Source organism: Isoptericola sp. GX10416 (genome assembly GCF_056590155.1).
Genome location: NZ_JBWPVO010000011.1, coordinates 111,511 through 155,052, shown reverse-complemented (window position 1 = coordinate 155,052; position 43,542 = coordinate 111,511). Strand labels below are relative to the sequence as shown.

Genomic DNA, 43,542 nt, shown 5'->3' with positions numbered 1-43,542 from the left:
CCGTCCGCGGTGGTGGCGATGTTGCAGGTGTGGGTGTCGGTGCGGAAGTAGCGGTCGCGGGGGCCGTCGTCCTCGGAGGCAGCGGGATTCGCGCCCTCGCCGACCGCGTCAACCCCGGCTGTATTCCGTTCGTCGTCCATGGTGCCCTCAATCTCTGCGCCCATCGCAAGATTGGTGAACAAGATCGTGGCGGCGATCACAGAGGTGGCAGCGTTCACTGCTCCTCCGGGGACTCGGGCATGGCGAAAAGGTCGACGACCTTCCACTCGTCACCGCGGTGCACGACTTCGAGGCGCCGTTCGGCGACAACTTCATCGGACACGTAAGTCTCCTTGCCGGAGGGGTCGGTGACCCGAGTCGGCTCCACGGTGACCTCGATGTCGATAGGCCAGATCCCAGTCGGCCGATCCTGTTCGTAGGTGTGCAGTATTTGGACTGCATTCTCGCCGCCCGACCAGTTTTGACCTTCGTCTGCGATGGTGCGGGCCTGTTCGAGCCTTTCTGCGCAGAACGTGCACTTCTTGTGGGACATCGCCTCCCACTCGGCGGTGTCACCCGTCTTCATCATGTAGTCGTCCAGGCTGAGGAAGTACTTCGCGGCGGCTTCGGCACCCTGGTACCCCTCGTCGTCCATCGCGGCCGGCCGCTCGGGCGCGATCACGACCGGCGTCGGTGACGCGGCGGGGGAGGACTCGGTCGCGGAGGGTGCCGGGCTTGAGGGGGCCTGCGCCGTCGACCCGGGGTCCGTGGGAGTCGGGTCGGGTGTGGTGCATCCGGCGAGCAGCAGCGCGACCAGCGCGGCCGCGCCGAAGGTGGTGGCGGTACGGGGCATCAGGGATTCCTTCACCAGGGGCGTCGACGGCGACATCGGAGTCACGGTAGCGAAACCGCAGGTCCCCGGCACGACCCTGTGGACAACGTCTCGCGCAGTGGAACGCGCGGCGCTACGTCGCGCCGTCGGGCACGGCGTCAGCGAGCGGCCCGCCAGGGGTTGACGCCACCCCAGGTCCTGTGGTTCATTAGTCGAGTAATGAACCACAGGACCATAGTACCGGGAGGAGGGCCGCATGTTCGACGGGCCCGAGCCGATCTACCTCCAGATCGCGCAGATGATCCGGTCACAGGTCCTCGCCGGGGAACTCGTGGAAGAGGAGCAGGTCATGTCCACCACACAGTTCGCGACGACGTTCCGGATCAACCCCGCCACGGCGGCCAAGGCGTTCACCGGACTCGTCGAGGAGGGCGTGCTCTACAAGCGCCGCGGGCTGGGCATGTTCGTCGCGCCCGGCGCCCGCGAGCGCCTCCTCGAGCAGCACCGCCAGGCGTACTACGACGACGTCCTCGCCCCCGCGCTCGCCCAGGCGGCCGTGCTCGGCATCTCGGCCGAGGAGATCGTCGCGTACATCCACGGCACCGCCCACCAGACCCCTCAGGAGGAGTCATGACCCCCGAGCCCTTCGGCGCCCGGCTGGACGACGTCGTCGTCCGGTTCGGCAAGCAGCGGCGGATGACGATCGACGGCAGGACCTTCAAGGACGAGGCGACCGTCGCGCTCGACGGCGTGGACCTCACGATCCGACCCGGCGTGATCACCGGGGTCCTCGGGCGCAACGGCGCCGGCAAGTCCACGCTGCTCACCCTGCTCGCAGCCTTCAACCGGCCGACGTCGGGCACCGTGCGCCTCGGGCCCGACGGCGACGCCCCGTGGGAGGACCCGTGGGAGAACGCGTGGGTCACCTCCAACGTCCAGCTGGTGCGCGAGTCGGGGGACCTGCAGGACGACGAGAAGCTGTCCGAGTCCCTCAGGTACTACGCCGACCTGCGTCCGTTCTGGGACGCGGAGCTCGCGGGGCGGCTGCTCGACATGTTCGAGGTGAACCCCCGCAAGAAGCCCAACGCCCTGTCGCGCGGCAAGCGGTCCGCCGTGGGCGCCACCATCGGCCTGGCGTCCCGCGCGCCGCTGACGATCTTCGACGAGGTCTACCTCGGCATGGACGCCCCGACCCGGTACGCGTTCTACGACGAGATCCTCGCCGACTACGCCGAGCATCCCCGCACCATCCTGCTCTCCAGCCATCTGGTCGAGGAGGTCGAGCGGCTCTTCGAGGACGTGATCGTCCTCGACCGCGGCGGCGTGCTCCTCGCCGAGACCGCCGAGGAGATGGGCCGGCGCGGCTTCAGCCTCACCGGGCCGACGTCCGCGGTCGAGCGGCTCGCCGGCGACCGCCGCGTGCTGCACCGTCAGCAGCTCGGCGGCACGCTGCAGGTCACTCTTGAGGGCACGCCCGACGACGTCGAGGCCACCGCCGCGCGAGCTGCCGGCGTCGAGCTGGGCTCGCTGCCGCTGCAGGACCTCTTCGTGCGCCTCACCGAGCCGAGCCGGACAGGGGCGGGCCGATGAGCGTCACCACGACAGCACCTGCGTCGCGGGCGGAGCTGGTGGCACGGGTGCAGCGGCGGGCGACCCGCCGTGCGGCCCGGTCGATGCTGGTCCCGTCGCTCGTCGTCGGGCTGAGCTTCTGGGCCTTCGTCACGGTGGCGGCGGCCGCCGTCCCCGTGGTCGTCGACCGGTTCGGGGGCCACATGGACGTCGGTGTGCTGGTCGCCGCCGAGTACAGCGCGCGGTGGTTCGCGTTCACGCTGGGAGTCATCACCTGCTCGATCATCCTGGCCACCCACCTGGCCGCCGGAGGTACTCGCCGTGCGCTGCGCGACGCCGCCCTGATCACCGCGGGTGTCACCGGCCCGGCCTACGGCGTGCTCCACGCGATCGCGCTGCTGGTCGAGCGAGGGACGTTCCGCGCCGTCGGCTGGACCTGGCCGCGTCCGGAGGGCGGCCTCGCCACCGGCGATGCCGGCATCTGGCCGACGGCCGGCGCCGAGGCCCTGGTCGTCGTGGTCTACGTGCTCGTCGGGTGCGCCGTCGTCGTCGGCTACCTGGTCGACGGCGTCGGTCGCGGGACCCTGCACCTCGTCCCCGCGCTGGCGCTGCTCGGTCTCGCGGAGCTGTCCACCCGCAGCGGGTGGGCCGTCGACCTGCTCGGTGGGTTCCTGCCCGCTGAGGGCCCGGGCACCATCGCCGTCGGGATGGCCGGAGCCGCCGTCGCCATCGTGCTCTCCGCGGCGTGGCTGCACCTGCGCCTGCGTACCCTGCGACTCCGGCCGACGAGGTGAGCACCATGACACTCGACAGATCTCCCCACCGCCGGGCGGTCACCGCGGCACGGCGGCGGCTGGAGAGCTACCTGCTCAAGGCCGCGGTCTGGTTCTGGGTCGGCTGGGGCCTGCTCGTCATCGCCACCCCGCTGGTCGTGGACCGCTGGGGCGGCGTGGCCGACGGGCTGACGTACGACGCCGCGGGGAGCCCCGCTCGCTGGCCGGCGTTCGCCGTCGGCATCATCGTCGCCGCCGCCCTCCTGGGCACCCACGTGGCCGCCGGGGGGACCCGCCGGTCCCTCGTCGAGGGCGTCGCTCGCGGCGCCGTCGTCGGCGGGCTCGTGTTCGGCGTCCTGACGGTGGTGTTGGGCATCGCTGAGGAGCAGGTGTTCGAAGGGCTCGACCGGCCCTACCAGGGCGCCGGCGGGGCCTTCGCGCTCGACACCGTGACCGGCGTCGCTGCGACCGTCGTCGCCCAGACGTTCGTCATCGCCACCTACGTGCTCGTCGGTGTCGCCGTCCACGGCGGCTACCGGCGCTGGGGAGCCTGGCGCGGGACCCTCGCCGTCGTCCCGCTGCTGCTCCCCGCCGTGCTCGTCGACCTTGCGAGCCGCACCGGCATCTTCGCGATCCCCCTGCGCGACGAGCCCGTCGACTCGGTGCTCGGCGCGGCAGTGAGCCTCGTCGGCGCGCTCCTCGCCGCGCTCCTGGCCGCCGTCGTCGCGCACCACGTGCTCCGTGCCGTGCGACCACGCCTCACCTGACCCGCCAGTCCGTATCCCACCCGAGAAGGAGGCCAGAGATGGCCAAGCCCATCGTGGAGGTGTCGCACCTCCGCAAGACCTATGGCGACAAGGTCGCCGTAGACGACGTGTCGTTCGCCGTCCAGCCCGGGGAGATCTTCGGGATCCTCGGCCCCAACGGGGCCGGCAAGACCACGACCGTGGAGACTCTCGCCGGACTGCGCACCGCCGACGGAGGCACCGTCCGCGTGCGCGGCATCGACACCCAGCGCCACCCCGGCGCAGTCCGGGACATCCTGGGCGTGCAGCTCCAGGAGGCGGCGCTGCACGACAAGATCACCGTGCGGGAGGCGCTCAACCTGTTCGCCGGGTTCTACGCGAACCCTGCGGACCCGGAAGAGCTCCTGGCGATGCTCGACCTCACCCCGCACGCCGACCGCCGGTTCGCCAAGCTGTCCGGCGGGCAGAAGCAGCGCCTGTCGATCGCGCTCGCCCTGATCGGCAACCCCGAGATCGCCATCCTCGACGAGCTCACCACCGGGCTCGACCCGCAGGCCCGGCGCAACACCTGGGAGCTCGTGGAGCGCGTGCGGGCCACGGGCGTCACCATCCTCCTGGTCACGCACTTCATGGAGGAGGCCGAGCGGCTCTGCGACCGGCTCGTCATCATCGACGCCGGGAACGTCGTCGCCGAGGGCACGCCCCAGGGGCTCATCGACGCCCTCGACGACGACAGCACCGTGGTGCTGCGGTTCGCCCCCGACGACGCCGGCCGGGCACGCGACGTGCTCGAGCAGCTCGCCGACAACGACCCCGAGGTCGCGCGGGTCGACCTCGCCGAGACCTCGCCGGACGAGGTCGTCGTCACCGGGACCCGCCGGGTCCTGTTCGCCCTCGTGCCGGCCCTCGCCGGTGCGGACCTCGTGCCCGACGACGTCCGCACCGTCGCCAGGTCGCTCGAGGACGTGTTCCTCGCCCACACCGGGCGCGCCTACAGCACGGGGACCGGCGACGCCGACGCGCCCACCGACACCACTCTCGTCCTCGAAGGAGGCCGGTCATGACCGCCACCGCTACCGCCACCCCCACGCGGGTGCGCCCGTCCGGCACCGGCTGGCGCGGGTTCGGCCGCCTGCTGCGCACCGAGACCGCCGTCTGGCTGCGCGACTCGTCGTCCGTGTTCTTCGGGGTGCTCTTCCCCACCGTGCTCCTCGTCGGCGTCGGGTTCGGCATCCCGGGGATGCGCGAGCCGATCACCGACGCCCCGCAGGACTCGCTCTGGTACGGCGTGACGCCCATCGCGACATACCTGCCCACCGTCCTCGCCATGGCGATCGGCACGCTCGCGATCCTGTCGCTGCCGGTCACGTTCGCGACCTTCCGTGACAAGGGCGTGCTACGGCGAATGTCGACGACGCCGATGCGGCCGCAGGCGATCATCGTGGCGCACCTGGCCATCAACGTCGCCACCACGTTCATCGGGGTGGCGCTGGCCCTCGGCGTGGCGCAGGCGCTGTTCGGCATCGTCCAGCCCACCCAGCTCGGCGTCGTCCTCGGCGCGTTCGTGCTGGGGATGCTCTCGCTGTTCTCGCTGGGCATGCTCCTGTCCGCGGTGGTGAACAAGCCCTCGACGGCGAACGCCGTCGCCTCCCTCGTCTACTTCCCGCTGCTGTTCCTGGCGGGGCTGTGGACGCCAGGCCCGATCATGCCCGACATCGTGCGGCAGATCGGCCAGTTCACCCCGATGGGTGCGGCCGCGCAGGCCATGGACACCGGCTGGTTCGGCGAGGGGTTCCCGCTGCTGCAGTACGTCGTGATGCTGGCGTACACGGCGGTCCTGCTGCCGCTCGCGATCCGCCTGTTCCGCTGGACCTGACGCCGGTCGAGCCGGTCGAGCCTGTCGAGATCCCGACCGGGTCCCGGCAGGCTCGACCTGCGTGCCGGTAGGGTGCGGCGGCATGCGCAAGGTGGCTGAGCTGGCAGGCCGGTGGTTCGCGGTGATCGTGGTGCTCGGAGGAGTGGCCGGGCTGCTGGCCCCGACGACGCTCGCCCCCATCGCCGGCCACATCCCCCTGCTCCTCGGGATCATCATGTTCGGCATGGGGCTGACGCTGCGCGGCGCGGACTTCGGGCTCGTGGCCCGGCGGCCGTGGTCGGTGCTGGTCGGCGTCGTCGCGCAGTTCACGGTCATGCCGCTGGTGGCCTGGGCGATCGGCACCGCGTTCGGCCTGCAGGACGCCGCGATGGTCGGCATGATCCTGGTCGGTGCGGCCCCGGGCGGCACGGCGTCCAACGTCATCGTGTACCTCGCCCGGGGCGACACCGCCCTGTCGGTGACGCTCACCGCGGTGTCGACCCTGCTGTCCCCGCTGCTCACGCCGGTGCTCGTGCTGTGGCTCGCGGGGTCCCAGCTCGACGTCACCTACGGCTCCCTCATGACCTCGATCGTGCAGATCGTGCTGTTCCCCGTCCTCGCGGGCCTGCTCGTCCGCACCTTCGCCGGCGGCCTGGTGGAGCGGTACCTGCTGCCCTACCTGCCGCTGGTGTCAGTGACCGGGATCGTCGTCGTGGTGGCCGGCATCGTCGCGGCGAACGCCGACGCCGTGCTGGCCACGGGAGCGCTGCTGGCGCTCGCCGTCGTCGTCCACAACGCCGTGGGGATCGCGCTGGGCTACGGCGCCGCGCGCGCCGCCCGGCTCGACGAGAGCGCCCGGCGTGCGGTGAGCATCGAGGTCGGGATGCAGAACTCGGGTCTCTCCGCGGCGCTGGCGACGGCGCACTTCTCGCCGGCGGCGGCCCTGCCTGCCGCGCTGTTCTCCGTGTGGCACAACGTCTCCGGGGCGGTCCTCGCGTCGTTCTGGGCCCGGCGCCCGGTCGACGGCGGCGAGCGGCGCCCGGAAGGCGCGCATAGCCTGCGGCCATGAAGCCGTTCCTGCTCCTGGGCACGCGTGCCGAGGACGCCGCCGCCGACAGCGAGTACGAGGCGTTCTGCCGGTACGGCGGCCTCCCCGCGGAGCAGGTCCACCGGGTCCGCCTGGAGGCCGGCCCGATGCCCGCGATCGACCTCGACGCGTACTCGGGCATCCTCGTGGGCGGCGGCCCGTTCAACTCCTCCGACCCGGACGCGCAGAAGTCCGCGGTGCAGCTCCGTGTCGAGCGGGAGTTCGTCACCCTGCTCGACGAGGTCGTGGAGCGGGACTTCCCGTTCCTCGGTGCCTGTTACGGCGTCGGCACCCTCGGCACGTACGCCGGGGGCGTCGTCGACCGGCGCTACGGCGAGGCCGTCGGCCTGACGACGGTCGAGCTGACCCAGGAGGGCCTCGCGGACCCGCTGCTGGCCGGGCTGCCGCCCGCGTTCACGGCGTTCGTCGGGCACAAGGAGGGCATGCGAGCCCTACCCCCCGGCGCCGTGCGGCTCGCGTTCTCGCCCCGCGCGCCGGTCCAGATGTTCCGGCTGCGGTCCCACCTGTACGCGACGCAGTTCCACCCCGAGCTCGACCTCGCGGGCCTCACCCAGCGCGTGGAGGTCTACCGCGACTACGGGTACTTCGCGGCCTCCGAGGCCGACGACGTCGTCACCCGGGCCGCCGCACGCCCGGTGACCTGGCCGATGCGCATCCTGCGCAACTTCGTCGAGCTCTACGGACGCTGACGGCCGGGCCCCTCGGGGTGGGTCACCGCGCGAAGACGGTGCCCGCGCCGGGGTCGGCCCGGTACCGCTCGGCCGCCGCGAGCCGACGGCGCGACGAGGGGGCGACGTCGTCGGGCAGGGCGTCCGGGGCGAACCACGCCACCGCGACGGACTCGTCGTCGGCGACGTGCGCGGCGGCGGCGGACGCCGCCGAGACGGGGCGCGCGAGGAAGCACAGGTCGAGGTACGAGCTGCGGTCGCCGTTCGGGTAGACGACCTCGGGCGTCGTGGAGACCGCCGCCAGGGCCTGCACCTCCACCTCGACGCCGGTCTCCTCGAGGACCTCGCGCACGAGCCCGCGCGCGGGCTCCTCGCCGGGCTCCAGGATCCCGCTGACCAGCGCCCACAGCCCGTTGTCCGCGCGCTGTCCCAGCAGCAGGCGCCCGGCGTCGTCGTGCACGACGGCGGTCACCCCGGGGAGCCACAGCGGTGCGGTCCCGACCTGGGCGCGGAGGGCGGCGACGAACTCGGGGATCGGCATGCGCCGACCGTACCGGGGACCGGATGGTGGACACCGCTGGACGGTCCGCGCGGCCGCGCGTACTGTCAGGGCCGTGGACATCCGTTGGTATTGGCGCTTTACGCTGGCTCCGCTGGGAGCTCGGCGGGCTCGCGCCTGACCGACACCTTCCACCGGAGCCAGCACAGGGCCTGGGACGCGACGCGCGTCCGGGCCCTTTGTCGTCGGGGCTTCCGGTCGGGATCGGACCGCCTCCGGCGACGCCGCCGGACCGCCGCACCCGCCGACCACCGCCACGACCAGGAGCCCCGATGAGTCCCACGACCGTGCCCGACGCGCACACCGCCACCCGCCCGCGCGATACTGACCTGATGGCCGAGACCTCTGACCTGCGCGTCCGTGCGCTCGATCCCCTGCCCGCCCCGCGGACGATGCGCGCGAACCTGCCGCTGGGGACCACTCGCAGCGATCTCGTGACGACGTCGCGCCGTGAGGTCCGTGACGTGCTGCGCGGCGAGGACGACCGTCTCGTCGTGATCGTCGGGCCCTGCTCGGTGCACGACCCGGCCGCCGCGCTCGACTACGCGCGCCGTCTCGCGCCGCTCGCCCGGGAGCTGTCGGACGACCTCGTCGTCGTCATGCGTGTCTACTTCGAGAAGCCGCGCACCACGGTCGGGTGGAAGGGCCTCATCAACGACCCGCACCTGGACGGCACGCACGACGTGCACCACGGCCTGCGCCTGGCCCGCGAGGTGCTGCTCGGCGTGCTGGACGCCGGGGTGCCGGCCGCGTGCGAGTTCCTCGAGCCGACGTCCCCGCAGTACATCGCCGACGCCGTGACGTGGGGCGCGATCGGGGCGCGCAACGCGGAGTCGCAGGTGCACCGCCAGCTCGCGTCGGGGCTGTCGATGCCGGTCGGGTTCAAGAACGCCACGGACGGCGACGTCCAGATCGCGGTGGACGGCTGCATCACCGCCGCGAACGAGCACACGTTCTTCGGGGCGGACGCCGAGGGCCGTGCGGCCGCCGTCGAGACCGCCGGCAACCCGGACTGCCACGTCATCCTGCGGGGCGGGCGCGGTGGCCCGAACTACGGGTCCGACGACGTCGCGGCGGCGCTGGGCGTGGCCCGCACCTCCGGCCTGGGCGGAGCGGTCGAGGCGGGCGTGATCGTGGACGCCTCGCACGGCAACTCCGGCAAGGACCACGTGCGCCAGGCCGAGGTGGTGCGGGAGCTCGCCGAGCGTCTCGCCGGCGGTGAGCAGGGGATCTCGGGACTCATGCTGGAGAGCTTCATCGAGGCGGGCGCGCAGAAGCCCGGACCGCTGGACTCGCTCGTGTACGGCAAGTCCGTCACGGACAAGTGCATGGACTGGGGCACGACGGCGGAGCTCCTGGAGGTCCTGGCGGCTGCGGTGCGCTCGCGGCGGGACGCCTGACCGGCCGCTGCGTGTCGCGAGCGTCTCTGAGCGGCCCGTATCGGGTGTGCCTCAGAGATCGAGGTACCGGTCGTACATGACGCTGAACCGCACGTCGGTGGGGCCCACCTCCGAGGTCCAGGTGCACACCCTGCGCAGGTCGACGACGCTGCGGAACCCGCAGACCGTGCCGCCCGGGGCGACCTCGTCGGCCAGCTCCTGCGGGGTCCCGTGCCCGGGGTTCACCGAGACCTCGAGCCAGCATCCGCCGGACCCGCAGCCCTTGTCGATCGCGGTCACCAGCGCGTCGTCCGGCAGGTCGGCGAGGGCCGAGACCGGCGGCTCCGGGGGGCTGTCCAGCTCCAGCCAGACGACCGGGGCGGCCAGGACGAGGGCCACGAGCGCGACGAGCACGGCTGTTCCGGCGACCAGTGAGCGGGTGCGGGGCACGCACCGACCCTACCGGCCGCGCACGAAGTGACCGGGCCCGCCGCATCGGACGACGGGACAGGCCCGGGGTGCCCGGTCCGCTCAGACGAACGTCTCCAGCGTGTTCCGGTCGACGGGACCGTCGGCGCGGATCAGCTCCTCGACGTCGTCCATGCGGTCCCAGACGTTGATGCCCATCCCCGCCTGCACGCGGCCGCCGTCCACCCAGAACGCGACGCATTCCCGGTTCTCCGGAGACCCGCTGAGCACCACCTCACCATCGGTGACGCCCTTGACCTCCATGCCGAGGTCGAACTGGTCGGTGAAGAAGTACGGCAGCACGTCGTAGGCGTCGCCAGCACCGAGCATCGAGCGGGCGGCGTGCTTGCCCGTCTCGTCGGCGAACGCCCAGTGCTCGACGCGCAGCGGCCGGCCGTAGCGGGGAGACGGCACGGAGGCGATGTCGCCGGCCGCCCAGACGCCGGGCGCGGACGTCCGGAGGCTGCCGTCCACGGCGATCCCTCCGCCGTCGGCCGCCGACCGGAGCTCGATGCCCGCGGCCCCGGCCAGGTCGCACTGCGGCGTGACGCCGACGCCGACGACGACGGTGCTCGCCTCGATCGTGGAGCCGTCGTCGAGCTCCACGCCGGTCACCCGGCCGGAGCCGGTCAGGGCGGTCACGGAGGTCTCGCGGAGCAGCCGGACGCCGTTCTCCTGGTGGAGGGTCGCGAAGATCTCGCCCACCCGCGCGCCGAGGCCGTGCAGCGGGTGCGGCGCCCTGCCGACCACGGTGACGTCGCGGCCGAGCTGCCGGGCCGACGCCGCCACCTCCATCCCGATCCAGCCGTCGCCGACGACGACGACCGGGCCGTCACCGCTCAGGGCTTCCCGCAGGCGGTCGGCGTCGACGACGGTGCGCAGGTGGTGCACGCCGGTGAGGTCGGTGCCGGGGACCTCGAGGCGGCGCACCCGCGAGCCGGTGGCGAGCAGCAGGCGCGAGTACCGCAGCGACCCGCCGGGCGCCGTCTCGACGCTGCTGCTGCCCACGTCGAGCCCGACTGCGGACGTGGACGTCCGCAGGTCGACGCCGTGGTCGGCGTACCAGTCGGCGTCGAGGGGGAACAGGGCCTCCGAGCCGGCCTCGCCGCGCAGGTAGTCCTTGGACAGCGGCGGGCGCTCGTAGGGCGGGACGGCCTCGCCCGTGAGCACCACGAGGTCTCCGTCGTACCCCTCCTCGCGCAGCGTCTGGGTGGCGCGGGCGGCGGCGAACCCGCCCCCGACGACGACGATCGGCTCCATCGGTCCTCCTTGGTGGTCCTGGGTGAGCTGCCTCACAGACTGTCACGACTCGGGGTGCTGCGTGGTCGTCAGGGTGTCAGCAGCAGGACGGACCAGGAGGATGAACAGCATGAGGATCGCCGTCGCGGGTGGGACCGGAGTCGTCGGGCGTCACGTGGTGGACGCGCTGGAGCGCGGTGGGCACCAGGCCGTGGTGCTGGCGCGCAGCCGGGGCGTCGACGTGGCGACCGGGGACGGGCTGGACGCCGCGCTCGAGGGTGCGGACGCCGTCGTCGACACGCTCAACGTCACGAGCCTGAAGGAGAAGGTGGCCACGGACTTCTTCACCACCACCTCGCGCAACCTGCTGTCCGCCGGGGCGAGGGCCGGCGTCGGGCACCACGTGCTGCTCTCGATTGTGGGCGTCGATCGGGCCGCGGGGTACGGGTACTACCGCGCCAAGGCGGCGCAGGAGGAGGTGGTGCGCGGCGGGAGCGTGCCCTGGACGGTGGTGCGGGCGACTCAGTTCCACGAGTTCCCCGGGCAGGTGCTCGGGCAGGTCCCGGGTCCGGTCGGGATCATGCCGCGGATGCGGTGCCGGCCGGTCGCCGCGGCCGAGGTGGGTGCGTACCTGGCCGAGGTCGCCGCCGGCCCGGCCCAGGGGCGCGCGCCGGAGATCGCTGGGCCGCGGGAGGAGCAGATGGTGGACATGGCGCGGCGGCTGCTCCGTGCGCAGGGCCGACGGCGGTGGGTGCTGCCGGTCGACTTCCCCGGCACCGGTGCCGACTTCCGGGGCGGGGCGCTGCTGCCCGACGGCGAGGGGCCGCGCGGAACGGTGACGTTCGACGAGTGGCTGGGCGGCTCGCGGGACTGACTCCGGCGACCGGTCGACGGCGGCGCGGTGACCGTCGTCGACCGGTCAGACGGTCTCGGCGAACCTTTCGAGCTTGTCCGGATTCACCTGGGCGAACACCCGCCGGATGCCGTCCCGGCCCACGTCGAGCGCCACGAGCGCCGCGGACGACCCGTCCTGCAGGAGCAGCGCCGGCAACCCGTTCGCCTCGACGATGCGCACCTCGGCGCCAGACCAGTACTTGTGCCAGATCTTGTCGAAGAACGACGCCACCCGTGCCGGGCCGACCAGCTCGACGCGGGCGGCGTGCACGCGGTCGCCGCCGTCCGTGCGCGCAACCACACCTTCGGCGAGGAACTGCTCGAAGCGGCCCAGATCGCCGTCGCGCGCCGCCGCGACGAACTCGGCGAGCAGACGGCGGTGCTCGGCCGGGTCGACCGTGACCGCGTCGCGGGTGCCGAGGCGCTCGCGGGACCGGCGGGCGAGCTGGCGCGTGTTCGCCTCGCTCAGGTCCAAGATCTCCGCGACGCTGCGATAGGGATAGGCGAAGGCCTCGCGCAGCACGTAGACGGCGCGCTCGACCGGAGTGAGTCGCTCGAGCAGGACGAGCACCGCCGTCTCGAGCGCCTCGGCACGTTCGGCGCCGAGGGCCGGGTCGGCGGTCGTGTCGACAGGCTCCGGCAGCCACTGCCCCACATACGTCTCGCGCCGGGCGTACGCCGACGTCGTCGCATTGATCGCGAGGCGCGTCACGATGGTGGTGAGGAACGCGGCCGGGTTCTCGACGCGGGTCCGGTCAGTGCCCTGCCACCGGATCCACGCCTCCTGCAGCACGTCCTCCGCCTCGGCGACGCTGCCCAGCATGCGGTAGGCGATGCCGAAGAGCTGCGGGCGGGCGGTGACGAACGCGTCGACCGCCGGGGCGTCCGCGAGGTCGTCGGGACGGTCGGGGACCTCGGGCGCGGAGGGACGCGATGTCATGCGGTCACGCTACGCCAGGCGGCGCCGCAGCCTGGTCCGATCGAGCAGCAGGTCTAGAGACGTGGGTCGACCGGCTCGGACTCCAGCGCCAGCACGGCGAACGCCATCTGGTGCACGGACCACAAGGGCTCGTTCCTCACGAACCGGTCGAGGGCTTCGAGCCCCAGACCGTGCTCGCGCAGCGCGAGGACGCGCTTCTTGTCGAGGCGCCGATCGCGCAGCACCTCCAGGGAGTCGGTGTAGTCGGGGCCGTAGACGATGCGCAGGTACTCACGGCCGCGGACCTTGAGCCCGGGCTGGATCCTGCGTCCGGGCGCCACCGGCTTGACGATCATGCCTTCCCCACCGGCTGCGGTGAGGCCGAGCCACCATCGGGTGGCGTCGGCCCTGTCCTGCTCCGACGCCAGGTCGACGAACCGGTGCCGGGTGTGGGTGATGAGCGGGTCGGTGAGCTGGCCGATCTTCTCCAGGTGCCAGCGGTGGGACTCGGTGGTGGCGAGCTGGCGTCCTTCCGCGGCGAGGATCTGGAACGGCGCGAGCGTGACGCCGTCGAGCCCGGCTGTCGGGTGGACGTAGGCCGCGAAGGCCTCGCGGTAGGCCTCGGCGTTCGCGGTGTGTCGTGCGACGCGCTCGGCCAGCGGCCCGACGTCGAGCCCCCGCGCGGCAGCGACGTCCAGGACGGCGGTCGCTGCCGGCAAGGCCGCGTGGGCGGCCGCACCGACCGACGCGTACTGCTCCTTGATCAGCCCGAGTGCCTTGGCCGACCACGGCAGCAGCTCGCAGTCGAGGGCGAGCCAGTCGGTGTCGAGGTCGTCGAACAGCGGTCCGACGGCGGTACGCAGCCGGGCGACGAGGTCGCCGCCGAGCGGTTCGGGGAAGAACGCCCGGCCGGTGCGGGTGTAGACGACGCCGGTGGAGCCGTCGGCGATGCCGAACCGCTTGGCGGCCGCGTCGGCGTCCTTCGCGACGACGGCGATGGCGCGCGAGCCCATGTGCTTCTCCTCGCACACGACCTCGGTGACACCCTGCTTGGCGTACGCGGCGAACGCCTGATCGGGGTGCTCGAGGAACCCGTCGAGGCTCGACGTCGGTGCCGGCGACATGGTGGGCGGCAGGTAGACGAGCCAGCGCGGATCGACGGCGAACCGGCTCATGACCTCGAGCGCGGCCGCGGCGTTCTCCTCAGGGATCTTGACCTTGCCAGCGTGCTCGGTGAACAGCCAGCGGGTGCCGGTGACGTCGTCGATGCTCAGGGCGGTGGGCTCGCGGTCGGGGACCGGAGCGGCGAGCGGTCGCACCGGTTCGTAGTACTCGCGCAGCGCAGGAACCTGGATGATCTCCTTCTCCGGGTAGCGCAGCGCGGTGAGCCGGCCCCCGAACACGACGCCGGTGTCCAGGCAGATGGTGTGGTTGACCCACTCCGGCTCCAGGACCGGGGTGTGGCCGTAGACGACCATCGCCTTGCCCCGGTACTCCCGCGCCCAGGGGTAGCGCACGGGCAGGCCGTACTCGTCGGTCTCGCCGGTGGTGTCGCCGTACAGCGCGAACGAGCGGACGCGGCCGGACGTTCGACCGTGGAAGGCCTCCTTGAGTCCCGCGTGCGCGACGACCAGGCGGCCGCCGTCGAGCACGAAGTGGCTGATCAAGCCGTCCATGAACGCCAGAGCAGACGCGGTGAAGTCCTCGCCCTCGGCCTTGAGCTGGGCCAGGGACTCGCCGAGGCCGTGAGTGACCTGGACCTTGGCACCCTTGAGCGCACGCACGAGCTTGGCCTCGTGGTTGCCGGCCACGCTCAGCGCGGTCCCCGCGGCGACCATGCCCATGACCAGGCGCAGCACACCCGGGGTGTCGGGGCCGCGGTCGACCAGGTCGCCGACGAACACGGCGGTGCGGCCCTCGGGGTGCGACGCCCCGACGGCGCGACCGTCGGCGTCTGACGCAATCACGTAGCCGAGCTTGCCCAGCAGGGTGCGCAGCTCGTCGGCGCAGCCGTGCACGTCACCGATGATGTCGAACGGACCGTGCAGCTCGGTGCGGTCGTTCCACGGCTTCTCGCGGCCGATCTCGACGGTGTCGACCTCGGTCTCAGTCAGCACGTGGACACGGCGGAACCCCTCCTTGCGGATACCCCGCAGAGACCGCTTGAGGTCGCGGTGCTGGCGGGTGATGACGTGCGGGCCGAAGTCACGATCGGGTCGGGACGCGTTGCGCTCGACGGCGACGGACGCGGGCACGTCCAGCACGACGGCGTCGACGAGCACGTCGTGGTCCTTCGCGAGCCTGACCAGCGACGCGCGAGAGCCGCGCTGCACGTTGGTCGCGTCGACGACGGTGAGAAGTCCGCGGCGCAGGCGGGTGCCGACGATGTAGTGCAGGACGTCGAACGCGTCCGGGGTGGCGGCCTGGTCGTTCTCGTCGTCGGACACCAGAGCACGGCAGAAGTCCGAGGAGATCACCTGGCTGGGCTTGAAGTGCCGCGCGCCGAACGTCGACTTGCCGCTGCCGGACACGCCGACGAGCAGCACCAGGCCCGTCGAGGGCACGGAGATCTGGCGGGTGGTCGTCTCAGCCACGGAGGAACACCGCCATCTGGGTGCTGGTGCCGCGCTCGGGGTCGACGTCGCCGACGCCACGCAGCTCGACCGAGTAGTCGTACGCGGCGGCGACCCCCGCCGCCCAGTCCTGCAACTCGGCACGGGTCCACTCGAAGCGGTGGTCCGGGTGGCGCATGCCGGTCAGTCCCTCGTAGTTCGGGTTGTACTCGGAGTTCGGCGTCGTCACCAGGACGGCACCGGGGCGCGCTGCACCGAAGACGACACGTTCCAGCGCGGCGAGGCGTGGCGGGTCGACGTGCTCGACGACCTCCATCAGTACCGCAGCGTCGAACCCGGAGAACCGGGAGTCCTCGTAGGTCAGCGCGCCCTGGAACAGCTCGAGGCGCTCGGACTGCCGTTCGCTCATCCGGTCGACACGCAGGCGACGAGCCGCGATCTGCAGCGAACGAGCCGACACGTCCGCCCCGGCGATGCGCGTGAACGACGGCTCGCGCACAAGCTTGTCGAGGAACGCCCCAGGCCCGCAGCCCAGGTCGATCACCGTCCGCACCTGCAGCTCCGAGAGTGCCGCGAGCACGGCCTCGTGGCGCTGGGTGTTGAGCGAGGCGCGCTTCTCGGGCGGTTGCGTGACCTCCTCGTCCGCCGCGGGCTCGAGGTCCTCGACGACGTCGTCACCCAGCTCGGCCAGGCGCTCGAGCGCTCGGCCGGCCAGCGACGACCGGTGACCCAGGTAGCGGCGCGTGATGAGCTCGCGGTCCGGGTGCGTGGCAAGCCAGCCCTCCCCGGAGCGCAGCAGCTTGTCCACCTCGTCGTCGCTCTGCCAATAGTGCTTCGCCTCGTCCATCGCGGGCAGCAGCACGTGAAGCTGGTTCAAGGCGTCGGCGAGGCGGAGAGTGCCCGTCAACGTCAGGCGCACGTACCTCGACTCGCCCCACTCTGGGAACCGTCCGTCCAGCGGGATCGGTTCGGCATCGACGATCCAGCCGAGCGGTCCGAAGATCCGGCGAGCGATGTCAGGGCCGCCCCTGCAGGGCAGGACCGGGATGGTGATCTCCAGCGGGATCGCAGCGTCCGCGACGGCCTGCCGGGAGTCGCCGCGTCCGCTGCGTGCGGTGCTGAACACGTTCGCGACCGCCACACCGAGCATCGACGACGCCGCGTACGACCGGTCGTTCACGTACTGCGCGAGCGAGAAGTCCGGACTGCGCTTGCCTGCCGAACGCGCGAGCCGCACCGGGTCGATCTCGAGCAGCACCGCGACAGTGCAGCGCTCGTCGTTCGCCTCGGGGTAGAAGACGGTGGCCTTGCCGAACGACTGCTTGAACTCCTGGACACGATCGGGGTGCTTGAACAGCAGATACCCCAGGTCCGAGGCGGGTCGGTGAGTCGTCGACAACGTCAGAAGCACGACGCGATTCTGCCCTACGCAGGCAGGGGACCACCGCAGTCACCCCTTTGGTCAGGCGGCGGCGATCCGGCGACGTGGGCCAGGGGTGCGAGCCATCCCTCTGGCGGCGTGGGGATGGCGATCGTGGGACGGTCGGCCACGCACTCGCTCCAGAGCGGTGGTGAGCGCGTTCAGCCCGGCCGTGCGGCCACGGGGATCGAGAGAGCTGGCGAGGTCCAATGCGACGAGCGCCGTGCCTCCGACTGGTCGGGGTGACAGGATGTGAACCTGCGACCTCTTCGTCCCGAATCAACTCGGACGTGCTCGGACGCCGTCGGTACGGCGAGATTCTGCACGTGAGGGTCCGCTGGCATCCGCCGTCGGTCAGTGCGGTGAGCCCTCAGTTGCGCCCCCGGCGGGTCACCGGCCGGTCGACTCCTGGTCCTGGTCAGACCCGCAAGCAACGGGCCCTGCCACTCAGTCTGACGCGGGACATCCTCGGCGAGGTAGATCTGCACCCGCTTCGTTTGGCTGCGTAGAACTCCTCGTCGAAGGCGGACGTCGTCGTAGGCAACCGGCCGGGGGGGGGTAGAACGCGACGTGTCCGGCGTGCTCGGTGGCCAGGGTGGCGCGCCCTCTCGTCCAGCACGACGCGCAGGAGGACGTTCACATCCAGGATGATGCTGCTGTCGATCTGCACTACCGCCTCGTCTCGCGGCGAGCGGCCTTGGGGTCTTCCATCAGGTCCTCGACGTCCAGACCGTGTTCGTCGATCAACGCCGCCAGCTTGGCCACCGCGCACTGGAGCGCGGCGACGTCAGCTGACAGGTCAGCTTTCGCCGGGATGAAGAACCCCACCGTGCGCCCGTGCCGTTTCACGGCGACGGGGGGGCGAAGTGAGGATGAGCCTCTGGCGGTCAAACCCGTACCGCCAGTGGTACGGTATTGGCAGTGGAGGTGGGCTGTGGGGTATCGGCATGACCTGTGGGAGATCGCCGCGAGCAATCACGGCGTCGTCACCGTCGCCGAGGCAGAAGACGCTGGCGTGCCCGCGGTGGAGGTGCGCAAGTTGGCAGTGCGAGGCGTGCTGCGCTCCTACGGTCAGGGCGTCTACACCCACCTGGACGTTCCGACGGCCCGCCGCACCGAGCCGGCAGTCGCTGTCGCCCTCGCCGGGCCGGGCGCGTTCCTACAGCGCGAGTCGGTCCTCGACTTGCTGGAGGTCGGTCAGTTCAACCCCCGGCAGGTGCGCGTGGGAACTCGGCGTCGCGTGCGCCGGACCCTTCCGGACTGGATGGTGCTGGAACGCCGCGCCGACATCACCGACGAAGACCTGACCGACGTCGACGGCGTGCCCACGACCACGATCCCCAGGGCGCTGGCGGACCTGCAGGCACGGATCGCCCCCGACCGCTGGGACGCGCTGGTCACCACCCTCGTGGGGCGCGAGCTCGTGCGCCCCGACGAGATCCCGGACCTGAAGGAGGGCGCCCGTGCCTGACGTGACGCCGCCGTTGAACCGCTGACATGAGCGTACGCCCAGGTCAGCGGCCCTTTTCGGCTGGTCGGGGTGACAGGATTTGAACCTGCGACCTCTTCGTCCCGAAGCGATTGTGACGTGCCGGAACAGGGTCTGAACGGCGGGTTCGCGCTCGTGGGCGTTCGTCGGTGTCCGCGGGGTGTCGCATCAGTAGTGCAGCAGTGGGTTCAGGCAGGCTTCGGGACTACGGGGTCCAGATGCGGTCGATCGCCATGACATGGAGGCGGTCGTCGTACGTGTAGCTCCGCGGACCCGTGTAGAGCACGACGCCAGCGACGAACGTCGCCCCGAGGGTGTCGCGGAGCTTGCGGAGGCCGGCGAAGTCGTCGCGGGAGGTGCGGGCCGCTGCCTTGATCTCGAAGCCGATGATGCCTCCGTCGTCGGACTCGAGAACGAGGTCGACTTCCTCGTCGTCGCGGGTGCGCCAATGCCCGTGGTCGACGATGTCGTCAGTCCAACTGGCTTCCTTGAGGATCTCCCCGACGGCGAAGGTCTCCAGCGCATGGCCGAACTCGGTGAGCGCGGCTGGCTCGCGACGGGCGAGCTTCTCTGGCGTCAGGCGCAGCAGACGAGAGGAGACGCCGGTGTCGAGCATGTGGACCTTGGGGCGGGCATTGGTTCGCTTGGTCAGGGTGCGATCCCACGCGGGCAGGATGCGCAGCAGGAAGACGGCCTCGAGCAGGCGGAGGTAATCCCGCGCGGTCTTGCCGTCGATGCCCGTCGCGTGGGCCATCCGGGCGGTGTTGAGAACCTGAGCGGTCTGGCCGGCTGCCCGTTCAAGGATGAGCGGAAGGGTGTGGGCTTGGCGAACCTTCGACAGCTCCTGAGCGTCACGCTCGAGGGTGAGGCCCACATAATCGTCGATCCAGCGCCCACGGGCGCGGTCGGTCGCGGCGGCACGAGCCATGGGGAAGCCGCCGCGCGCGACCATGGCTGCGTAGTCATCGCGTGTCGTGGTGGATGTGGGCCGTGCAGCGGCCGCGACGACGGCGTCTGGATCGGTCAGGAGTCGAGGCAGCAAGTCCGCGCGGACGTCACGGAGTTCGGACTGGGCGAGCGGCAGGACGGGAAGCCGCTGGAGGCGTCCGGTAAGGGCCTGCGCTGCCCGTGGCAGCGCCTCGTGGCGCGCCGAGCCGGTGAGGATGAACTGACCTGGGCGCCCGGTGGTGTTGAGTCTCGCCTTGATCGCGTCGAGGACGACCGCTGCGTGCTGGTACTCGTCGATAAGGACCACCTGGTCGCCGTCGATCATCGTGGCTGGGTCGCGCGCGACGGCCGTCCGGGTGTCGAGGTCGTCGAGATCCAGGATCCGGCCCCCGACGCGTTCGGCCAGCTGCCTCAGCAGGGTTGACTTCCCGACGGCGCGGGGGCCTTCCAGAAGGAGGACAGGGCTCTCGGCGTGGCGCTGGAGAGCCACGTCAAGAATCCGTCTGGGTACCAGGTGGCCGGTCGAGTCGCTCACCAGGCAAGACTAGCCGAGATCCAGAACCACCGGGCCATAAACTCCAGAACTGCCGGATGCTCAGTTCCAGAATCGCCGGACCGTGGACTCCAGAACCGTCACGCAGTCGAACGGTCAGGGTATAGCTGGTGAGACGGATGCGAGGGCGGGGCTGACGCACGTGGAGGTGCTGGATGCAGTCGATGCGCACCCTGGGCCTCACGAGAGACATGCTGTGACCGCGCACCGCCGAGCTCGACTCCGACACCAACGCGGACGACTACGCCCGAAGCGCCGACGTCTACGTGTCCTCGGACAGTGCCGACTGGACGAAGGTCGCCGCCATCGTGGGCGACGCCCAGCCGACCCGGGAGGCGTCGTTCCTCGCGCAGACCGCTCGCCACGTCAAGGCGGTCAACACCGGCAGCGCCGACCGCTGGTGGTCCATCACGGAGTTCACCGCCTACGCGAAGCGAGTCGCGCTGAGCTCCGAGCCCGGGTCGGCCTGTCTGACCCGGGCTCTGGCCTGAGAACCGGGCGCACCGGCCGACCACCCGGCCCCACCCCGAAACGACGAAAGGCCGGACCTACGAAATCTGCGCGCGGGCGTGCGTCGGCGTCCGCCGTCGGTCAGTGCGGTGAGCCCCCAGTTGCGCACCCAGCAGGTCACCGGCCGGTCGACTCCTGGTCCTGGTCAGACCCGCAAGCTACGGGCCCTGCCACTCAGTCTGACGCGCGACACCCCAGCGCGGTCGTCGTCAGCTGGCGAGGATGCGCAGTGCTGTCTGGCCTTCACGACGGGCTTCGCGCGGGATCGCGTTCCAGTTGCGGGAGTCGTCGGGCAGGTTTCGGGGGAGCGTGGCGATGCGTTGGCGGTCTGACCCGGCGAAAGTCTCGCGCGCGGCGAACGGGTCGTCCAGGCAGCACAGCAGCGCGGCGGCGTCTTGCAGGTGGCGTTCGCGATCGCGTGAGTCGGTCCGGTAGGCGGCGGCCTTGAGGACGAGTGCCCCGAACACGTTCGGCACGCTGATCGTCGTCGGGTCTGCGTCGATGACCAGACCTGCGTTGACGGTTCGGCGCAGCGCCTGGGTGCCGCCCTCGATGGTGACGAGGTCGCGGCCACGAAGCGGCTCGACCACGCAGGGCGCGGCGTGGTCGGCGACGAGTACGTCGACGACGTCGGGCCCGCTGGTGACCAGGTCGACGCGGTCGGTTCCGCGGACGAACCGGTGCGCGGTGCGCTCGCGCGGGTCGATCGACGTGAGCATCTGGTATCCGAGCGACTCGAGCACGCGTGAGGCGTGGGCAGGCAGACCGCGGGTAGTTTCCACGTGCAGCACGATGTCGACGTCGTTGGTCGGGCGGACGACGTCCAGGCCGTGGTGGATCGTGTGGAGCTGGGTCATCAGCCCACCGACGAGGGTCCATGCGGTGTGCGGCAAGGCTGCAGCGATCTCGGCGACGTTGGGCCAGGGTGCGAGCCATCCGCCCGCCGGCGTCGGGACGGTGATCGTGGGACGGTCAGCCACGCGGCTTCTCCAGGGCGTCGGTCAGGGCGTCTATGCCGACGCTTCGTTCGCGGGTGTCCAACGAACCGGCGAGGTCCAGGGCGGTGAGAACGGTGTCGGCGGCCGCGATGCGTGTGATCGTGCCGGTCGGGAAGGTTGTGGCGCGCAGTGTGATGCGGCCGCTGGTGTCGCGGACGAGCCCGAACCTGCGCACCAGCTCGTCGAGCTTGTTCGCGTCGACGTAGCCGTCGACCATGTTGGCGTCCGCCAGCTCGAGCCGGGTTCGCGCCACGCTCGTGTCGACGATCCGCTGCCTCAAGCGTCCAGCGACGGACGAGTGCCCGGCGTACTGCACGACGTCGGCGCGCTCCCGCGTTCGCTCGACCAGGTCCGCGGCGCTCATGGACCGCATCCGAGCCTTCAGGCGAGACCGTTGCGTCTCGCCCATCCAGGAGGCAACCAGCCCGGACAGGATCGCGACCGCACCCCACGCCGTCTCGGGCAACCACGGGCGCGTGCGCTGCTGGCCACGCACTGCGAGGAACCGATCGATCGACTCCGAGTCGATGACCCCGCGAGCCAGCGACGTGAGCTCGCCCTGGGCGACGAGGTGCTGCACCTGACGGGGTGAGACCCCGAGGCGCTGGGCGGCATCGCGCACGGCAATCAACGACATGACAGATAGTTTCGCCTACACGAAGTCATCAGTCAACCATCCGGTGCGCCGGGAAGGTGGCTTCACCGGACATCAGACCGACGCGCACAGGCGAGACGCCGACGGAGCCCACCCGCGTGAGATGCGGCGTCGTGGCGCAGTACCCGGGATCGGTGCGGATGAGCGGACTGCCGTGTGTGTTCTACCTGGCGCCTGCGCGAAGAGGTCGATGGCTGTCGCGCAAGGGTCTGACCGCGATGAATGCCGATGCCCGAGGGCTGTGCGAAGAAGTCGCGGCCCTCGTTTGGTGCTCAGATAGATGCCCAGAAGGCGCGAAGCGGTCGTTCCGGCTGAACGCGAAAGGACCGCTGCCCTGGGCAAATTCCCAGGTCAGCGGCCCTTTTCGGCTGGTCGGGGTGACAGGATTTGAACCTGCGACCTCTTCGTCCCGAAGCGACCGTGACGGGCCGGAACAGGGTTTGAACGGCGGTTTCGCGCTCGTGGGTGTTCGGAGACGTCCGCGGGGTGTCGCAACAGTAGTACAGCAGTTGGTGCAGCAGGAGTCACTCAGCTCGCCCGCAGGTAGTGGGCGTTGCGGCCCGTGGTGTCGCCGCGGGCCAGGAGCCCATCGCCGACGAGTCGGTCGAGTACCCCGCGCGCGCCGGCGGTTGTCAGCCCGGTGAGCACGCCGTAGTCGCCGGAGGTGATGCGGTCGTGGGAGTTGAGCCAAGCCTCGACGACGGCGGGGGTGTCCTGGGGGTGGGGGCTGTCGTACCACAGGACACGCCGACGGCGGAGCAGGTCTCGGTCGTTCTTGGTGTAGAGCAGGGTCCGACGCGCGGTCCGCGAGAGTAGCCAGGCGTCCTTGTGGGGAATGATCAATGGCTGCTCGTCGATCACGCAGCGGTGAGTGGTCTCCAGTGCCTCCTGGGCCTCGGGATGGGTGCGTTGCAGCACAGCCGCGATCTGCCTGGCGGTGGTGAAGGGCTGGTGGAGCAGGGTGTAGACCACGAGGGCGACCTGGACGTCACGCTGCCGGGCGACGGGCTGGATTCGAGAGGTCAGTCGCAGCACGGGGATGACGGGGGCTCCGCCGACCAATCGCGTCCGCACTCGCGGGCCCGACTCTTCAATCACGAGTGGCGGGCGGTGGCCGAGGGTGACCAGCTCACGGTACATGCGGTCCACGCCGATGCCCTGCTTGTCGACGAGACCGAGCGCGCGGACGGCGTCGGCGAGAGCAGGAGAGCGGCTGAAGCGTTGGGTGAGCAGGTTGTCGGCGGAAACGCCGCCGACGAAGCCGCCGGGCGAGACCACGGTCAGTGACGAGTCCTCGTCGACCCAGGTGACGGTCGTGGGTTCGTGGAGGTTCCAGTCTCGGTGGACGACGCCGTTGAGGACCGCTTCGCGGGCGGATCGCATCGGGAGCTTGCGCAGCGAACGTTCGGCGAACTGGCCGGAGATGGTGACGAGGTCGTTGGCGGCTTCGAGCAGCGTCTCGACTCGCTGAAGCTGCTCAAGCAGGCTCAGGCCGGCCTGGGCCTCGTCGCGGGCGAGGATGTCGCCACCTTCGACGTCGAGCCTGGTCCACGTCAGCCATGGCCGAGGTGCGGGACAGAGTAGGAGTGCGCCGGCCTGGGTGAGGTGCCCGTCGACCGCCAACACTCCGAGTCGTCGCAGCAGGTCCGACGTCGAAGCGCTGGCGAGACCGTCGTCGGAGGTGTCGCGTCTGCGGAGGTACTCGCGTGCGACGGCGATCGCGCCGGCGCTGACGAAACTCGCGTCCATGCCGCTGGGGCGAGACATCGCGTCCCAACCGGCGCGGCCCTGGCGGTGGGTCCACCACTCGCCACGGTCGACTGGCACCGACGCTGCGCCAACCCGCCAGCGGAGCTTGTTGCCGGTGTCCTCGACCGGCTCCCTGGCCTCGGCGACGTAGATCACCAGGAGACGGATACCCCGTTCGACGACGACCTCGATGTCCGGTGCGACGTCGACGCGCCGGTAGATCTGATGGCGTAGCCACTCGGGGTCGAGGTCGGAGCCCAGCAGGTCGCCGCTACGATTCTCGACACCGACGACGAGCGCCCCACCGCCTGGGGTGTTGGACATCGCGGTGACCTCGTCGGCGAGCTGATCGGCAGCCTTCGTGTTCTCTGGCGACGCGGGGAGCAGGACGCCGCCGGCGCCGCGACGTCCTGCTTCCTCCTTGAAGTCCACGCGCTGGCGCTCGACATCGTCCGGCAGGACACCGGAGCGTAGCGTTGCCAGGCACGCCTGGACGGCCTCGCGCGTCCGGGCGCGATCTGCAAGCAGCTCGGTGCCAGGCTGAAAGGAAGAGGAAGCGCCCACCTGCATCATGGGTTGCACTTTAGCAGAGTAGCTAAACAGAAACACCTAGGGTGTGCTGCCGTGATCTCGTGCGCTTCACCGTCGCAGAGCAGACTCCCTGCTCGACGAACGACCGCGAGGGCATGCCGCCTCCGAGGCAGCGCAACGCGGGTTGCCGCTACACCACCCCGGATCTGGACGTCACCATGCGGACCGTCGTGCGACCCCGCGGTCCGGACAGCCCTTCGACTGCTACGTCGTCAGGGTCTCGGTCCGTTCGGCCGCCTCGACATGCACGCCGAGCAGGCCCGACTGCACGTCACAGCGGGAGCACGGATCGGTGATGGTGGGCGCGTCAGCGCACCCCGTAGCGTCGCACGCACCCACGGAGTGGGGCGATTCTCAACGTCCGCCCGAGCGTGACGAGCTCGCTCAGGGCCGCCGGAACGCCGCGGGCCACCGAGTCGATGACGGCGACCATCAGGGCGCGGCCGTGTGCGCGGTCGTGGTGGCGGTAGGCGGTGATCATGCGCTGATAGATGCCCCAGGTCGCCTCGACCTCCACGTGCTCCTCGATCGCGAACAGGGCCTCGATCCTGGTCGTCTGCTTGTCGGTGAGCAGGTCGGCGCCGGTGTGCAGGGTCCGTCGTGCGCGGTAGAGCGGGTCCTTGGCGCGGCCGCGGTGGCCGTGCAAGTCGAGTTGGACTCGGCGGCGGCAGCGGTCCAGGGCATCACCGGCCAAGCGCACGACGTGGAACGGGTCCATCACCGCGGTCGCGTCGGGCAGCTCTTCGGCAGTGGCGGTCTTGAACCCGGTGAAGCCGTCCATCGCGACGACCTCCACCTGATCTCGCCAGGGCCTGGGTCGGGCGGCCAGCCACTGCTTGAAGGCCTGCTTGGAGCGCCCCTCGACCATGTCGAGCAACCGGGCGGATCCGGTGCCGTCGCGGATCGGGGTCAGGTCGATGACCACCGTGACGTACTTCTCGCCGCGGCGGGTATGCCGCCACACGTGCTCGTCGACTCCGATGACGGCCACGCCGTCGAACCGGGCCTCGTCGTCGACCAGCACCCGCCGACCTTCGGCCAGGACGGCGTCGTTGGCGGTGTGCCACGCGATCGCGAGGGCCTCGGCCACCCGCGCGACCGTCAGATGCTGGGTGACCAGACCCACCAGGGCCCAGCGCACCGCCGCCCGCGACAGCTTCGCCCGCGGCTCGGCCGCCCTCGACGTGTCTTGCCGCCACACCCGCCCGCAGCTCTCGCAGCGGTAGCGGCGCACCCGCACCAGCAGCGTCGTCGGCCGCCACCCGAACGGCTCATGCGCCAGCCACCGAGACACCGTCCCACGCGGCGTGCCCTCGGCCCCGCACTGTCTGCAGAACGCGTCGTCATCGCGCGCGACCACGCGGCACTCGAGCACCGCCCGGTCAGGCTCCAGATGCTGCCCGACCACGACGAGACCGAGCTCGTCCAGGCGGCAGAACGTCGTCAGGTCAGGTGTGCAGAAGGTAGCGTCGTCCACGTCGAGGTCTTCCGGATGGGCAGAGTGAGAACTCCCATCCTGGGGGACCTCGACCCATCCCCGGCCAGATCAGCCAGCCAGCGCTACACCCTCATCTGCGTTGAGCCATATTCCTACGTTCCTACCAGTCGGCGACCCGACCGGGACGTAGGGAGCCGGCGAGGGGGAGGGTGGGGGCCCGGGACCGGCGCGTGCGCCGCACGCGCGGGGCCCCACCCTCCCCCTCGCGGGCCCGGCGTAGCCGGGCCCCTTGACCCTGTATCGAAAGACTCGCCTCATCTTCCGCCAGGTGGTTGACGCCCCTACGGGGCAAGTGGGCGCTGGCGAGTATCCTCACTCGAGGAAGACTTCATCTAGCAAGCAGGGCGGGGACAGTGTCGGATCGCAGCTTCGTCGCAAACGCGTTCGTGCCCTCTAAGGAGATCGCTGACCCGCACCGCTTCGCTGGACGTCGCAGCGCGGTTCGGCACCTCGCGGAGGCTCTGCACGAGGATCGCAGTCTGATCGTCATCTATGGCCCGCGCGGCATAGGGAAGTCAAGCCTGGCCATGCAGGGTAGTCGCATCGCTCAGGGCGACGTCGAGTTGCTTAGCCAGGTCGAGTACGAGGATCTTGCGCTTACTGGTGAGCATCGGTTCATCACGTTGTATGTGACATGTTCCGACGCAACGAAAAACCTCAAGGGCATCCAGCGGCTGATGCTCAATTCCATTAGTTCACTCAAGCATAGCCTCGATAGTAAAGTACCCGGTGCGGGGCGCGTCTTGGTTGATCGCAAGACTCGCCGCAAGGTGTCGTTCAAAATCTTTGAAGGCGAGACGACCAAGTCCTACGACGAACAGGTCAAGGAGCTTGACCTCAGCTTGTTCTCGCTTGCTGAGAAGATCGAACGCCTCGCCGAGACTTTGACCGACGTGTTCGGCCAGCCAGTTCTCTTCATACTCGACGAGGTCGATCGTGTGGCCAATACAAAGGGCCTCGCAAGTTTCCTCAAGTCGTACTCGAGCGACCATCTGCGGTTCGCGCTTGTTGGTATCGGAAATACGGTCGAGGACTTGCTTCAGGATCACGAGTCGATCGGTCGACCGCTTCAGCCAGTACGACTCGGGGTGATGAAGCGAAGTGAGTTGATGTCGATCGTCGAGCGCACTCAGGCTTACCTGGCCGATGCCGATCAATTCTTCGAGTTCACGGATTCGGCACAGCAGGAGATTGCTCGTCTGGCCGGCGGATTCCCTTGGTTTGTCCATGTGATTGGCAAGGAAATCCTTCTCGACGCCTACGACGAAAGTCGAAGCGGGATCGAGAAGGCTCACGTCACAGCGCTCCTGCGAGACGGCAAGATTTGGAAGCGGCTCGCTCCGATTTTGGAGGCGCGCTATCACCGTGCGGTGAAGGATTCTTGGCAACGGGAATGCGTGCTTCGGCTTCTGGCCGAGTGGGGGGATGAGAGTATTCCGACAGGAGGAATATACCCGCAGGCTCGCACCCTCGGCGTGAGCAACCCGTCCGCATACCTTGGGCACCTGACGAAGGAAGAGTGCGGTCGTGCGGTACGGAAGATTTCTCGTCAGAATCAATACGCGTTCGTGGACGAGATGTTCAAAGTGTATGTCCGAATGCGCCCCTCGACGTACGAAGACGTAGACAGGCGGGCGCGCGCTGCGATGTCTTAGTTGATGGGTGCGTCCTTTGTGCGTTCTCTAGTGAAGAGTCGAACTACTCAAGAACTCCGTGCCTGGCGCTACGGCCCGCTGTCCGAGGAGTCCACTCGCTGGTGCTCGCCGGGGAGGGTGGCTCGGCACGAGGAACCTGGTCGCGTTGCCGCCCGCGGCGGGTTTCCGCTGGTGAGAGCTCGACGCAGCTACTGACAGTGTCGTCACCGATCTCCCGTGTCGTGCTGGTAGTACCGAGTCGGCCGCGATCAAGCGTTGTCGGCGTCTGCTTCGTAGACGAGAGGCGATCGCGCGTCTTGCCGAGAAGCGAGGGCGTCTCGAACGGACGCCGCGATGTCGCCGGGGATGCCGTTCTGCTCGAGTTGGACCTCGAGGCGGTCCGCTCCCGGATCGTCCTCACCTGTCGTGTTGAGGTGCCACAAGGTGGGAAGGCCGGGAGGTATGCCCGCGTCACGGGCATTCCGGGTCATGCGGGCGACAGTCGGGGCGCTGACGTCTAGGACCCTCGCGATCTCCCGTGTGCCCAGGCCCGCGTCTTGAGCCACGCGGGCGAGATGACTGCGCACCCAGCGCAGGTCCTCCTCGACAGAGTCCAGTGACTGAAGGATGCGCATCGCCCAGGTCTGCGCGTCTTCGTCATGCTCGTCGTCGTCGTCAAGTTCCGCAGCGTTGACGGAGTGGCGGATCGCTTCGAGGGCGGCCAGGAAGTAGGCGCGATCGGTCGGGTCGACCGGATCAGAGGGCTTCCACTTCTGGGTCACGGGACCAAGACTACCGCCTCAGCGCAACACGCCCGGAAAGGGGGCTTGCCATACGTGTAACGTAAGCGTTACGGTTGTGGAGTCCTGATTCACGATGACGACTCTGGAGGCATGAGATGGCACTGAAGGCAGCTACGACGGTCGTTCCGGCGGACGGCGTCTACACGTACACGGCCGTCCAGGTCGAGGCGAAGCTCGATGGTCTCGGGCCGGCGGCACAGCAGAAGCAGAGCAAGGAAGGGGTGCCGCAGTGGACCATCGACGTCCTGCGAGTCGGTGGTGACGCGGCCACGGACCTGATGTCGGTGACGGTGCCGTCTCCCGCCCGTCCGGAGGTTCTGGGGCCGGTGACCTTCAAGGGGCTTCGTGCGGGTCTGTGGCTCGGGGAAAAGCCGCGTCAGGGCGGGATCTACTGGCAGGCAGACGCGGTGGTGCCGGCTAAGGGCACGCCGCCGCGCGAGGGCTGATCGATGGGTGCCGCGCTGTTCGTCGTGTCGGCGATGGCTGTTGGGGTACTCGTGTGCGTGGGTATCGCCAGCCTCGTTCGGAAGGCCGCGCCCCGCTTGCTGGTCGCGGTTCGGGTGCACGTGTTCGGCATCGCGTGGACGGTCGCTGTCCTGGTCGGCTTCATCGCCTGGCCCGACTACGCGATCCTCGTCCTTGCAGCGGGGATAGGCGGGTGGGTCTGGCTCGCTGTTCGGGGCCGTCGACGTCGTAGGGCACGGAGGTCTGTGGCGAATCCCCGGAGCGATCGTGGGGCTGTTTCCGCAGCGGAGGATCCGGATGTGGTGGTCCTCGCGACTGTCGGCGCGGCGTGGGCTGAGGCGTGTGCCAGCGTGGGGCTCGCTGTCACCGATTACCGGTTGACCGAGTCTCTGCGTCGAGCGCGCTCCGGGCAGTCCTCGACCGCGGGTGGTTGGGCCGCCGTAGTCGAGGAGGCGTCCTCGGCGCTCGTGCGCAGGACCCTCATGCAGTCCCCTGGGGCTGTCGTGCAGGGACGCGCCGTCGTTGCGACGCCACTCGTCCTGGACGGCCACTCATCGCCGGTCGGGCCGGTCTTGGTGGTGTCGATGCTGCCGGGCCTGACCCTCGGCGACTACCAGGTACGGACCGACGCCCTGGCGCACACACTGCACGTGCCTGGACTGTCGGCATCGCAAAGTGAGTCAGAGAGGGCCGCGGGGAGGGTATCGATCGCGATCAGACTTCGAGATCCTCTTGCTGCTCCAGTCGAGGTTGCGGAAATGCCTCCGGCGGATGACCTGACGGCGGTGCCCGTAGCGCTCGGAGAGGACGGTCGCTGGGTGACACGGTCGCTCGCGAACGTCTCCGGCGAGGTGATCGGTGGCGTGCCGGGCTCGGGCAAGACCGCGGGCGTGACCGCGGGCGTGACCAGCCTGCTGTGCCGGCTTGCACAGAACCCGTGTGTGCAGTTCGTCGTGATCGATGGGAAGGGCGGTTCGGACCTCTCGTGGATCGAGCCGCGGGCCGCGGTGTGGACGAACGAGGACGAGGATCTGGCGAGCGTCAGAGCAGTGACCGAGGACGTCCGGACCCTCCTGCGTCAGCGGCTTCGTACTCAGATGCCCGAGCGTGGTGCGTCGAACTTCTGGGACCTGCCGCTGGTACCGGAACACCCGCTCATCGTGGTGCTCGTCGACGAGGTGCAGACGTTCACCGATACCCGCGGGATGTCTAAGGACGCGAAGGCAGCTGCGGAGGCGATTACCGCCAACCTCGTGAACTGCGTGAAGAAGGGACGTTCGGTGGGGATTCTCGTCATCGTCATGACGCAGAAGCCGACCTCGGATGCCCTGCCGACGTCGCTTCGGGACAACGCGAGCATCCGTACGGCCTTCCGCGTGCTTACCCGAGAGGCCGCCGTGGCAGTGCTGGGCGACGCCGTGAACACCGCTGCTGTATCCCCGACGGAGATCGCTCGCTCGACCCCGGGCATGGCTGTCGTGGCTGATGAGTCCGGAGACCTGATGCGGGTTCGGTTCCCGTACGTGAGCGAGCGGGTAGCGGCAGACATCGCTCGGAGCACGGCTTCGATGCGCAGAGCGCTCACTACCGAAGCAGGTGACGGGATCGAGACGGAGGGGAGTGGAGATGTCGACCACGAAGACACGACTGCTCGTCGGGCTTTCTGACATCGCCAAATTGGCGGGGGAGTCCTACGAGAAGGTGCGCCGGATGGAGCGCGACGGTCTTCTGCCAGAGCCGTTCCTTCCGAAGCCGTACCGCTCGAGGTGGCGGCGGCGAGACATCGAATCGTGGCTGGGAATCGATGAGGAGGTGCGAGATGGGCAGGATGTTCGTTCCAACGCGTGAGGAAGCGGTAGCCGCATGGTCCTCGGTGCGCCCCCACCTGGTCAGAGTTCCGAAGAAGGGCTACGCGCTGCCTGGGCTCAAAGCGGACTGTCTGACGAGGAGGGGAAGCTCGGGCTACCCCGTGACTGCGATCGGTGACCGCAAGCAGGTGAAGCTGTCACGGATTGCGTACCTGGCCGAGGTCGGGGACATCGACCCTTCGGCGACATGCATCCGGCACCTGTGCCACAACCCGGCGTGCCTCGAGCCAACGCACCTGGCTACCGGGACGGACGATGACAATGCGCAAGATCGCGCGCGCGCCGGCCTCGGCAACATCCCCTTCCGGAATGGGACGTGCAGCCGAGGGCACGATGTCACGATCGAGGACAACGTGTACCGGCGGAAGTACAAGGGCGGTGATGGTCGCAAGCGCTCTCGCGCTACGTGCGCGGTATGCCAGCGCGGCGTCCAGCGCTACAAGAGCGCTGCAGCGTATGACGCCGCTCGCCGTGCCGGAGAAACCGAATGAGCGTCCAGCGGCGCCCCGACGGTCGTTGGCGGGCTCGCGTGAAAGTCGGAGGCGTCGAAGTCGCCAGCAGGATCTTCGACCTCAAGCGTGAAGCAGAGCGCTGGGAGTACGAGCAGCGTCAAGAGGCGCGCGCTGCCCTCGGTGGTGCGTGGACTCCCCAGCGTGGCCGTACGTCTCTCGGGGCGGTCCTGGACCGTTGGCTTGAGAGCCGACAGGGCACGGTGGCGGAGACGACGGCGGCGACCGACCGCTGGATGATGCGCCACGTTCCTGACGCCGTGCGGAAGAAGCAGGTCGGGCAGCTGACGGGCTCCGACGTCTCGAGCATGTATGCGTCCCTCATGCAGGACGGCATGAGCCGAGCGACCTGCCGTCGAATGCGCCAGTCCTTCAACTCGGCGCTGTCCTGGGCTGAGCGACAGGGCTATGTGCGTGCGTCTCCGGCCCGTGGCGTCACCGAGCCGAGAGGAACGGGGGCGGACGACCGTCGCGAGATCCGGCCAGTCCGCGAGGACGACCTCCGGCAGATGGAAGCGCGCCAACGGTCGATCGCAGGCCAGTACGCCGACCTGACGATCTTCGCCTGGGAAACCGGCCTGCGATCGGGTGAGGTTCGAGCGCTCCGCGTGCGGGACGTCCTCGATGTGCCGATCCCTGCGCTGTGGGTCACCCGCTCGGCACCCGATGGAGCGTCAGAGATCCGGACCACCACGAAGGGCGGTCGAGGGCGTCGGGTGCCGTTGACCCCGCGCGCTGAGCAGATTGTCAAGCGATGGGCCGAGGGTAAGAGCGGCGATGCTCTGCTCTTCCCGAACGCCGCCGGCGACCTGCTGACGCACCGGGGGATGCTCCGGCGTCTGCGGTGGCACAGCGTCGGAGAGCGTGCCGGGACCGGACTTGGTTTCCGCTGGCACGACCTGCGCCACGGTGCCGCCGTGCGATGGCTCGTGTCGGGCATGGACCCGAAGACGGTTCAGGCCTGGCTCGGGCACGCCAGCGCGACGGTGACCCTCGATCGGTACGCCCACTACGTCGGTGTCGATGCCGACCGCGCAGCACTCAAGCGCCTCGCGGCCCTCGAACTACGGGGGCACGACGGGGGCACAGAGCCCACAGGGGCCATTCAGAACTAGCCGGAAAAGGAGGAAGGGCGGCCCCGAAGGACCGCCCTACCTGGGCAAACGTTGCCGTTCGCCGTTGTCGGGGTGACAGGATTTGAACCTGCGACCTCTTCGTCCCGAACGAAGCGCGCTACCAAGCTGCGCCACACCCCGAAGGACTGCACCCGCTCTAGAGCCGACCCGGAGGAAGGCCCCCGTGTGCGGAAGCCTGCTCAGAATAGCCGACGATCGCCCGGGAACGAAAACCGGATCCGCTACCGCGAGGTGAACGTGATCAAGGTCGCCTCCGGCCGGCACGCGAACCGCACCGGCGCGTACGGCGAGGTCCCGGCCCCGGCCGAGACGTGCAGCCAGGTGGAGTCCTCGCCGTCGGGCGTGTCCGGGCGGGCGCCGGGCCAGCCGTGCAGCCCCTTGGCGCGCCGTCGGTCGATGTCGCAGTTGGTCACGAGCGCCCCGTAGAACGGTACGCAGAGCTGGCCGCCGTGCGTGTGCCCCGCGATGATCGCGTCCGCGCCGTCCTCGTGCATCTGGTCGAGCACGCGGGTGTACGGCGCGTGCGTGACGCCGAGCCGGAGCAGCGCGCCGTCGTCGGGCTCCGGCGTCGGGTCCGGGAAGTCGTCAAGGCCCAGGTGCGGGTCGTCGACCCCTGCGAACGCGATGCGTCGTCCGTCGACGACGACGGCGTCGCGCCGGTTCGTCAGGTCGGCCCACCCTGCGTTCGCCATGGCCGCGGCGAGCTCGGCGGCCGGGAGGTTCGGCGGGTTGAGGGTGCGGGGGCCGGAACGTGTCCACAGGTAGCGGGCAGGGTTCTTCGGCTGGGGTGCGTAGTAGTCGTTGGAACCCATGACGAAGGCACCGGGGACCCGCTCGAGCAGTGGTTCCAGGGCGTAGAGCAGCGGGCCCAGAGCCTCGCGGTGCGCCAGGTTGTCGCCGGTGTCGATCACCAGGTCCGGCTCCAGGGCTGCCAGGGACCGCACCCAGGCGATCTTGCGGTGCTGGGTCGGGGTCAGGTGCAGGTCGGAGACGTGCAGCACCCGCAGGTCGCGCTCACCGGGTGGCAGCACCGGGACGGTCACGTGGCGGACGGTGAAGAGCTTGGTCTCCAGGTGCGCGTACGCGAGCCCTGCTGCGGTGACGGCGGCGACGCCGCCGAGCACCCCGCGGGCGCTCAGTCGTCGCCCCCGCCGTTGCCGCCGCCAGGTCCTCGGCCGTTGCCGGGGCCCCCGTCGTTCCCGGGTCCGTCGTCGTCGCCGCCCCCGTCGTCGTCGCCACCGTCATCGTCCCCACCGTCGTCGTCACCGTCGTCGCTCGACGGCGGGGGAGCCGTCACGGGCGGCGAGCCGATGAGGCTCTGGTCGGGGGCGCCGAAGTCCTTGACGGGCATGCCCTCGACGGCCACGTCCATGTATTCCTTCCACGCGGGCGCGGCGACACGGGAACCGTACATCGGCATGTGGGTGACGCCATTGACGGTGATCGGCACGGTCGCGTGGTTCTCGTGCGGGTTGTCCACCGACCCGACCCAGACAGTCGAGGCGAGCTGCGGTGTGAACCCGCTGAACCAGGTCTGGGCGGCCAGCTGGGAGGTACCCGTCTTGCCGGCGACCGGACGGCCGTCGGCGAGACCGCCGAGAGCGCGTGCGGTACCGGTGCCGCTGAACACCTTCTCCATGGCGTAGACGACGGTGTTCGCGATGTTGCTCGGCAGGGCGTTCTTGTCGCACTTGGCCTTGGGGACCTCGTAGCCCTCGCCGTCAGGCCCAGTGACCTCCGTGATCGCGACCGGGCTGCAGAAGGTGCCGCCGGAGGCGAGCGTCGCGTACATCGAGGCCAAGTTCAACGGCGAGGACTCCTGGGTGCCGAGCACCATCGGGGCCTGGACGTCGACGTCCGACTTCTTCGCGTTCGTGAGAGGTCCGTGGTTCGGCTTGCTCGTGGGCCGGAAGCCCATGTCCCAGGCGTTGTCCGCGAGGTCGCACAGGTTGATCTCGTAGCCCATCGACGCGTACGCGGTGTTCACGGACTCGTAGGTGGCTCGCAGCACCGAGATGTTACCCGCAGTGTTGCCCTCGGCGTTCGCCGGCGTCCACGGCTCGGCACTGGTGAGCCGGGTGCACGGCGCGTTGAAGTTCTGCGGCCAGCGACCAACCTTGTTGGCAGTCACCGTCTCGTTCAGGGTGTGGCCCTCGCGCAGCCACTGCGCCAGCACCACCGGCTTGAAGTTCGAGCCGGGCTGGAAGCCTCCGGACGCCCCGTGGATGTAGTCGGCGTTGTAGTTGACCGTCGTGTCCCGGGACGCCTTCCCGGCGGCCTTCGTCCCCGTGTAAGGGACGTTCTGCGCCATCGCCTTGATCTGGCCGGTGCCCGGCTCGACGGAGACGACCGACGCCTCGAGGCCGCTCGCGTCGTCCGGCGGGATGTTGTTCTTGATCGTCTTGTGCGCCTGGCGCTGCATCTTCATGTCGAGCGTGGTGTGGATCTCGAGTCCCCCGCGGTAGAGGAGCTGGTTGCGGTCGGCGCGGGTCTCGCCGTACGTCGGGTCGAGGAGGATCTCCTTGATGACGTAGTCGCAGAAGAACGCCGAACCCTTTGCCGACTGGCAGCCGGCCGACACCGGCTTCACGTCCAGGGTGTCCTCGAGCGGCGTGGCCTGGGCCTCCTCGCGCTCGTCGGTGGTGATGTACCCCAGCTTCCACATGTTCTGCAGCACGAGGTTGCGGCGCTCCTCCGCCTGCTCCGGGTGCTGGGTCGGGTCGAACTGGCTCGGCGCCTTGGTCACACCGGCGATCGTGGCCGCCTCGACCGGCGTCAGGTCGCTGGCCGACTTGTCGAAGTAGAAGCGAGCGGCGGTCTCGACGCCGTAGATCTGGTTCTTGCCGTACTGCGCCACGTTGAGGTAGCCCTGGAGGATCTCCTCCTTGGGCATCTTCTTCTCGAGCGCGATCGCCATCTTCGCCTCGCGCAGCTTGCGGTTGAGCGAGTCCTCGTGGGCGTCGATCACCGCGAACGGGTCGTCGGCCTGCAGCGCCGCCTCGATCAGCATGTTCTTGACGTACTGCTGCGTGATCGTGGAAGCACCCTGGGTGGCCTGGCCGCTGAGGTTGTTCACCGCGGCGCGCGTGATGCCCTTCGGGTCCACGCCGTGGTGCTCGTAGAAGCGCTCGTCCTCGATGGCGATGGCCGCGTGCTGCATGTGCTCGGAGATCTCGTCGAGCGGCACCACGATGCGGTTCTGATAGTAGAACGTCGCGAGCAGCTTGCCGTTGCTCGCGTAGATGCGGGACTGCTGGGACAGCGGCTGCGGCTCGAGCTCGGCCGGCACGTCGTCGTACATCTCGATGGTGCTGTCGGCCGCGGCGTTGGCCCCGGCGACCGCCGGGATGACGAACCCGGCGGCGAGCACGCCACCGGCGCCGGCAGCCAGCAGGAAGGCGAGCAGGAGCGCGACCATCTGGGTCGCGGGGATCGTGCGCGTCACGCTGCGCGGCTCAGAGTTCGCCATGTTCAAAGCCTAGAGGGTCGCACCAACCGGGCCAGCCGATCCGGGCGGCGCGCGTGTGCAGGTCCTGTGGAGCGCTGGTCGAGGCGTTCGAGCCTCGTGTCCGAGGCGTCGGATTCACCCGCTCGGGCTACCATCGCCGCATGGCTACCACGTGGGAATACGCGACCATCCCCCTCCTCATCCACAACACCAAGGCGATCCTGGACCAGTGGGGTGCGGACGGCTGGGAGCTCGTGCAGGTCGTGCCCGGCCCCGACGGCACCGGGCTGGTCGCCTACCTCAAGCGACCCTCCGGCGAATGAGCGCGGGCATGAGCGTCGAGACCCGCCTCACCGAGCTGGGCATCACCCTGCCCGACGTCGCGGCACCGGTCGCGGCATACCAGCCGGCGATCCGCTCGGGCAGCTACGTCTACACGGCCGGCCAGCTCCCGTTCGTGAACGGCGAGCTGCCCGCCACGGGCAAGGTCGGCGAGGGTGACGGCCTGGTCGACCCGGCCACGGCCACGGACCTCGCGCGCACGTGCGCACTGAACGCGCTCGCGGCGGTGCGCTCCGTCGTCGACTCCCTCGACGACGTCCGGATCGTCAAGGTGACCGGGTTCGTCGCCAGCGACCCGTCGTTCACCGGGCAGCCGGGCGTCCTCAACGGTGCCAGCGAGGTGCTGGGGGAGATCTTCGGCGACGCCGGCACGCACGCGCGCTCCGCCGTCGGCGTCGCGGTCCTCCCGCTCGACGCCCCCGTCGAGGTCGAGCTGATCGCCGAGCTCACGCGGTAGCACGGCTCGGTTCCGCGCTGGGGACGACGACCCTCCGCACAGTCGCGTTCACGGGCGCGGGGCGCCCTCCACTTCGGGATTGACGACCGTGCGGAGGGTCGCCGTCCCCAGCGCTCCGTCGTCCGCTCCAGCCGAGCACAGCGCGACAGAGGCGGTGTGAAGAGCAGGAGACGAGGCCCTCCCGGGTCCGGTCGTCTCTGCCCCGAAGTGGAGGGCGCGCAGCGCCCGTGAACGCGACCGGACCCGGGAGGGCCTCGCCTCCTGCGTGAGCAAGCCGGACGAGGCTCAGCGAGCCCTTCGCTCCAGGCGGTCCAGGTCGAGGAGGACGACGGCGCGGCCCTCGCGGCGGACCCAGCCGCGGGTCGCGAAGTCGGCCAGCGCCTTGTTGACCGTCTCGCGGGAGGCGCCCACGAGCTGGGCGAGCTCCTCCTGGGTGAGGTCGTGGGCCACGCGGACGCCCTCGTCGTTGGGCTCGCCGAACCGGTTGGACAGGTCGAGCAGCGCCTTGGCGACACGGCCGGGGACGTCGGAGAAGACGAGGTCCGCGAGGGTCTCGTTGGTGCGGCGCAGTCGGCGGGCCAGGGCGCCGAGCAGCGTCGTGGCGACGTTCGGGTGCGCGGCGATCCACTGGACGAGCGCCTGGTGGCGCAGCTCGTAGCACAGGGCGTCCGAGACCGACGAGGCCGTGGCGGTGCGGGGGCCCGGGTCGAAGAGGGACAGCTCACCGAACATCTCACCGGGGCCGAGGATCGAGAGCAGGTTCTCGCGGCCGTCGCTGGAGCGGCGCCCGAGCTTGATCTTGCCCTGCGCGATCACGTAAAGGCGATCGCCCGGCTCTCCCTCGCGGAACAGCACGTCCCCGCGGGTCAGCTCGACGGGGATCATGGACTCGAAGAGCGCCTTCGACTCTTCGCTGTCCATGTCCGCGAAGAGGGGGGCGGAGAGCACGACGGTGTCGTCCACAGGAATCCTCACGTTCTCAGATGCCGTCCGCACGGGACGGTGCTGTCTCGAAATGTGTTCCAGGTCTCAGTGTGCCTCACGCAGGGGCCTCCTGCCTGGAACGTCGGTCTCGGGTGGCTCCCGGCGAAACGAACGGGCGACCGCCGCGGTTCCTGACAGGAGCACGGACGTTGTCGGAGGTGGCCGATACGCTGCCGAGGTGACCGCCGAGAAGCCACAGCAGCCTACCCCGACGGGGGAGTCGCCTCTGGCACTGGTCCGCCGTGCGCGCCGCATCGACCGGGTGCTGGCCGCGACGTACCCGGACGCGCGTGCCGAGCTCGACTTCACCACGCCCCTTGAGCTGCTGATCGCCACGGTGCTCTCCGCGCAGACGACGGACGTGCGGGTCAACGCGACGACGCCGGTCCTGTTCGCCCGCTATCCCGACGCGGCCGCGCTCGCTGGTGCGGATCCCGCGGAGATGGAGGAGATCCTGCGCCCGCTGGGCTTCTACCGGGCGAAGACCCGCGCGGTGATGGGTCTCGGCCGCGCTCTGGTGGAGCGGTACGACGGCGAGGTCCCGCCTCGCCTGAAGGACCTCGTCACGCTGCCCGGCGTCGGGCGCAAGACGGCGAACGTGGTGCTGGGCAACGCGTTCGGCGTCCCGGGGATCACCGTCGACACGCACTTCGGGCGGCTGGCGCGGCGGCTGGGCTTCACGACGGAGGAGGACCCGGTCAAGGTGGAGCACGCCGTCGGAGCCATCTTCCCGAAGAGGGACTGGACGATGCTCAGCCACCACCTCGTGTGGCACGGGCGGCGGGTGTGCCACGCCCGTCGTCCGGCCTGCGGAGCGTGCCCGGTGGCGCGGTGGTGCCCGTCGTTCGGCGCGGGGGAGACCGACCCGGTGGCGGCGGCGAAGCTCGTCCGCACGGGCGGCCGGGCCTGAGCGCAACTACCTCGGCGGATGCCGTCCTACCTCGCGGCGAAGGCGTGGGGGAGCCAGTCGGCCAGCAGGGCGTTGACCTCGTCGGGCGCCTCCTCGGCGAGGTAGTGCCCGGCTCCGTCGACCACCTCGAAGCGGAAGTCGCGGGCGAATGCCGCGCCGTCGACGTCGGCCGTCCCGGTCCGGAGGAACCCGTCGGCGGTGCCGTGCACCTGTAGCACGGGCACGTCGATCGGTCGGCGCAGCGCGGCGAGGAACCGCCGCCCGCTGGGTCGCACGGCGTACCGCGTCAGCCAGCGCAGCGACTCGACCGAGCTGTGCGCGGCGAACGGGATGCGGATGACCTCGCGGTACCGGTCCACGACGTCGGCGGGCAGCGGCCGCGCGGCTCCCGCGGTGAGCACGCGGGCCACCTCGTCACCCCGGGTCAGCCGCCGCTCGGCGACGGACGGCACCTGGTAGAGCGCGAGCGTGCGGCGTGCGGCGGGCGTGAGCAGGCGCCGTCCGGGCACGTGCAGGCGCAGCGGGTGCGGTGCGGCCAGGGCCACCACGCCGGCGGTGACGGCGGGCTGGAGCGCCGCCATCGCCCACGCCAGGGCGCCGCCGGTGCCCGAGCCGACGACGACGGCACGGTCGTGCCCGAGGGAGCGCACCACCCCGGCGACGTCGCGGGTCCGGGTGGGGATGTCGTGACCGGAGGGCGGCTTGTCGGAGGCCCCGACCCCGCGCAGGTCGATCGCGGCGACGCGGACGCCGTCGTCGGACAGGGAGGCGAGCTGGTGGCGCCAGGCCCACCACATCTCCGGGAACCCGTGCAGGAACAGCACGAGCGGGGCGCGGTCACCGTTGCCGCGGGTGGGGCCGGCGGTGGCGACGTGGAACCGGGAGCCGTTGGCGGGGACGAACTCGTGCCGCCACGGGCCGTCCACGAGGGCAGAGGTGTAGTCGGTGTCGGGCATGGCGGTCACGCGCCGAACCTACCTGCTCAGCCGCCCGAGGACACGCGCGAGGAGCCCCTGGCGCCCGAGCCGGGGCCGTCGCCCTCGTCGTCGCGCGGCTCCTTCGGCGGGTCGAACCGGTAGCCGACGTTGCGCACGGTGCCGATGAGCTGCTCGTGCTCGGGGCCGAGCTTGGCGCGCAGGCGCCGCACGTGGACGTCCACCGTGCGGGTGCCGCCGTAGTAGTCGTAGCCCCACACCTCCTGCAGGAGCTGGGCGCGGGTGAAGACCCGGCCGGGGTGCTGCACGAGGTACTTGAGGAGCTCGAACTCCTTGTAGGTGAGATCGATGGGGCGCCCGCGGAGCCGGGCGGTGTAGCCACCGGCGTCGATCGCCAGCTCGCCCGCGGAGATCTCCTGGGGCGAGTCGTCCGTCGGGCCGTGCGCGGACTTCTCGACGACGAGCCGCAGGCGGGCCTCGACCTCGGCGGGGGAGGCGTTCTCGAGCAGCAGGTCGTCCGCGCCCCACTCGTGGTTGACGACCGTCAGCCCGCCCTCGGTGAGGACGAGCACCAGCGGGACGGTGAGCCCGGTGGCGTGGAGCAGCCGGCAGGTGGTGCGTGCGGCGACCAGGTCGCGGCGGGCATCGAGGAGGACGACGTCCGAGTCCGGGGCGTCCACCAGCGCGGACGGCTCCATCGGCAGCACCCGGATCTTGTGCGAGAGAAGACCGAGTGCGGGCAGTACCTCGACCGACCCGCCTGTCGCGGGTGTCAGGATCAACAGCTCGGCCACGCGCACCTCCTCCCGCCACCGGTGGTGGTAAAGGTACCGTGCCCCGCGCCGGAGATCACAACGGGTCGGCATGCGAGACTCTTCGTCGTGACCGTGACCACCCGTGCCGTGACGACCGCCGCGCTCGCCGCGCTCGTCGCCGCGGCGGCGTATCTGGGGCCGCTGTGGACGACGGCCGCGGCGGCCGGTCTCGTCGCCCTCGTGGCGATCGGCTGGGCCGCGCTGCTGCGGCTCCCGGCGGACGGCGCGACCGTGCTCGTGGTGCTGCTGGCCGGGCTCGGTGGCGTGGCGATGGCCTGGGCGACCGAGGACGAGCCCGTGCTGCGCAACGTGCCCCTCGTCATCGCGATGGCGCTCGTGCTGGCCTTCGTGGCACAGATGCTCCGGCGCGGCGGCCGGCCCCGGCTCGTGGAGTCGGTGAGCGGCATGACGGCGGGGATCGTCGTCGCGGTCTCCGCCTCCGGATGGGTCGCCACGGGCCGGTCGGACGCCGGTGCGGCGCTCGTGCTGACCAGTGCCGTGGCGCTCGCCGTCGCCGCCGCCGTCTCGGCGCTCCCGATCGCCGGCGGGTGGACCGGTTCGCTGCTGTCGGTGGCGTTCGGCGCCGTCGCGGGCGCGGGCACCGCGACGGTGGTCCCGGAGGTCGAGCCGGTCACCGGCATGGTCACGGGGATCGTGGCGGGCCTGGTCGCCGCGGCCCTGCGGTTCCTCTTCGAGCGCCAGCCGACGCTGGCCCGACGCCGGGCGGGCCTGACCGCTGCGGCGATCCCGGTCGTGGTGACCGGGATCCTCGTGTTCGTGGTGGGCCGCGTCGTCATCTGACGCGCGCCGTCGTCCGGCGCGGCCCGGCGCCGACGGGCCTCATCCCTCGACGCGGAGGGCCTCGCCCGCGATCTCGATGCGGACGGTCTTGGCCACCAGCACGCCGCCGGCCTCCAGCGCGACGTTCCACAGCAGCCCGAACTTCTCCCGCTCGAAGTCGGCCGTGGCGTTGAACCCGAAGAGGTGGCGGCCGTAGGGGTCGGTGCCGACGCCGCCGAACTCCGCGTCGAGCGCGATCGGGTGCGTGATCCCGCGGATGGTCAGGTGACCGTGGAGCACGAACTTGGTGCTCGACCCGGCCGCCGCACGCTGGGTGTCGACCTCCCGGCCGGGCATGCGGCCCTTGAGCGCCGCCCACGAGAACATCGGGTCGGGCGCCGGGTTCCACTCCACCCCGGTGGACCGGAACTCGATCGTGGGGAACACCTCGACATCGAGGAAGTCCGGGTTCTTGAGGTGCGCGTCGCGGTCGGCGTTGGCCGTCTCGATCGACGCGGCGTCGATCGAGGCCGCCACCGTCGAGGCGAGCGGGTCCTCGGCGACGTGGATCACCGCGGATCCGGTGCCGAACTGACCCCGGACGGGGCTCACCATCATGTGCATCGCCAGGAAACCGATGCGTTGGTGGGCGACGTCCAGCTCGTACGTCCCGGGTGCGGGGACGACGAGGTCGTTCCAGATCCGGGTGGGGGCTTTGGTCATCGCGGGTCCTCCTGGGTGCCCGCGGCGGCTGCCAGGGCACCCGTCTCGTGTGCGGGTTGGCGGCGGTGCCGTGGCGTGGGGACGCGTACGCTACGGCGCATCGCAGGCTCCACGGTACCGGGGAACATTCATGCAAACGGATATGTTCCCGCCGGGGGAGCACCAGCCGGTGAGCACCAGGGGGGTCCAGATGTCCGCGCAGTGGCCGGCGCTCGTCGCGCTCGTCGTGCTGACCGTCGTCGTCGCCCTCGTCTGGCGCCGCGGCCAGGGCCGCCTCCGCCGGCCCGACGGCGGTTCGAGCGGGCGCGGTGCGGCCCCGGACCGCTGGGCCGCGGACCTCGACGCCCTCGGCGCCGCAGCGGGTGCGCGGGCCACGTTCCTGCAGTTCTCGGCCCCGGTGTGCGCGCCCTGCCGCGCCACCGCCCGGGTGCTCGCGGCGCTCGCGGCCGAGGCGCCCGGCGTCGTCCACGTCGAGGTCGACGTCGAGACCCACCTCGACCTCTCGCTCCGGGCGGGCGTGCTGCGCACCCCGACCGTGCTCGTGCTCGACGCCGCCGGGGCCGAGGTCGCTCGCGCCTCGGGCGCCATGACCCCCGCCCAGGCTCGTGCCGCGCTCGACGCCGTCACCCCGATCGACCAGCCTTCCGGGAGGAACGCATGACCCGCAGCCACCGCACCGACCTCGAGGCCCCGCACGGGACGACGGCGGAGCCCGCCGGGATCGATCCCCGCGGCCCGCGTGTCGGCGCGGGCATCACGGCGACCATGCTCGCCGTCGTCGTGCTCCTGGGGCCCACCACCCCGGCGCTGGTGCTGCTCGCCGTCGTCGCGCTGAGCTTCCTGCCCGGTGCGGTGTGGGGTCCGAGGGCGACCTGGCAGGGCTGGCTGTTCCGCGTCCTGGTCCGCCCACGTCTCGGCCGTCCGGAGCACCTGGAGGACCCGCGTCCGCCGCGGTTCGCCCAGCTGGTGGGGCTCGTCGTCACCGGCGTGGGCGTCGTCCTGGGTCTGGCCGGGGTCCTGGCGGCCGTGCCGTGGGCGGCCGGGGTCGCCTTCCTCGCGGCGGCGCTCAACGCCACCGTGGGGCTCTGCCTCGGCTGCGAGCTCTACGTGATCGGCCGGCGGCTGCGGCGCGCCCGCGCCTGACGCTGCCCGCCCGTGCCGGGCGCGCGGCTCAGTAGACGAGCGCCTGCGCGCCGGGCCGCAGCGTCTCCTCGACGAACACGGGTGCGCCCGCGATCCGCACGCCGTCCAGCACGTCGTCCGGCCCGATCTCGCGCCGTGCCGCGCACTGCGTGCACAGGGTGACGGTGCCGGCCGCCAGGACCGCCGCGAGCAGGTCGGCGGCCGGCGCCGCGTGCTTCAGCTCCAGCTCGTCGGCCCGGCCGGGCAGCGCGAACCACGCCGACTCGCCCGTCAGCCACAGCGAGACCTCGACGCCTGCCGCCACGGCGGCGGCCGCGACGGTCAGGGCCTGGTTGGTGGCCTCCGCCCGCTCGGTGCCGGCCGTGGTCTTGACGACGAGGGAACGCTGCGATGTGGTCTCGGTCATAGCCCAGACCCTAGCCGCGCCGCCGCGGTTAGGATCGAGGCATGTCGGTCGAAGCACTCGAGATCTTTTTCACCAGCCTGCTGGTCGTCACCGTCGTCGCGGTCACCTGGTTCGCGGGCTACGTCGTCTACAAGCTGTTCCAGGGTCAGCGCTGATGCCTTTCGCCTTCCCCGAGGGTCTCGCGCCCGAGGTCTACCCGCTCGCCTGGCTCG

Annotated in this window: 46 protein-coding genes, 1 tRNA gene and 1 pseudogene (1 of these 48 only partly in view); 25 read left to right on the top strand and 23 right to left on the bottom strand. The window is 70.6% G+C overall.

The features are described from left to right. The coding region (locus ACWAT2_RS15630; RefSeq protein WP_402373948.1) for a hypothetical protein at positions 1-218 on the bottom strand (218 nt) is incomplete at its 3' end. Next, complete coding sequence (locus ACWAT2_RS15625; protein ID WP_402373950.1) at positions 215-868, bottom strand: DUF6318 family protein; 654 nt, start codon at positions 866-868, stop codon at positions 215-217. The genes ACWAT2_RS15625 and ACWAT2_RS15630, both read right to left, overlap by 4 nt. 199 nt (positions 869-1,067) lie before the next feature. Here ACWAT2_RS15625 and ACWAT2_RS15620 point away from each other — a divergent pair, with 199 nt between their 5' ends. From ACWAT2_RS15620 to ACWAT2_RS15585, 8 genes are all read left to right on the top strand, one after another. Next, positions 1,068-1,445: a GntR family transcriptional regulator gene (locus ACWAT2_RS15620; protein ID WP_402373952.1), complete on the top strand. Its 378-nt coding sequence runs from the start codon at positions 1,068-1,070 to the stop codon at positions 1,443-1,445. Then, on the top strand, positions 1,442-2,401 hold the full coding sequence (locus tag ACWAT2_RS15615) for an ATP-binding cassette domain-containing protein (protein ID WP_402373954.1): 960 nt from the start codon (positions 1,442-1,444) through the stop codon (positions 2,399-2,401). Before ACWAT2_RS15620 ends, ACWAT2_RS15615 begins: the two co-directional genes overlap by 4 nt. Next, positions 2,398-3,174 (top strand): hypothetical protein, encoded by a 777-nt coding sequence (locus tag ACWAT2_RS15610; protein ID WP_402373956.1) that lies wholly within the window; start codon positions 2,398-2,400, stop codon positions 3,172-3,174. The genes ACWAT2_RS15615 and ACWAT2_RS15610 overlap by 4 nt, the downstream gene beginning before the upstream one ends. A gap of 5 nt (positions 3,175-3,179) precedes the next feature. After that, positions 3,180-3,920, top strand: a complete 741-nt coding sequence (locus ACWAT2_RS15605) for a hypothetical protein (protein WP_402373958.1) — start codon at positions 3,180-3,182, stop codon at positions 3,918-3,920. A gap of 38 nt (positions 3,921-3,958) precedes the next feature. Then, complete coding sequence (locus tag ACWAT2_RS15600) at positions 3,959-4,963, top strand: ABC transporter ATP-binding protein (protein ID WP_402373960.1); 1,005 nt, start codon at positions 3,959-3,961, stop codon at positions 4,961-4,963. Further along, the gene (locus ACWAT2_RS15595; protein WP_402373962.1) at positions 4,960-5,775 is read left to right on the top strand and encodes an ABC transporter permease; all 816 of its coding nucleotides are present in this window, start codon (positions 4,960-4,962) and stop codon (positions 5,773-5,775) included. The genes ACWAT2_RS15600 and ACWAT2_RS15595 overlap by 4 nt, the downstream gene beginning before the upstream one ends. Before the next feature lie 82 nt (positions 5,776-5,857). Continuing rightward, on the top strand, positions 5,858-6,823 hold the full coding sequence (locus tag ACWAT2_RS15590) for a bile acid:sodium symporter family protein (RefSeq protein WP_402373964.1): 966 nt from the start codon (positions 5,858-5,860) through the stop codon (positions 6,821-6,823). Continuing rightward, complete coding sequence (locus ACWAT2_RS15585; protein WP_402373966.1) at positions 6,820-7,551, top strand: glutamine amidotransferase; 732 nt, start codon at positions 6,820-6,822, stop codon at positions 7,549-7,551. The genes ACWAT2_RS15590 and ACWAT2_RS15585 overlap by 4 nt, the downstream gene beginning before the upstream one ends. A gap of 22 nt (positions 7,552-7,573) precedes the next feature. Here ACWAT2_RS15585 and ACWAT2_RS15580 read toward each other — a convergent pair whose 3' ends face one another. Continuing rightward, positions 7,574-8,071, bottom strand: coding sequence for an NUDIX hydrolase (locus ACWAT2_RS15580; RefSeq protein WP_402373968.1), 498 nt, complete (start codon positions 8,069-8,071; stop codon positions 7,574-7,576). A 350-nt stretch (positions 8,072-8,421) separates the two neighbouring features. On the opposite strand from ACWAT2_RS15580, the gene ACWAT2_RS15575 reads away from it, so the two are divergent. Continuing rightward, on the top strand, positions 8,422-9,489 hold the full coding sequence (locus tag ACWAT2_RS15575; RefSeq protein WP_402374517.1) for a 3-deoxy-7-phosphoheptulonate synthase: 1,068 nt from the start codon (positions 8,422-8,424) through the stop codon (positions 9,487-9,489). A gap of 51 nt (positions 9,490-9,540) precedes the next feature. Here the strand turns inward: ACWAT2_RS15575 and ACWAT2_RS15570 are convergent, their stop codons facing one another. Further along, complete coding sequence (locus ACWAT2_RS15570) at positions 9,541-9,918, bottom strand: hypothetical protein (protein WP_402373970.1); 378 nt, start codon at positions 9,916-9,918, stop codon at positions 9,541-9,543. Between the two features lie 81 nt (positions 9,919-9,999). Continuing rightward, positions 10,000-11,196: an NAD(P)/FAD-dependent oxidoreductase gene (locus ACWAT2_RS15565; RefSeq protein ID WP_402373972.1), complete on the bottom strand. Its 1,197-nt coding sequence runs from the start codon at positions 11,194-11,196 to the stop codon at positions 10,000-10,002. 109 nt (positions 11,197-11,305) lie between these two features. Between ACWAT2_RS15565 and ACWAT2_RS15560 the strand changes: the two genes are divergently transcribed. After that, complete coding sequence (locus ACWAT2_RS15560; RefSeq protein ID WP_402373974.1) at positions 11,306-12,049, top strand: SDR family oxidoreductase; 744 nt, start codon at positions 11,306-11,308, stop codon at positions 12,047-12,049. A 45-nt stretch (positions 12,050-12,094) separates the two neighbouring features. On the opposite strand, the gene ACWAT2_RS15555 is transcribed toward ACWAT2_RS15560, so the two are convergent. The 4 genes from ACWAT2_RS15555 to ACWAT2_RS15540 form a co-directional block, all read right to left on the bottom strand. Continuing rightward, the gene (locus ACWAT2_RS15555; protein ID WP_402373976.1) at positions 12,095-13,009 is read right to left on the bottom strand and encodes a sigma-70 family RNA polymerase sigma factor; all 915 of its coding nucleotides are present in this window, start codon (positions 13,007-13,009) and stop codon (positions 12,095-12,097) included. Between the two features lie 53 nt (positions 13,010-13,062). Beyond that, on the bottom strand, positions 13,063-15,582 hold the full coding sequence (locus ACWAT2_RS15550; protein ID WP_402373978.1) for a polynucleotide kinase-phosphatase: 2,520 nt from the start codon (positions 15,580-15,582) through the stop codon (positions 13,063-13,065). Then, on the bottom strand, positions 15,575-16,972 hold the full coding sequence (locus ACWAT2_RS15545; RefSeq protein WP_402373980.1) for a 3' terminal RNA ribose 2'-O-methyltransferase Hen1: 1,398 nt from the start codon (positions 16,970-16,972) through the stop codon (positions 15,575-15,577). Before ACWAT2_RS15545 ends, ACWAT2_RS15550 begins: the two co-directional genes overlap by 8 nt. A 678-nt stretch (positions 16,973-17,650) precedes the next feature. Continuing rightward, positions 17,651-17,809, bottom strand: coding sequence for a hypothetical protein (locus tag ACWAT2_RS15540; protein ID WP_402373981.1), 159 nt, complete (start codon positions 17,807-17,809; stop codon positions 17,651-17,653). A 106-nt stretch (positions 17,810-17,915) separates the two neighbouring features. Between ACWAT2_RS15540 and ACWAT2_RS15535 the strand changes: the two genes are divergently transcribed. Beyond that, entirely contained in the window at positions 17,916-18,452 is a 537-nt protein-coding gene (locus tag ACWAT2_RS15535) for a type IV toxin-antitoxin system AbiEi family antitoxin domain-containing protein (RefSeq protein WP_402373983.1), read from the top strand. 223 nt (positions 18,453-18,675) lie between these two features. Here the strand turns inward: ACWAT2_RS15535 and ACWAT2_RS15530 are convergent, their stop codons facing one another. After that, positions 18,676-19,953 carry an ATP-binding protein gene (locus tag ACWAT2_RS15530; protein WP_402373985.1) on the bottom strand — a complete coding sequence of 426 codons (1,278 nt, stop codon included), beginning with the start codon at positions 19,951-19,953 and terminating at the stop codon, positions 18,676-18,678. Positions 19,954-20,237: 284 nt separating this feature from the next. On the opposite strand from ACWAT2_RS15530, the gene ACWAT2_RS15525 reads away from it, so the two are divergent. Continuing rightward, positions 20,238-20,462: a hypothetical protein gene (locus ACWAT2_RS15525; RefSeq protein WP_402373987.1), complete on the top strand. Its 225-nt coding sequence runs from the start codon at positions 20,238-20,240 to the stop codon at positions 20,460-20,462. A 228-nt stretch (positions 20,463-20,690) separates the two neighbouring features. On the opposite strand, the gene ACWAT2_RS15520 is transcribed toward ACWAT2_RS15525, so the two are convergent. From ACWAT2_RS15520 to ACWAT2_RS15505, 4 genes and pseudogenes are all read right to left on the bottom strand, one after another. Then, entirely contained in the window at positions 20,691-21,461 is a 771-nt protein-coding gene (locus ACWAT2_RS15520; protein ID WP_402373989.1) for a hypothetical protein, read from the bottom strand. After that, on the bottom strand, positions 21,454-22,116 hold the full coding sequence (locus tag ACWAT2_RS15515) for a hypothetical protein (RefSeq protein ID WP_402373991.1): 663 nt from the start codon (positions 22,114-22,116) through the stop codon (positions 21,454-21,456). Before ACWAT2_RS15515 ends, ACWAT2_RS15520 begins: the two co-directional genes overlap by 8 nt. Positions 22,117-22,662: 546 nt before the next feature. Further along, a complete protein-coding gene (locus ACWAT2_RS15510; RefSeq protein WP_402373993.1) occupies positions 22,663-24,315 on the bottom strand; it encodes a DUF5635 domain-containing protein in 1,653 nt (550 codons plus the stop codon). Positions 24,316-24,826: 511 nt separating this feature from the next. After that, a pseudogene (locus ACWAT2_RS15505) lies at positions 24,827-25,951 on the bottom strand (ISL3 family transposase); the annotation flags it as partial. A 374-nt stretch (positions 25,952-26,325) separates the two neighbouring features. Here ACWAT2_RS15505 and ACWAT2_RS15500 point away from each other — a divergent pair. Then, entirely contained in the window at positions 26,326-27,627 is a 1,302-nt protein-coding gene (locus tag ACWAT2_RS15500) for an AAA family ATPase (RefSeq protein ID WP_402373995.1), read from the top strand. 248 nt (positions 27,628-27,875) lie between these two features. Here ACWAT2_RS15500 and ACWAT2_RS15495 read toward each other — a convergent pair whose 3' ends face one another. After that, positions 27,876-28,388 (bottom strand): hypothetical protein, encoded by a 513-nt coding sequence (locus tag ACWAT2_RS15495; protein ID WP_402373997.1) that lies wholly within the window; start codon positions 28,386-28,388, stop codon positions 27,876-27,878. Positions 28,389-28,504: 116 nt separating this feature from the next. On the opposite strand from ACWAT2_RS15495, the gene ACWAT2_RS15490 reads away from it, so the two are divergent. From ACWAT2_RS15490 to ACWAT2_RS15470, 5 genes are all read left to right on the top strand, one after another. Next, positions 28,505-28,855, top strand: a complete 351-nt coding sequence (locus tag ACWAT2_RS15490; protein ID WP_402373999.1) for a hypothetical protein — start codon at positions 28,505-28,507, stop codon at positions 28,853-28,855. 3 nt (positions 28,856-28,858) lie between these two features. Continuing rightward, on the top strand, positions 28,859-30,541 hold the full coding sequence (locus tag ACWAT2_RS15485) for an FtsK/SpoIIIE domain-containing protein (RefSeq protein ID WP_402374001.1): 1,683 nt from the start codon (positions 28,859-28,861) through the stop codon (positions 30,539-30,541). Then, a complete protein-coding gene (locus ACWAT2_RS15480; RefSeq protein WP_402374003.1) occupies positions 30,501-30,722 on the top strand; it encodes a helix-turn-helix transcriptional regulator in 222 nt (73 codons plus the stop codon). The genes ACWAT2_RS15485 and ACWAT2_RS15480 overlap by 41 nt, the downstream gene beginning before the upstream one ends. A gap of 121 nt (positions 30,723-30,843) precedes the next feature. Continuing rightward, positions 30,844-31,233 (top strand): HNH endonuclease, encoded by a 390-nt coding sequence (locus tag ACWAT2_RS15475; RefSeq protein WP_402374005.1) that lies wholly within the window; start codon positions 30,844-30,846, stop codon positions 31,231-31,233. A 221-nt stretch (positions 31,234-31,454) separates the two neighbouring features. After that, positions 31,455-32,366: a tyrosine-type recombinase/integrase gene (locus ACWAT2_RS15470; protein ID WP_402374007.1), complete on the top strand. Its 912-nt coding sequence runs from the start codon at positions 31,455-31,457 to the stop codon at positions 32,364-32,366. A 67-nt stretch (positions 32,367-32,433) separates the two neighbouring features. Here ACWAT2_RS15470 and ACWAT2_RS15465 read toward each other — a convergent pair. The 3 genes from ACWAT2_RS15465 to ACWAT2_RS15455 all read right to left on the bottom strand — a co-directional run bounded on the left by ACWAT2_RS15465 (position 32,434) and on the right by ACWAT2_RS15455 (position 35,856). Beyond that, positions 32,434-32,507, bottom strand: a tRNA-Pro gene (locus ACWAT2_RS15465). A gap of 101 nt (positions 32,508-32,608) precedes the next feature. Then, on the bottom strand, positions 32,609-33,511 hold the full coding sequence (locus tag ACWAT2_RS15460) for a metallophosphoesterase (RefSeq protein ID WP_402374009.1): 903 nt from the start codon (positions 33,509-33,511) through the stop codon (positions 32,609-32,611). A gap of 11 nt (positions 33,512-33,522) precedes the next feature. After that, positions 33,523-35,856, bottom strand: a complete 2,334-nt coding sequence (locus ACWAT2_RS15455; protein ID WP_402374011.1) for a transglycosylase domain-containing protein — start codon at positions 35,854-35,856, stop codon at positions 33,523-33,525. Positions 35,857-35,996: 140 nt separating this feature from the next. On the opposite strand from ACWAT2_RS15455, the gene sp36 reads away from it, so the two are divergent. Both sp36 and ACWAT2_RS15445 read left to right on the top strand, forming a co-directional pair. Continuing rightward, the gene (gene sp36, locus ACWAT2_RS15450) at positions 35,997-36,158 is read left to right on the top strand and encodes a Sp36 family protein (protein ID WP_171783411.1); all 162 of its coding nucleotides are present in this window, start codon (positions 35,997-35,999) and stop codon (positions 36,156-36,158) included. An 8-nt stretch (positions 36,159-36,166) separates the two neighbouring features. After that, entirely contained in the window at positions 36,167-36,634 is a 468-nt protein-coding gene (locus ACWAT2_RS15445; RefSeq protein WP_402374014.1) for a RidA family protein, read from the top strand. A gap of 285 nt (positions 36,635-36,919) precedes the next feature. Here ACWAT2_RS15445 and ACWAT2_RS15440 read toward each other — a convergent pair whose 3' ends face one another. Beyond that, positions 36,920-37,597, bottom strand: coding sequence for a Crp/Fnr family transcriptional regulator (locus tag ACWAT2_RS15440; protein ID WP_106266234.1), 678 nt, complete (start codon positions 37,595-37,597; stop codon positions 36,920-36,922). A 199-nt stretch (positions 37,598-37,796) separates the two neighbouring features. On the opposite strand from ACWAT2_RS15440, the gene nth reads away from it, so the two are divergent. Continuing rightward, positions 37,797-38,528, top strand: a complete 732-nt coding sequence (nth, locus tag ACWAT2_RS15435; RefSeq protein ID WP_402374016.1) for an endonuclease III — start codon at positions 37,797-37,799, stop codon at positions 38,526-38,528. Positions 38,529-38,554: 26 nt separating this feature from the next. Here the strand turns inward: nth and ACWAT2_RS15430 are convergent, their stop codons facing one another. After that, positions 38,555-39,484: an alpha/beta fold hydrolase gene (locus ACWAT2_RS15430; protein WP_402374519.1), complete on the bottom strand. Its 930-nt coding sequence runs from the start codon at positions 39,482-39,484 to the stop codon at positions 38,555-38,557. A 26-nt stretch (positions 39,485-39,510) separates the two neighbouring features. Next, positions 39,511-40,257 carry a winged helix-turn-helix domain-containing protein gene (locus tag ACWAT2_RS15425; protein WP_402374018.1) on the bottom strand — a complete coding sequence of 249 codons (747 nt, stop codon included), beginning with the start codon at positions 40,255-40,257 and terminating at the stop codon, positions 39,511-39,513. Between the two features lie 87 nt (positions 40,258-40,344). On the opposite strand from ACWAT2_RS15425, the gene ACWAT2_RS15420 reads away from it, so the two are divergent. Next, the gene (locus tag ACWAT2_RS15420) at positions 40,345-41,079 is read left to right on the top strand and encodes a hypothetical protein (protein WP_402374020.1); all 735 of its coding nucleotides are present in this window, start codon (positions 40,345-40,347) and stop codon (positions 41,077-41,079) included. 39 nt (positions 41,080-41,118) lie between these two features. Here ACWAT2_RS15420 and ACWAT2_RS15415 read toward each other — a convergent pair whose 3' ends face one another. After that, on the bottom strand, positions 41,119-41,781 hold the full coding sequence (locus ACWAT2_RS15415) for a YceI family protein (RefSeq protein WP_402374022.1): 663 nt from the start codon (positions 41,779-41,781) through the stop codon (positions 41,119-41,121). A gap of 169 nt (positions 41,782-41,950) precedes the next feature. Between ACWAT2_RS15415 and ACWAT2_RS15410 the strand changes: the two genes are divergently transcribed. Both ACWAT2_RS15410 and ACWAT2_RS15405 read left to right on the top strand, forming a co-directional pair. Continuing rightward, the gene (locus tag ACWAT2_RS15410) at positions 41,951-42,442 is read left to right on the top strand and encodes a thioredoxin family protein (protein ID WP_402374024.1); all 492 of its coding nucleotides are present in this window, start codon (positions 41,951-41,953) and stop codon (positions 42,440-42,442) included. Further along, positions 42,439-42,924 carry a DUF4395 domain-containing protein gene (locus tag ACWAT2_RS15405; RefSeq protein WP_402374026.1) on the top strand — a complete coding sequence of 162 codons (486 nt, stop codon included), beginning with the start codon at positions 42,439-42,441 and terminating at the stop codon, positions 42,922-42,924. The genes ACWAT2_RS15410 and ACWAT2_RS15405 overlap by 4 nt, the downstream gene beginning before the upstream one ends. A 28-nt stretch (positions 42,925-42,952) precedes the next feature. Here ACWAT2_RS15405 and ACWAT2_RS15400 read toward each other — a convergent pair whose 3' ends face one another. Further along, positions 42,953-43,330: a DsrE family protein gene (locus tag ACWAT2_RS15400; protein WP_402374027.1), complete on the bottom strand. Its 378-nt coding sequence runs from the start codon at positions 43,328-43,330 to the stop codon at positions 42,953-42,955. 154 nt (positions 43,331-43,484) lie between these two features. On the opposite strand from ACWAT2_RS15400, the gene ACWAT2_RS15395 reads away from it, so the two are divergent. Continuing rightward, positions 43,485-43,542, top strand: partial view of a heme-binding beta-barrel domain-containing protein gene (locus ACWAT2_RS15395; RefSeq protein WP_402374029.1) — the 5' portion only. It continues 518 nt past the right edge of the window; 58 of the gene's 576 nt are visible here — the first part of the coding sequence; the start codon lies at positions 43,485-43,487; its stop codon lies beyond the right edge, outside the window.

What these genes read in the sequence shown, in the direction of transcription:
- ACWAT2_RS15625 (WP_402373950.1), bottom strand. Translation starts at nt 868, where the DNA reads ATGTCGCCGTCGACGCCCCTGGTGAAGGAATCCCTGATGCCCCGTACC.
- ACWAT2_RS15620 (WP_402373952.1), top strand. Translation starts at nt 1,068, where the DNA reads ATGTTCGACGGGCCCGAGCCGATCTACCTCCAGATCGCGCAGATGATC.
- ACWAT2_RS15615 (WP_402373954.1), top strand. Translation starts at nt 1,442, where the DNA reads ATGACCCCCGAGCCCTTCGGCGCCCGGCTGGACGACGTCGTCGTCCGG.
- ACWAT2_RS15610 (WP_402373956.1), top strand. Translation starts at nt 2,398, where the DNA reads ATGAGCGTCACCACGACAGCACCTGCGTCGCGGGCGGAGCTGGTGGCA.
- ACWAT2_RS15605 (WP_402373958.1), top strand. Translation starts at nt 3,180, where the DNA reads ATGACACTCGACAGATCTCCCCACCGCCGGGCGGTCACCGCGGCACGG.
- ACWAT2_RS15600 (WP_402373960.1), top strand. Translation starts at nt 3,959, where the DNA reads ATGGCCAAGCCCATCGTGGAGGTGTCGCACCTCCGCAAGACCTATGGC.
- ACWAT2_RS15595 (WP_402373962.1), top strand. Translation starts at nt 4,960, where the DNA reads ATGACCGCCACCGCTACCGCCACCCCCACGCGGGTGCGCCCGTCCGGC.
- ACWAT2_RS15590 (WP_402373964.1), top strand. Translation starts at nt 5,858, where the DNA reads ATGCGCAAGGTGGCTGAGCTGGCAGGCCGGTGGTTCGCGGTGATCGTG.
- ACWAT2_RS15585 (WP_402373966.1), top strand. Translation starts at nt 6,820, where the DNA reads ATGAAGCCGTTCCTGCTCCTGGGCACGCGTGCCGAGGACGCCGCCGCC.
- ACWAT2_RS15580 (WP_402373968.1), bottom strand. Translation starts at nt 8,071, where the DNA reads ATGCCGATCCCCGAGTTCGTCGCCGCCCTCCGCGCCCAGGTCGGGACC.
- ACWAT2_RS15575 (WP_402374517.1), top strand. Translation starts at nt 8,422, where the DNA reads ATGGCCGAGACCTCTGACCTGCGCGTCCGTGCGCTCGATCCCCTGCCC.
- ACWAT2_RS15565 (WP_402373972.1), bottom strand. Translation starts at nt 11,196, where the DNA reads ATGGAGCCGATCGTCGTCGTCGGGGGCGGGTTCGCCGCCGCCCGCGCC.
- ACWAT2_RS15560 (WP_402373974.1), top strand. Translation starts at nt 11,306, where the DNA reads ATGAGGATCGCCGTCGCGGGTGGGACCGGAGTCGTCGGGCGTCACGTG.
- ACWAT2_RS15555 (WP_402373976.1), bottom strand. Translation starts at nt 13,009, where the DNA reads ATGACATCGCGTCCCTCCGCGCCCGAGGTCCCCGACCGTCCCGACGAC.
- ACWAT2_RS15515 (WP_402373991.1), bottom strand. Translation starts at nt 22,116, where the DNA reads ATGTCGTTGATTGCCGTGCGCGATGCCGCCCAGCGCCTCGGGGTCTCA.
- ACWAT2_RS15490 (WP_402373999.1), top strand. Translation starts at nt 28,505, where the DNA reads ATGGCACTGAAGGCAGCTACGACGGTCGTTCCGGCGGACGGCGTCTAC.
- ACWAT2_RS15485 (WP_402374001.1), top strand. Translation starts at nt 28,859, where the DNA reads ATGGGTGCCGCGCTGTTCGTCGTGTCGGCGATGGCTGTTGGGGTACTC.
- ACWAT2_RS15480 (WP_402374003.1), top strand. Translation starts at nt 30,501, where the DNA reads ATGTCGACCACGAAGACACGACTGCTCGTCGGGCTTTCTGACATCGCC.
- ACWAT2_RS15455 (WP_402374011.1), bottom strand. Translation starts at nt 35,856, where the DNA reads ATGGCGAACTCTGAGCCGCGCAGCGTGACGCGCACGATCCCCGCGACC.
- sp36 (WP_171783411.1), top strand. Translation starts at nt 35,997, where the DNA reads ATGGCTACCACGTGGGAATACGCGACCATCCCCCTCCTCATCCACAAC.
- ACWAT2_RS15445 (WP_402374014.1), top strand. Translation starts at nt 36,167, where the DNA reads ATGAGCGTCGAGACCCGCCTCACCGAGCTGGGCATCACCCTGCCCGAC.
- ACWAT2_RS15430 (WP_402374519.1), bottom strand. Translation starts at nt 39,484, where the DNA reads ATGCCCGACACCGACTACACCTCTGCCCTCGTGGACGGCCCGTGGCGG.
- ACWAT2_RS15415 (WP_402374022.1), bottom strand. Translation starts at nt 41,781, where the DNA reads ATGACCAAAGCCCCCACCCGGATCTGGAACGACCTCGTCGTCCCCGCA.
- ACWAT2_RS15405 (WP_402374026.1), top strand. Translation starts at nt 42,439, where the DNA reads ATGACCCGCAGCCACCGCACCGACCTCGAGGCCCCGCACGGGACGACG.
- ACWAT2_RS15400 (WP_402374027.1), bottom strand. Translation starts at nt 43,330, where the DNA reads ATGACCGAGACCACATCGCAGCGTTCCCTCGTCGTCAAGACCACGGCC.